Genomic DNA, 57,671 nt, shown 5'->3' on the forward strand with positions numbered 1-57,671 from the left:
ATCCTCCGTTTCAGATTGACGGGAATTTTGGGTTTGCAGCAGCTATATCTGAAATGCTTTTACAGAGTCAGAACAATGACATCGAATTATTACCTGCAATACCGGAACAATGGAAAAGAGGACAGATTAAAGGGATTAAGGCAAGAGGAGGATACACGGTTGATTTTAGCTGGAAAAATGGAAAAGTGTACTATATTAAAATCAGTGCATTAAAAGAAGGAAATGTAATCGTCAGATACAACGGCCAGATCAGCAGATTCTTTTTTAAAGAAGGACAGAACAAGGTATGTTTACAGAAAACGGGTAGAAAATAATGCAGGACATCAGTGGGAAGAGAAAGGAATGACAGATTTATGAAGAGACCAGTTTTAGTGATTATGGCAGCAGGAATGGGAAGTCGATATGGGGGGTTAAAACAGATTGATCCTATAGATAGGGAAGGGCACATCATTATAGATTTTTCTATCTATGACGCGAGAAGAGCAGGATTTGAAAAGGTTGTATTCATTATAAAAAAAGACAATGAAGAAGAATTTAAAGAAGTGATCGGAAACAGAATAAGCAAATTTATGGATGTTGCCTATGCATTTCAGGAACTTTCGAACATTCCTGAAAATTATCAGGTTCCAGATGGGAGAAAAAAACCGTGGGGAACTGCTCATGCAGTGCTTAGCGCGGCTGATAAAATAGATGGTCCGTTTGCAGTAATTAACGCAGATGATTATTATGGATATCATGCGTTTTCTGTTATTTATAATTTTCTTACAACACATGAAGATACAGAAAAATATTCATATACAATGGTGGGATATCGTCTGAAAAATACGGTGACAGATAATGGGGATGTTTCCAGAGGAATCTGTACGGTTACTCAGGAAGGAAAACTGGTACAAATTGTGGAAAGAACACAGATTGAAAAGCGGAAAACCGGAATTGTCTTTACAGAGGATAAGGGCCAGACATGGGAAGAATTGGATGGAGAGACACTGGTGTCTATGAACATGTGGGGCTTTACAGAAAGTATTTTACAGGAAATAAAAAAAGGATTTCCTGCTTTTCTGGAAAAAGGTCTTCAAGAAAATCCTATGAAATGTGAATATTTTCTTCCATCAGTTGTAAGTGAACTGATCGAATCTGAAAAGGCCATAGTTACAGTACTGGAATCAGAAGATAAATGGTATGGCGTGACTTACAGAGAAGATAAACCACTGGTAATGAATGCAATTGAGAAATTGAAAGATGAAGGTATATATCCTCAGCACTTATGGAAGGACTAAAAATGAATAAAATTTCCAAAGAAGAGTTAGAAGAAGTTATTAATGAATTTCAATATGAAGGAAAATTGGTCTTTATAAAACCATATGGGAGTGGCCATATTAATGACACATTTTTACTGAAATATGAAATCGGATACATGGGTTCATTAAATGTGATTTTACAGAGGGTGAACAGGGAAATTTTTGAAAAACCTGTTGAACTAATGGAAAATGTCATAGGAGTTACAGAACATTTAAAGAAAAAAATTGTGGAAATGGGCGGGGATCCTGAAAGGGAAACGTTAAATCTTATTCCTGCTAAAAACGGAAAAAAATACGTGATAGATTCCCAGGGCGAATACTGGCGATCATACATTTATATTACAGATGCTACCAGCTATGACAAGGTGGAAAAACCTGAAGACTTTTATGAAAGTGCTGTAGCGTTTGGAAAGTTTCAGGGGTTACTATCAGACTATCCGGCAGAATCTCTGCATGACACCATCAGAGGATTTCATGATACAAAAGCCAGATTTCTTGCATTTCAAAATGCAGTAGAAAAAGATATCTGTGGACGAAAAGCAAGTGTAAAAAAGGAAATTGAGTTTGTCTTGGAACATGAAAAGTTGACAACAGTTTTTGACACTTTGATTCGAAAAGGTGAAATTCCGCTTCGTGTAACACACAATGATACAAAGTTAAATAATGTTATGATTGACGATAAGACAGGAAAAGGAATCTGTGTAATTGATCTTGATACGATTATGCAAGGACTGGCTATGAACGATTTTGGAGATTCTATTCGTTTTGGAGCCAGTACAGCAGCAGAAGATGAGATTGATTTGACCAAAGTATCCTGTGATATGAATTTATATGAAATCTATTTAAGAGGATTTCTGAAAGGATGTAACGGAAAACTCACTTCAAAAGAAATGGAGTTGCTCCCGTTTGGAGCGAAAGTGATGACTTTTGAATGTGGTATGCGCTTTCTTACTGATTATCTTGAAGGAGATCATTATTTTAAGATTCACAGGGAAAACCATAATCTGGATCGATGTCGTACACAGTTTAAGCTTGTTGAGGATATGGAAAATAAATGGGAGATAATGCAGAAAATTACAGAAAAATATAGGCGGATGTATAAGCAGGAAAAATCAGATTACTTCGGATATTGACAAGAGAGCTGTAGAAAGAGCCAGAGAATATGAAGAAGAAACTCAATTTGCGCTGTATTAAGAGGAATGTGAACGGCAGATATTGCATATTAATGATAAAAAAAATCAATAACATTTGGCTTGACTAACCGATATACTATAGTGTATTTTCAGTGAAAGTCAAATAGAAACAGTCTTATAAAACTATTATAATATGACTTGTTGTTTGATTCACATCATGCTATTTGTGAATTGATATATGTAGCATTGTTACTGTTCACACACCACTATCCCGCGAGGTGTTTTGGCATGAATATGCCAAAATCCCGAGACATACGAGCCAAAATTCCATTGCCGCAGGCAATCTGGAATGAATTTTGGCTACGTTACTGTGAACGGAGTGAACAGTAACGTAACATTAATTCTCTTTGCACTGCATTACATTCAACAGAATGCGAGATCAACAGTACAAACTGAGCAGGCGATGCCCGAGATGCTCGAGGGCGTGGGGCCGGGCCGTGCGAAGTGGCAGCAGATATGAACATTTTCAGACATATCTGTGGGACAGTGTATGTTCCGCAGGTGTGTCTTTTTGTTTTCTGGAAAATATGTTTTGGAGAGATTTTCTTTTAGAGGGATTTTCTTTTAGGAGAATTTCCTGAAACGGGTGCAATTCCGGGATACCAAAAGACCCCTGTAAGACCGCACTTTGATAAGTCGCAGAAAGGAAATATGTTTTCTGACTGTGACGCAATGTATGTGACATAAGAAGAACCTGTAAACTCAAATATAGGAAAGTACAAAAACTTATATATTTGAAAAGAAAATTTAGGAGGTCCTGGTTATGGAACAGACAAAAAAATTAAACATGACATCAATGTCAGAAAAGACAAACAGTAACACGACAACTAAGAAAGAAGAGCCTGCATGGGAACATAAGGTAGCCATGAAGGTATCGGGTGTGAGTATTGCAGTAAACCTGTTACTTTCCTTATTTAAATTACTTGCCGGAATTCTGGCACATTCAGGTGCCATGATTTCAGATGCGATTCATTCAGCATCTGATGTGGGAAGTACTTTCGTAGTAATAGTCGGTGTGAATTTATCCAGCAAAAAATCCGATAAGGAGCATCAGTATGGACATGAGCGGATGGAATGTGTATCTTCCATTATTTTGTCCGGGTTACTTCTGGCAACCGGTATCGGAATTGGTATGAATGGAATTGAGAACATTATTAAGAGTACTTCAGGAGCAAGCATTGCAATTCCCGGAACATTGGCACTGATTGCGGCAGTTGTTTCTATTGTAGTGAAGGAATGGATGTTCTGGTATACGAGGAGTGCTGCGAAGAAAATAAACTCTGGCGCACTGATGGCAGATGCATGGCATCATCGTTCAGACGCAATGTCCTCTGTTGGTGCATTTATCGGTATCCTGGGTGCGAGACTTGGCTTCCCGATTCTGGATCCGATTGCCAGTGTGGCAATCTGTGTACTGATCGTGAAAGCATCTGTAGATATTTTCAGAGATGCAATTGATAAGATGGTTGATCATTCCTGCGATGAGGCAACAGAAGAGAGCATGAGAGAAGTGATCATGGGAGTGAAAGGAGTGAAGGGAATCGACCTTCTCCAGACACGATTATTTGGTTCTAAGATGTATGTGGATATTGAAATCTCAGCAGATGGTGAGATTCCACTGAATGAGGCACATGACGTTGCAGAGAATGTTCATCATACTATAGAGAAAAATTTTAAAGACGTAAAACACTGCATGGTTCATGTGAATCCGGTGAATGAGTAACTAAAAAATGGGACTGTCCGAAAATATAATTTGGGTAGTCCTATTTTTATTACTTTCATGATTACTTTTGATCATCCGAGATAAAATGAAAACGCCCGAAACTCAGTAAATACAAAGTTTTCGAGCGCTTTTAATAGCAGGGGATGAGAGAATCGAACTCCCACCAAAGGTTTTGGAGACCCCTATCATACCATTTGACCAATCCCCTATGTAAATTCTTTTGAAAAATTTCTTTTACTGTTGCAATTATACATATAAAAGCAACGATTGTCAAGGCTATTGTGCAATTATTATAAATAATTTTGCCTACATTACTGAAAATTAGTGTCAACAGTAACATGCAGAGCGGAGATGGAGGGATTTGAACCCTCGCACCGGTTGCCCGGTCTACCGCATTTCGAGTGCGGACCCTTCAGCCACTTGGGTACATCTCCGGATTAATATCAGAAAACAGTTCTGTATATATTCAAATCTGTATATATTCCGGAACTGTTACTTATTATATAAGGAATTAACGGAAAGGTCAATTCTTTTTTATTGACGAATTCTTCTCTCTGTAATAAGATAATAGCAAAATGCAGTTATTTATTCTTGGTATTTCTGTGACTGGGTAAATATGAAGCTTATATATTTCATATCAGTTAATAGATATGTGTGATGTTCAGAAAGGTAAATGACTGTCAGAAAGTAGAATAGGATGACAATCATGACAGATAAGAAGAAAACAATTCTGGAGGCAGTGGAGAAGCTGACAGATAATTATCGCAAAGAAGATCTTTTTCTTGGAAAGGACAGAGACCGTCTTCCAAATAAGAAAGAGATTATTAACTTTATTAAAGATATGAGATCTATTATTTTTCCGGGATACTTCAGCGTAGACTCCAGTGCGAAGATGTTTCCGGAGCATTATGTGGCATATCGCTTAAATGACCTGTATGACTGCTTACAGGAGCAGATCGAGGTGGCATTTTTGTATCAGGGAGAGCCAGAGCAGCAGGCAAAAGACCATGCAGAGCAGATTACAGAGAGATTTTTTGCCAGCCTACCGGAGATTCAGTCCATGCTCCTGACAGACTTACAGGCGGGCTTTGATGGTGACCCGGCTGCCAAGAGTAAGGAGGAGATTATTTTCTCTTATCCTGGATTTTATGCAATTTATGTATACAGACTTGCACATGTCCTCTATCGTGAGGAAGTGCCATTTATCCCGAGAATCATGTCAGAGTATGCGCATGGTTATACCGGAATTGATATCAACCCGGGTGCCACGATCGGAGAATATTTCTTTATTGACCATGGTACAGGTGTTGTAATCGGTGAGACCACAGAGATTGGAAAGAATGTAAAACTTTATCAGGGTGTGACACTTGGTGCACTTTCCACCCGTCAGGGACAGTTACTTGCCAATGTGAAGAGACATCCGACCATCAGAGATAATGTGACAATTTATTCTAATTCTTCTGTACTGGGCGGTGAGACAGTGATCGGAGAGAATACCATTATCGGTGGTAACACATTCATCACAGAATCTATCCCTGCAAATACTAAAGTCAGCGCAAAGAGTCCTGAGCTTGTAATCAAGAAACCGAAAAGCGCAGTAGAAGCTACGAATGTGTGGGATTGGGAGAATTGATAATCTATACCAAATAAACTTTAAATAGGTTATTTGTTGGAGAGTTGTATAGGTCAGATGGATTGTAAATATCTGTCTGATCTATAGCAATTTCAAAAAATAATGCGAATTATATGCTATTTTGATTGTGAGTTGCAAAGATAAGGAGTTAGTCATAGGATTATGAGCAAATTTCTGTAATTTTTGAAGTAGCTGGAATGAGGTACAGCCTTGTTTTTTACCTGAAATTGTGCATACTGTTAAAAAAATAGAAAAAATTCAAAAATAGTGTTGACAAATGAAGTTTCATCATATATACTAATCTTCGTTGATGCGACAGAGATGCACAGACAACAAGCTGTGCGGGTGTAGTTCAATGGTAGAACACCAGCCTTCCAAGCTGGATACGTGGGTTCGATTCCCATCACCCGCTTATGCGATAGTGGCGTAGTTGGTAACGCGCGACCTTGCCAAGGTCGAGACCGCGGGTTCGAGCCCCGTCTATCGCTCTTTTAATTGAATATCTGCGGGTGTAGTTCAATGGTAGAACACCAGCCTTCCAAGCTGGATACGTGGGTTCGATTCCCATCACCCGCTTGTGCGATAGTGGCGTAGTTGGTAACGCGCGACCTTGCCAAGGTCGAGACCGCGGGTTCGAGCCCCGTCTATCGCTCTTAGGACTTCGGATTTTCCGAAGTCCTTTTTTCTTTTAAGAACCACTATAAAAGAACTGCGGCATATCCATTTGATAAATATGCCGCAGTCCATTAGGAAGGATTATAGTATAGAATTATAATTTCAGATGTTGGCTTGTACTCAGGATTGTTCTGAGATAGTGTCGGAATCACCGTAAAAGGTCAGAAGATAGAGTCCGCAGATTCCAACCAGACCATATACGATTCTGGAAACCCAGCTCATGCTTCCGAAAAGGAGAGCGACCAGGTTCAGATTGAAAAAACCAATCAGTCCCCAGTTAACAGCTCCGATAATGGCGATAGTCAGCGCCGTATATCTTAAACATTTGCTTCCCATAAGTCACCATCCTTTCATAACCTGTCGCTGTATACAGCTTTTACAGGAATCATAAAGCCAGTACACCGTTTTCGAATAATGTACTATACATTTCATATTGTTTCACGGAAAATAAAAAATATACACAGCTTTCAAATTTGGTTTTGAAAAACTGTGTATATTGTTTTTTTACTGATAAGTTAATGTTTATAACTTAGAGATATGATTGGTGTTCACTATCATCTCTATTGCTCAGCTATTTTACTTTAAGAATCTGTTTTGCGGTTGCATCTTCGTCAAAGGAATATGCTTCCTGTGCCTGAACGGTGACATCACTTTCATCTGTCAGTGTAAATGCCTGACATACATTTACAGTCTGTCCCGGTTGGATTTCTGCTGTATAATGATCAATTGCATCATCATTATTCTCTGGAATAGCAGCCTCACAGACTTCGCCATGCTGGTAAGCTTTCAGACTTACATCAACCATTGCACTGGATGCGGAAGATGAATTGTTGGTGTAATCATAATAAACCATAATACATGGATTTCCTGCAAAGTCTTTGGTGATCACATGTTTCGTGTATTTGATCGTAAATTTCTCTGTGGTAAGATTCAGAATGTCATCAGCAGTTGCCTCTGGTGCATTGGCTGTTGAATTTTTGCTGTCTGCATTGTTAAGCGAATTGTTGATTTCTTCCTCTACACTCTTGAAATTAGCAGACATGATTTTTACTGTTTCATCATCCAGAGAAACGATTTTCCATCCGGAATCTGTTTTAATTACCGGGTAGGTGATATCTGCTTCTGAGAATACATCTTTCTCTACTTTCTTTGCCTGTTCATTCAGAATAGATGCAAGTTTTTCCTGAGTTTCTTCTGTTGTGAGCTGATTTCCGGCATAAGCGTTTGAAACGATCTGACGGAGAAACTCTGTGATGGTTGCCTTGTAAATATTGGTTCCGTCAATGTAAGTAATGTGAGCAGTGACAGAAGCAGTACCATTCTGAATGTCAAATCTGTTCTTTGTGATCTTGTAGGTCATTTTCTTATTGATTTCTGAGAAGAAATCAGTGTATGCAGCGTTTCGGATATCTGCATTGTCCAGCGCAGAGAGATCACTGCTCTGAATCATAGATTCCATTGTAGTAAAGTCCATATTCTTCATGCTGTCAAGAAATTGTTCCACTGCTTTGCGTGGCTGCTGGCGCTGATAGAAATAGAATCCTGTGCCTCCGCCAATGGCGAGAACCAGGATTAAAATAAAGATAATCAGCCCGGCGTGTCCTTTTTTATTCTTTTTTGTCATGTTTCCTCCTGTCTTAGGGTTAAGCTCTGAAACGTATTGTACTGTTACTGTAAGGATTGCTGTTTACGAAGCGTGTCATTGCTCACCTATGTTAATTAGTGAGAATGGATTGAACGCTAACAAAATGTAACAATTTGATTATAACAGAATGCGTTGACAATGGCAAATACCTTACCTATAATCAAAATAACAGGATAAGGTGAGAGAATAACAATAATAAAAACAGGAAAGAAGGCGTGAATTTATGAAGTACGAGAGCTCTTTTAAATCAGAAGCGGATAATCTTGAGATTTCGATTATGGCGGTGATACCGGATAAGAAGCCATATCGCGCAGTCGTGCAGCTGGTTCATGGGATGAGTGAGCATAAAGAGCGGTACCTTCCGTTTATGCAGTATCTGGCAAAGTCAGGATATGTGACAGTGATCCATGATCACAGAGGACATGGAAAAAGTGTAAAATATCAGGAGGATCTCGGCTTTACATACGGTGGGGGAGCACAGGCAATGCTTCAGGATATCCGCACAGTGAACAGAAAAATCCATGCATACTATCCGGAACTTCCGCTGATACTGATGGGGCACAGTATGGGTTCACTGGCAGTGAGGGCGTTTGTGGCAGAACATGACAGTTGTGCGGATATGCTGATTGTGTGTGGATCTCCAAGCTACAATACTGCCATGCCGTTGGGAGTTGCCATTGCAAAGACAGAGAAAGCTGTCTTTGGACCGAGACACAGAAGTAAACTGATAGAAACAATGTCCTTTGGTGCAGGGGCGATGAAATTCCGAAAGGATAAGAGATGCACGGCATGGATCTGTTCAAACCCTGATGTGGCGAAAGAGTATGAGGAATCCGAATTGTGTGGCTTTACTTTTACAGATGACGCATATCTGGCATTATTTGAACTGATGAAACGTGCATATGATGTGGAACATTTTTCCTGTACAAATCCGGATATGCCGGTACTGTTCGTAAGTGGAGCAGAGGATCCGTGTCTGATCAATGTACGCCATTTTGCAAAAACAGTGCGTGCGATGCGTCATGCAGGTTATAAAGATGTAAAAGGAAAGCTGTATCCGGGAATGCGTCATGAAATCCTCAATGAGATTGGAAAAGAGCAGGTTTACCATGACATTACTGTCTACATGAGAAAAAAGGGTTTCTGAGCTGATGTATAGGATGAATGGGTATCTGGTTAAACTATAATGATCTGTAACTATTTTTATTTGGTGTTACGAATTCAAAAATCCATTAAGAATCATTTTCAGAGAGGGGAGCCAGATATTGGGAAAAAACAAAATTGCACTGTTACTGATAATTGCTTTCAGTCTAAGCTGCGCAGGATGTACGGAGAAAAATCCGGCGGCAGAGCAGGGAGAACTTGTAAAAAATGAAAGTCTGTCGGAGGAATCCGGCAGTCTTTTCCTGTAATGTGAACCGTAACAAACGTATTTCCGGGGCGAAATGAAAAGTAACTAAGACTTTACGTCTGAAAGAAAAAATGGTAAGATAGTCCCATCTGTGAAGGTATTGAACAGTTACAAATTGTATAAATAAGAGGAGGCTTTTATGGAGAAAAACGAAAATGAAGAACTGCAGGAACAGAATCTGGCAGAGACTCAGCAGAAAGATATGCAGGAAATTGCAAAAAGTGAGGAAAAAGAACAGGATGCAGAAGAACAGAAATCTTCCAACGCAAGATTTCTGCTTTGGACTCTGGCAGGAATTTATCTTTTATATACAGGTTACAGTCTCTGTAAGGGCTTTATAACAGGTGCAGAAGGCACAAGTATAGGATTTATGCTTGCCGGGATTGCATTTGCTGTGATCGGTGTTGGTCTGCTGTTTCTCAGCATTAAGAATATGCTTTCAGAAGAGAAGCTTAAAAAGGCAAAAATGGCGAAAAGTGCGGCGTTGGAAGCTGCCGCAGGCGGAGAACTGAAGAAAGAAACTGCATCCGGACAGCATAAATCTATGAGTATTGCTGAGAGAGCTAATCTGGTTAAAGAATTGGAAGGCGAAGAGGAAGACGGGGAAAACGAAGAAGAATGAAAATTTTGATCACATTGCTGAAGCCTCTTTCTTTTTTGCCGGCACTGCTGATGATGTACATTATTTTTTCATTTTCAGCCCAGCCTGGCGAGGTATCAGGGAATCTGAGTTATCAGATAAGCTATGAAATTGTGGAGACGAAGAGTGAGCTTTTATCAGAAAATCTGAGCAGTGAAGAGATTGCTTATAAGGCAGACGGAATTCACTACTATGTGAGAAAGGCAGCACATATGACAGAGTATTTTCTGCTGGCTATTGCGATTTCTTTTCCACTATATGTGTATGGAGTAAGAGGAATCTGGCTCATGATCCTTGCAGGAATTGTCTGTGTGGGATTTGCAGGACTGGATGAGTACCATCAGTCTTTTGTGGATGCACGTACACCAGCGGTAAAAGATGTGGGAATAGACAGTATGGGGGCATTTATCGGAATACTTCTTGTTCAGGCATTTTGCTGGTCCGTATTGAATAATCCCAATAAAAAGAAGAAAAAACGAAATCGCTGAACAGGCAGGGAGAAAAAGTACATATTAAAAAAGATGGAAAAACAAAAAGGGGCCGTCGCATTAATAAAAGATTTAATGCAACAGCTCCTTTTAATCTGTTTGCAGTAATAGTGTAAATCAGAGAATATTTTTCATTGTGTTTAAGCCTATAGCAATCCTGACAGTCTGTCCAGTCCGGCTCTGGTATGGCGGATAAAAATATCTCTGATCGCCTGGATCTCGCCAAGACCTTTCAGAGTACATTTGACAGAATATCCTTCCTTTTCCAGAATGCTTTTCCAGGAGTCATCGTCTTCGCCGGACATATCATTGGTGGCATGATCGCCTGCAACAATCATGAAAGGTGCCAGATGAACATGATCCGGGTGGGAATTTTTCAATTCATCCAGAAAACTTTCGATAGAAAAATTCCCCTCAACAGTTCCCATATGCATATTTGAATAACCAAAATGTTTAAACAGGCCGTCCATTTCCGGATAGAGTTCATTGGCAACATGTTCTGTTCCATGTCCCATAAATAAAAGAACTTCATCAGAACCTGGATGATATTCGGAAGCCATGGCCTGACAGACTTCTTCTTTGTCCTGTCTGGTGACCATCAGGGAATCGCAGATGATAATAGAATCAAAATCATTCTTAAATGCCAGAACCTTTTCTTTCATCGCATCACTTTCAAATCCAGTGATCACATAAGTTGGCTGTACGATCACGTTTCGGATTCCGTCCGCTTTCAACTGTGTCATTGCCTCATCAATATCCATGATGTGGATTCCGTCCCGCTTCCGGAGTTTGGCGCGTATACGGGGACTTGTCCATGCACGGTATAACGGATATTTCCCAAATGCATGATGCAGGTCAGATTCAATCTGTTCAATTGTTTTCTTTCGTGTTTCTTCATAACTTGTACCGAAGCTGATAACAAGAATTGCTGTTTTTTCAGTTACCCCCATTTTAAATCTCCTTATAATAAGTATATTGGCATTTACCACAACTGCCACTGACAGGTTTTCCGCAAAACAGATGTAGTGGCGGTAAAAGGTAATTGACTGCGCACTCATATAAAAAAGATGTCATGATAATAGACATTGTTTTTTATTATACAGGGAGTTATAGGGAAACACAAGTAAAAGCTAAGATTTTGACGTCTGAGTATCTCTGTATGCAGATGGAGTGACATTCATTTTTTTCTTGAAGCTTGTGCTGAAATAATATTGATTGGCGTAACCGCATTTCATACTGATTTCCTTCAGAGTCATGTTTGTGGCTGTAAGATAACGGCAGGCGGCGTTGATTCGCTGAGTAGTGATATAGTCACTGATACTCACGCCCTGTTTCTTTTTAAAGAGGGCACTCAGATAAGCCGGGCTGACATTGGCTTCGCTGGCGATATCGTTCAGGCACAGAGTATTGCTGGCATAGTTTTCGTCAATATATGAAGTTACAGATTCGCATAATTTCTGGTGATAATCATTCAGAGAAGAATCCAGTTTCCAGCAGAGAAGGCGGCAGAGTTCGTTGAGCCAGCCGCATAGTTCTTCTGTGGTATGAAATTCTTCCAGATGATTGTATACATACAGGATCTTTGCTTCCAGATCATGGGTATCCAGGTTTAGTTCATAGAAAAACTTCAGAATCCTTCCAAGCAGAGAGTAGATCTGGATAAATGTGAAACTTTTGGTGCGGAAGTTCTCAGTAAGCCATCTGGAGAAATCCTGAAACCAGGAGTCAATTGCAGAAACATCCTTTTTACACAGAAGGCGGATTAATTCCTCCTCTCTGGAATCGGAGAAATCAGTGGCAGATAAGTCATGTCCAAGAGCCTCACGTCCGTCAAATACGTTCTGGTGTGGGAAAAAGAAACGATAATCCAGTGCATGAACAGCACTTTCATAAGAACGGTTCAGATCCCACAGATCTTGTACAATGGCACCGATTCCAGCATTCAGGACCAGTCCCTGTGAATTGAAGTTATCTACAATTGCAGAAATGATTTTATAGGTAAGCTGGCGAAAATTTCCGGACTGGCAGCCACTTTGTCCGATTACACACAGATAACCATCAATATCCTGCAGGGGATAAATATAATTTAATTCTGAGGTTTGTTCTGTGATCAGATCACGGAGATTCAGCAGTTCCATCTGAAATTTCTCAATGCCATAGGAATCCTTGAGAGACTGTGCATTTTCCAGTTCAAGAATCACTACGTTATAAAAATCATAATCCAATTTGAGGTTCAGGTAGTTCAGATAAGGTTTGAGACGATAGGAAGCCTCCTGCCTGGAACGGTGAGTGATATCACGGAAAAATTTTTCGATAAGTAAAGGTCTGCTCTGTTTAAGCAACTGCAGATTTTTCTGCTCACGTTCCATCAAGTCAAAAGCATTTTTTACTTTCTGGATCAGGTATGCGTAATCCAGAGGTTTTTCAATATAATCCAATGCACCAAGAAGCAGAGCGCGTCTTGCATATTCAAATTTATCATAGGCACTGATCAGTATGATTTTTACCATTGGATTAATATCCAGTGCCTGCCTGCTCATGGAAATTCCGTCCAGATCCGGCATTTCAATATCTGAGATGATCAAATCCACAGGTTCGTTTTTCATAGCTTCTATCGCAGAAGTTCCGTTGTAGCAGATATGTATGATTTCTGCGTTCAGAACTTCCCAGTCTATGTTCTTTTCAATTCCTTCTGCTGACAGATAATTGTCATCTACAATCATTATTTTCCTCATCTGTATCCTCCATTTGCTGAAATTCAATTGTGACATAGGTACCGTTTCCGGGATGGCTGTCAATACGCACAGAGCCGTTACCGTACAAAGGATTGGAAATGCGGGCGCTTACATTTGAAATTCCAAAATGTTTTTCATAATTTATGACTTTATTGTCTATGGCATATCGGAGCTGTTCCAGTGTCTCCGGAGACATTCCGGCTCCATTATCTTCAATGGATATCACTACGGTATCATCACCGTAGAGCACCTGAATGGAAATAAAAACTTCAGGAGTATCTGCTGAAAGACCGTGCAGGATAGAATTCTCCAGGAATGGCTGTAATGTAAATTTGCAGATCATGAAATTTTCTATTCCGTCTTCAGCATTGATTTCCCAGTTAAGATTGTCTTTATGGCAGAGTTTCTCCATTTCCAGATACAGGCGGGCAATTTCCAGCTCGTCTTTGATCGGTATCAGTTCTTTTGATTTTCTCAGTGTCAGCCGGTAAAAGGCAGTCAGATTTGTCAGCATCTGATCTGCAATATCCAATTTGCCAAGTGCCTGGCAGGTTCGGATGGTTCCAAGGATATTGTAGAGGAAATGTGGGTTGATCTGTGACTGTAACAGCTGATATTTCAGGCGCTCTTCATTAATGGAGAGACTGACAATAGATTTCAGATTCTGGGCAATTGTGTGCTGCATATCTTCAAAAGTAATTCCGAGTCTGTCAATTTCGTCATAGCTGGAAACATCATCCGGATGTGGAAGTGTGATGATGGAAAGGTGTTCCGGATCATGTCCGAGATGAAAGGATTCCATGGCATAGGACAGTGCGGCAATTCTGCTTGTCAGTTTCCTGGAAAAAAGGATTACAATAAAAATAGTCAGCGGCAGAGAAATAATTACAGTGATCAACAGTGTTTTGATCAGTACCTGTGTATTGCTTTTGATATAGTTTTCCGGGATTTCCGTAATATGCAGCCAACCGTTATCCAGAGTGCGGCAGTTATAGTAGATGTCATTGTCTTTAAAGAAGGAATTGGTATTTTCCAGAAACATCTGTTTTATTGAATCTGAAATCCAGGTCTGATTACGGGAAGAATCACTGTGAGTTGCAATTTGTCCCTGTGGTGTCAGAATGTAACTGGAAATTGCGGTATCAGAAGCAGAAGTCTGAAGATACCGGGAAAATTCATCGCAGTCAAGTGCAATACAATAAGCATATTCGAGAACATTGCTGGATTTGTCCTGAAGAGCACGAAAACACAGCAGTGTATTTGCGCTTCTTTTGGAAGCAGATATAACTCTGGGTAAGGTGGTATTTTTCTTTAACAGCCACAGGGAAGAAGAACCTATGGAATGTAATTCAGATTCGCTGATTCCATAATTGAAAAATTTATCTGTGGAAAAGAAATATATACCCTCATCAGCTCCGGTTTGTTCCGGTTTTAAAAAAACATATATATGAAAGAAATCAAACGTAGATTTATATAATGAAATATTGCTTCTCATGGATGTTAATGCCTGCATGGTGCCAACCTGATCTGGGGAAGAGTGTTCAAAAGCGTACATCTGATACTGGATGGTGTCAGCAACGTTTTCGGTCTGGTTCAGACGGCTGTTAAGCTGAAAAATAAGCTGTTCATCAGACATCAATGCAGAGTTTGTGATTCGGTCTCTGGCAAGATTATAGGAAACATGGTAACTGACCAGTGCAACAAGTGTCAGAGGAAGCAGGGTTGCAACCAGAAAGGCAATCAGGAGTTTTGCCTGAAATGAGGAAAATCTGGAAGGAATCCATTTATGATAATTTATTTTTTTCAAGTTGAGTTTCATTACACATAATACTCCTTATATGAATAGGTTTGATTTTATCAGGTATCTTTTTGAAGATTGCCATATTATACAGCAATTCTGTAAAGATGCAACACAGTGTTCATCTGCTATCTGTATTATAAAAAATCAGAATGAAAAAAACAATAGAACGAAAAATAATATAAATCAATCAAAAGAAATTGTATTTAGTAAAAAGAGTGTTTTTGTTATTCTTTAATTACCAAATAACACAGAACAGTTGATGCGAGAGAACTGTTCGGAAAAGGAGAGAATATGAGGAAAAAAGTGTTAAGTGCAGTTTTAGCTGCAACAATGGTGGCAGGAATGATGGGGAATGTTGTAAGTGTATCAGCAGAGGAGAAATATGATCTTACTTTATACAGCGTTAACACTACTGACCCGGATTTTGATGACTGGCTTGCAAATGTAGAGGAGGCAACGGGTTTAAATATCAATGTTATTGCAGCTCCGACAGATACAGACACACGTCAGCAGAAGATTACAACGATTCTTTCTACAGGAGATTCTTCCGTAGACATTGTCGAAATCAACGATGAAATGAGTGCTGCATTCAAGAATTCCGGATGGCTGGAAGGTCTGAATGACACGGTTATGACAGATGATATAATTGATCAGTTTGCGCAGGGTTATATTCAGGATATGATCACAGATAAGGATGGAAATATTGTAGGAGTTCCGGGATATACAGGATATCTTGCATTTTGGGTAAATCAGGAAATTATGGATGAGGTGGGAATCGAATCCATTGATACAAAAGAAGATTTCATGAAATACATGGAAGCAGTTTCAAAAGATGGACGTTTCGGATACGGCGGTTCCTGGGAAAAGACATATGCATTTAATGAAATTGCACAGTTTGTAAATATGTTTGGCGGTGACTACTTCGACTGGACAAAAGAAGAAAATAAAGAAGCAATTCAGTTCCTTCATGATCTGGTTGCCAACAAAGAAACACCTGTTGATCAGATCGCAGATAAATATGATCAGATGAATCCAAAAATCAATGATGGCAAATACGGATGCTGGTTTATGTGGGGCTTAGGTACGGATTATGCAAAGGCAGATATGCTGGGAGCTGACAAGATCCACATGGCAATGGTACCTGATTTCAGCGGCAATGGAGAGCGAGCAATCTTTACAGATTCCTGGAGCTATGTGCTGAACAGTGCATCCAAAAACAAAGATGCAGCCATTAAATTCCTGCAGTATATGGCAGATGAAGGTGGAATGGAAGCATCCTATAAAGCATTTGACAGATATCCTGCAAGAAAGGATGTTGCAGAAAAAGTTGTTCCGGATACTGATCCTGCAAAAGAAATATACAGCCAGTATGCAGAAGAGTGCAACGTACAGGGACGTCCGTTGGTAGCACAGACAATGGAGTTCATCAGTGATATGGGAACTATCTTCCAGTCCTGCATGAAAGATGAGATCACAGTAGATGAGTTCTGTAAAAAAGCACAGGAAGTCGTTGATACATATCAGTAAAAACGGTATTCGTTTAAAGTCTTTTGAAATACTGACACATAAAAACTGACATAATAAATGAAGGTATAAAGCAGAAAAATCTGCTTTATACCTGTGCTTAAAGATATGAAGGAGGGAGTACCTGTGACAATCAGTAAAAAATCAATGAAATGGATTCCGTGGCTGTTGGTGTTACCTGTGGTTATTATTCGTGGATTTACGACTTTGTATCCGATTTTAATGACAGTTAGAAATAGTTTTTTTGATATTAAAATTCTGTCCGGAATTAATGAATTCTGTGGAATTCAGAATTACCTGAAAATTTTTTCAGATCCCAAAGTGCTTACATCTATACGTTTTACAGTGATTTTTGTAGTAGTATCAATGATATTCCATGTAATATTAGGTGTAGGTCTTGCTCTGATATTAAATATGAAATTTAAGGGACGTCGTTTTCTTCGTACGATTGTACTGATTCCCTGGGCAATGCCGGCAGTTGTTGTAGGTATGGCTGCAAAATGGGCATTTAATAATGATTATGGTCTGATCAATGACTTTATCAGATTGTTTGTCCATGGATACCAGAATAGCTGGCTGATCAATACAGGATCTGCAAGAGCTGCTGTAATTGCCGTGGATCTGTGGAAAGATCTTCCGTTCTTTGCGATTCTTGTATTATCCGGTCTGCAGTTTATTTCGGGTGATATCTATGAAGCCGCAAAAGTAGACGGTGCAAATGGAATCCAGTGTTTCTTCAGAATTACATTACCGTTGATACTGAAAAATGTACTGACTTTATCTATTCCATTTACTTTATGGAGACTGACAACCTTTGATATTGTATATTCTATGACTTCAGGTGGTCCTGGAGAAGATACGGCACTGATCGCATACAGAATCACGACAGAGGCGTTTACAAATCTGAATGTCGGTTATGCATCTGCACTGGCAATGTTACTGTTTGTTGTAATGGCAGTATTCAGCTGGCTGAATATACGTGTTATGAACAAGATTGATAACTAAAGGAGGAAATACCATGAAAAAAGATTCAAGAAAATATAACATATATCATGGTGTAATGGCAGGTGGAAGATGGGTACTGTTTGCAATTGTCTCATTTATTATCCTGTTTCCGGTATATTGGATTTTTATTTCCTCTATTACACCTTCCGGAGAATTATTCAAAACACCGATTGATTATCTGCCGGATCATCCGACACTGGAAAGCTATAAGTTTCTGATCGAGAACGTAGGACTTTTATCAAAAGTGGGAAATACAGTATTGATCGTAGGTCTTACACTGGTTATCAGTACTGTACTCTGTGCAATGGCTGCATACGGATTCTCACGTTTCACTACAAAAGGAATCAATATTGCTTTTGCATTTATTATTGCAACTATGTTAATTCCTGAGGTTGTTACAGCAAGACCATTATATGAGTTCATGCAGAAAGTAAAATTATATGATACATATCCCGGACTGATTTTGCTTTATATCAGTACTGTTATCCCATTTACGGTTCTGATTCTGAGAAACTTTGTGGGGGAAATCCCTATTTCACTGGAAGAGGCAGCAGCGATTGACGGTGCAACTTTTTCACAGAGACTTTTTACAATCGTATTGCCTCTTATGAAACCTGCAATCGCAACTGTATGTATTATCAACTTTATTACCTGCCTGAATAACTTCTTCACACCGTTGTTTTATTCAAATGGTATTCAGGTTCTTTCCGTTGCCATTGTACAGCTTCCACTGCGTGACAACATGTATGGAGTTCCGTGGGATCTGGTAAGTGCAATGGGATGGATCATACTTCTGCCTATCATTATTTTTGTTGCAGTCTTTGAAAAGCAGATCATGGATGGTATAATGGCAGGAGGAGTAAAAGCCTGATTATCTGAATGCTAAGAATATTGGAGGAAAACATTATGTATCAGTCATTTAAAGGTGGACTTGGTGGAATTGCTCTGTCAAAACATGGAAGAAGCCGTGCAATCAATGCAGAGAATCCACACGGAGAAAAAGGTAAAGGCGGAATGGCAGCGAGCCATCTGGGACCGTCCAGAAAAGGAAGTCCCTGCCTGAGAGATATTGAGCCGGGTGCAACTGTAACTCTTGCAGAGATGGAAGGTCCGGGAGAAATCAATCATATTTGGATTACAGTGGATAACAAGACAACAGATGCAGATTGTTTTGTATTGAGAGATCTGGTCATCCGTATGTACTGGGATGATGAGGAAACACCATCTGTGGAAAGTCCTCTCGGAGATTTCTTTTGCTGTGGTTTTGGAAGAGAGTGTATTGTAAATTCTGTCCCAATGGCAGTGGTGCCAAGCAGAGGATTTAACTGTTACTTCCCGATGCCGTTTAAGAAAAAAGCAAAAATTACTCTGGAAAATCAGCATGCAAATAAAATTCCGGCATTTTTCTATCAGGTAGATTACTGTCTGTATGATGAGCTTCCGGATGATATTACTTATTTCCATGCACAGTGGAGGCGAGAGCGACTGACAGAGAAGCAGAAAGATTATACAATCCTTGACGGAGTAAAAGGAAAAGGTCATTATGTAGGAACTTATATTGCACTTACCACACTGGAACGTTACTGGTGGGGCGAAGGTGAAATGAAATTCTATATTGACGGTGATGATGAATATCCCACAATCTGCGGAACCGGAACAGAAGATTATTTTGGAGGCTCCTGGAGTTTTGCAAAGCAGGTGGACGGAAAGACTGTGGAACAAAATTATAATACACCATATCTGGGCTACCCATACTATTCTGCTCATGATGAGCTGATCCATAATTTCTATCATAATGATGACTGTCCGCCGATGAGAGGTTTCTATCGCTGGCATATTCAGGATCCGATTTGTTTTGATGAGGATCTGCGTGTGACCATTCAGCAGATTGGAGTAGGTTACAGAGGATTATTTGAACGTCAGGATGATGTGGCAAGCGTGGCTTACTGGTATCAGACACACCCACATGCACCGTTTGCACCATTGATGTCAAAAGAGGACAGATGGCCAAGATAAAAAACAGAGGTGAAATGCTTGAAAAAAAGTGTTGTAATTTTCATAACTGCAGTATGTTTGCTTATTACAGGATGTGGAGATACGGGGAGCTTATCTAAGCTCCCCTCATCGTCGTTTCACGAAGACAAACAAAAGCTGACAATCATGCATATTGATGCAGATAATAAAAGATTTCAGGATTTTATCGAGGAAACAGAAAAAAAACTTGATATGGAAATCACTGTGGAAAAATGTCCGTCCAATGCGGATAATCGGCAGGCAAAAATATCCACGATCCTGGCTTCGGGGGACAAAAATATTGATTTGATTTCCGTGAATGATGAGATGATTTCTGAGTTTAAGCATAAGGGATATCTGGAACCACTGGAAAAAAACGTTATGACAGAAGAAGTAAGAGACAGCTTTCCGCAGAAGTATCTGGAAAGCATTTGTGAAGAGAATGGACATATATATTCTGTCCCTTTTCAGATGGATATTATGATGTTCTGGGTAAATCAGGAGTTGCTGAAACAGGCAGGACTCGATGAGATAAAGAATACCGGTGATTTTGATATTCTGCAGAAGAGTTTGAAAAATCCGGATCAGTACGCTTATGGAGATGCATGGGAAAATACATATGTTTATAACAGTCTTTCGCAATTTGTGAATTTCTGGGGTGGCGATTATTTCGACTGGACTGATCCGAAAACCAAAGATGCAGCCAGATATATGAAAAGTATGCTGGATGAGAAAAATACATCGCCTGCACAGTTTGTAGATCAGTATGAGCAGATGGAAGAGAAATTTATCAGGGGAAAATATGGATGTGTTTTTATGTATACGAGTGCTCTGGGTACATTTCTTGATGCTGATGTATATGGGAAAAATAAAATACATATGGCACCGCTTCCCGTGCTTCATAAGAAAAAAGCCACTAATATTGCAACCTGGCAGTATGCTTTGAACAATGCTTCAGAAAATAAAGATGCAGCTGTCAGATTTCTTCAGTATGCAGCCGGTTATGAAGGCAGTACTGAATATGCAAAAATAATGAAAAGTTATCCTGCCAGAGTGGATGTGATCGAAAATGAGGATATTGATCTGGAAGGAATAGATATGATACGGAAATATCTCCGGGAATATACATTGAATGCACGTCCGTTATGTGAAAATTCCATGGGTGCTGTTTCAGATATGGGAAAACTGTTTCAGGGATATGTTCTTGGGCAATGTGAAGAGGACAGTTTCTTTGAGCAGGCACAAAATTGTATAAATACTTACTATTAAAAAGGCATCTTCGGATGTCCTTTTTAGTTGCGGATTTTTGATGCCGGATTTATAATAACAATAACAATGACAACAGGAGGCAGCTTCATGCAGAATCAACAACCATCAACTTTAAAGGAAATACGCGTCCATGGTACACAGGACTTTCCCTGTGCGTTCTATCAGACAGGAACAAGGATAAAAGGGAATATGGTGAAACACCACTGGCATGAAGAAGTAGAACTGCTTTATTTTTCGGGTGGAGAGTTCTGTCTGGAGGTAAATATGGAACGTTTCAACATTTCAGAGGAATGTTTTTATTTTATTAATCCCGGGGAACTTCACAGTATTTCTGTTGAAAAAAACGGCGGCTGTGTGGAAAATGCGGTGGTTTTTCATATGGATATGCTAAGCTCTGCATATGCTTTGGATCAGATTCAGACGAATCTGATCCAGCCGGTACAAAATGGCAGTATCCAGTTTCCGAGATGTCTGCGAAAGAATGAACCGGCATTTGAACCGGTAAGAAAATCTTATGAAGAAATCCGTAATGTATTTGGAGGAGATTCTTTCCGGGAGAATTATTATGACGGCGAGGCGGTTACGGATGATATCACCCGACAGTTGTTTATTAAATCAGCGCTGCTTCGGATTCTGGCAGTTCTGTCTGCGAATAATCTATTTGAGGTAACGGAGAAGAATCATGACCACAGAATTGAGACGATCAAGACAACACTGACTTACATACAGGAGAACTATAAAGAGAAAATTTATATACGTGACCTTGCAGGACTGATCGGGATGAATGAGCAATATTTCTGCAGATTTTTCAAGAAGGTGATCGGGCGTTCGCCTATGGAATATGTGAATGAGTACAGGATAAAAAAGGCTATTCATTATCTGAAGGAGTCTGACCTTACAGTTACGGAAATCTGTCTGGAATGCGGATATAATAATCTGGGAAATTTCCTGAGAGAGTTCAGGAAATATACGTCAACAACACCACTGCAGTACCGCAGACATTCATTAAAAGAAACACAGTAAATAAGAATATCGGTAATATAAAAAAGTCAAAATTTTGTATTTTTTTATCAAAAAAAGATAAGACAGAAGCCTTGGATTCTGATATAATTGCCGTAAATGAAAAAGAGACCTTAGGCGCTAAAGGTAAGAGGTATAATACTGGGAACAAAGCATACAATAGCGCCGGTTAATAAAAAACACAGGAGGATTTTTACAATGGTAAAGAAATGGTGGAATGAAAAGGTTGCTTATCAGATTTACCCGAAGAGTTTTTATGATACCAATGGAGATGGAATTGGAGATCTGAGAGGTGTTATTGAGAAGCTTGACTATCTGAAAGATCTGGGAGTTGATATTATCTGGCTTTCCCCCTGCTACCGCTCTCCGTTAGCTGATCAGGGATATGATATTTCAGATTATTATGATATTGATCCTCGCTTTGGAACCATGGCAGATATGGATGAACTGATTGCTGAGGCTAAGAAGAGAGATATGTACATTCTGATGGATCTTGTTGTAAACCATTGTTCTGATGAACATGAATGGTTTAAAAAAGCATGTGAGGATCCGGATGGTAAATATGGTAATTTCTTCTATCTGCGTGACAAGAAAGAAGGAGAACTTCCAACTAACTGGCGTTCTTATTTCGGCGGACCTGTATGGGAAGATCTTCCAGGAACAAATAAACAGTATCTGCATGTTTTCCATAAGAAACAGCCCGATCTGAACTGGGAGAACCCGGAAGTAAGGGAAGAAGTTTATAAGAATATCAACTGGTGGCTGGATAAAGGTCTTGGTGGATTCCGTATTGATGCGATTATCAATATCAAGAAAGCACTTCCGATGCATGACTATGAGCCGGATCGTGAAGACGGTCTTTGCAGTATCAGGAAGATGCTGAAAGAAGCAAAGGGAATCGGTGACTTCCTTGGCGAGATGAGAGACCGCACCTTTAAAAAATACGATGCATTCTCTGTCGGTGAAGTTTTCGATGAGAAGGATGAAGAGATTCCGGATTTCATCGGCGATAATGGATATTTCTCCAGTATGTTTGACTTCGAAGAGACTATCTGGGGGGCATCTGACAAGGGATGGTATGACTGCAAACAGATTACTCCGGATGCCTACAAGAAATGTTGCTTTACAACACAGAGAAAAATTGGCGATATCGGATTTGTTTCCAATATTATTGAAAATCATGACGAGCCTCGTGGTGTCAGCAGATATATCCCGGAAGGTGACTGCTGTGACGCAAGTAAGAAGATGCTTGGCGGTCTGAACTTTATGCTTCGCGGACTTCCGTTTATCTACCAGGGACAGGAACTTGGTATGGAGAATGTGAAGTTTGAATCTATTGATCAGGTAGATGATATTTCCAGTCTGGATGAATACAAGGTAGCTCTGGAAGCAGGATGTACACCTGAGGAAGCGCTGAAAGCTGTTTCCAGATTCAGCCGCGATAATGCCAGAACACCGATGCAGTGGACAGATGGTGAGAATGCAGGATTTACAACAGGTAAACCATGGCTGAAGGTCAATGCGAATTATACAAAGATCAATGCAGAGAGCCAGATGAATGATCCGGAATCTGTGAGAAGTTTCTATAAGAAACTTATCGCACTGCGTAAGGATCCGGAATACAAAGAGACTGTTGTTTACGGAGAACTGGAACCTGTATGGGAAGACGTACACAATCTGATGGCATACTATCGTAAAGGTGACAAGACTCTTCTTGTAGTTGGTAACTATCAGAAAGAGCCGCAGACAATCGAGCTCGCAGGAGAGTGCAAGAAAGTTCTGATCAATAACTATGATGATGTAGCTATGGATGGAAATAAGATTGAGTTGAAGGGTTATCAGTTCCTTGTTATTGAAATGTAATAAGGAAAATGAGATAGTCAAAAAGCAATATAAAATTGAAAGAATGATGGAGAGCATGGAGCAATCTATGCTCTCTGTTTTTGTTTTTGGAATCTAATGTAGCAGTTAATTGATTCTTGTTTGGTACATAGATATAGAGAAAAAAGAACGAAAATCCAGAAAAGCATTTTGAAAGAGTTTCGTTCTTTTTATGTATAGTTATGCGATGAATTAATCCTGTTTATCGGAATTCAGAATTTTAACACTGTCACGTACAACAAGTTTGACCGGAAGTGTAATACTAGTAGACTTTGGGACCCATCCGTCAATCATTCTGAGCAGATACTCGACAGCCATAGTTCCACGCTGAGAGATATTCTGGTGAATCGTAGTAAGGGGAGGAGAGACTACCTGTGCATACAGATTGTCATCGAATCCCGTGATAGAGAGGTCTTCCGGAAAACGGATGCCCCTTTCGCGGAGATATTTCATCAATGTGACTGCATAATAATCTGAGCAGCACATAAATGCAGTGAATTTGTGTGCGACAGCGTAAATCTCTTCCATACTTCCCTGACGTTCATATTTAGATGGACGGATTACGATAAGATTGTCGAGATCTACATCTATGTTATATTCCTGAAGAGCACGTTGATGACCGGTATAACGGACATAATCTACACCTTCCATATTATCAGCAAGGAAAGCAATCTTCCGGTGACCGCATTCCAGAAGATATTTAGTCATCAGATATCCACCCTGCTCATCATCAAGACCGATATTTACATATTTGGCAATATTTTTTGGCGTATAACTGTCGATGAGGACAACAGGATTCTTATATTTACTCTTGATTCGCAGGTAGTCATCATGGAGCATACCGATAAGAATCAGTCCCTCGGTGTTCCAGCTTACTACATTGCGGACGATTTCGTTGATGTCTTCGGATGTATAAAGCATCATATAATATCCATGTTCGCGGATCGCTGCCTCCAGGGCACCAAGCAATTCTCCGTGAAATGGATCTGCAAAAATATTTTCGTATTTGTCTTTGCGTCCTTTTAGGACAATTCCAATCAGTCTGGAATGATTCTGCGCAAGGTTCTTTGCACTCATATTAGGTACATAGTCATATTCATCCAGAAGCTTCTGGACTTTTTCGGCAGTTTTCTGAGAGACTTCGCTGGTTTTTCCGTTAATGACGTTAGATACCGTTGTGGTACTGATTCCCAGCATTTCTGCCATTTCTTTGATTGTAATCATTTGAAACACCCCGATGTGAAAAAAGTCTGTAGATATAAGAGTGAAAATGCAAAAGTATTTGAAATCTTATATCCTGTTATGTGGATATTTTAGCACAATGATATACAAAAACGCAAGTATTGCACAAAAAAACTTGAAATAAATGCAAAAAAATTGTCACTGTTGCTCATAAGCCTTGGGGATAAAATAGAAGAATGCCGCCAGAATAATCTGGCAGCATCCTTCTGAGGTTGTATATGAGAAAATATATTTCCGGTAACTGTTCAGTATTTTTCACAGTCACTGATTCTTCAGAAAATTACAGTAATCTGGGAATTACTGTGATTCATAAGAAGCAAAATCATTTATTATTTCTGGATTACGATTGCCTCATAAGGTCTGAGGGTAATCTTTTCGCTTACTTTAGCATCGTTGTAGTTGGAAATCAGAATCTTTCCGTCTGTGAATTCTTCCGGAAGTTCTACTTCGCGGGTATTTTCACTGAAGTTGCAATATACGATGAGTTTTTCATCTCCGAGTGTACGGATGTAAGCGTAAATATCTTTATCGTCATCAAGAATCAGATCATAGGTACCGTAAACGATCAGATCACTTTCGTGACGAAGTTTGATCAGTTTCTGATAATATTTAAATACGGAATCCTCGCGGCTTACCTGGTCTTTTGCATTAATCTTAGTGTAGTTCGGGTTCACCATGATCCATGGTGTAGCATCGGCACCGGAGAATCCTGCGTTGGCACTGTCATCCCACTGCATTGGAGTTCTGGCATTGTCACGACCTTTGTAGCCGATCGCTGCCATCATTTCTTCCTCGGTCATTTTGCCCTGTTCCGTTAATTCGTGGAAAGCATTGATGCTTTCGAGGTCGCGGAAGTTTTCGAGAGTGTTGAACGGGCAGTTTGTCATACCAAGCTCTTCACCCTGATATACGTAAGGAGTACCCTGCATCATATGAATACAGGTTGCAAGCATTTTTGCAGAGATTTCTCTGTATTCATCGCTGTCGTTACCGAAACGGGAAACGCTTCTTGGCTGGTCGTGGTTTTCCCAGTAAAGGCTGTTCCATGCAATGTCCTGGAGACCTTTCTGCCAGCGGGTAAGAATTTTTTTGAGGTCACGAAGATCCATTTTTCTGGTTGTCCATTTGCCGGCTTTTTCATCGCTGTCAACATCCATATGCTCAAACTGGAATACCATGTTCAGTTCTTTTTCGTCGCTTCTTGCGTATTTCTTTGCTTCTTCGAGAGTAACACCGGAGCATTCACCTACTGTGATGGTATCTGCATTGTTTAATGCTTTCTGACGCATTTCCTGAAGGTATTCATGTACATGAGGACCGTTTGCAGATACATTAAATGTTGCATATCCGTTGATTCCAGGTTCTTTGTCCGGGAGTTCCGGCTGCTCTTTGGAGATCAGGCTGATAACGTCCATACGGAATCCATCAACACCTTTTTCCAGCCACCAGTTCATCATGTCGAAAACTTCCTGACGTACGACCGGGTTGTCCCAGTTGAGGTCTGGCTGCTTTTTAGAGAACAGATGCAGGAAATACATATCTGTTGTTTTATCATATTCCCATGCAGGACCGGAGAAGCAGGAGCCCCAGTTGTTCGGAAGGCTGCCGTCTTCTTTTGCAGGACGCCAGATATAGTAATCTCTGTATGGATTGTCTGTGGATTTACGGCTCTCGATAAACCATTTGTGCTCGTCAGAAGTATGGTTTACAACAAGGTCCATCATAATTTTGATGCCTTTTTCGTGAGCTGTAGCGAGCATACGGTCGAAGTCTTCCATTGTTCCGAATTCGTCCATGATATCCTGATAATCACTGATATCGTATCCGTTATCATCATTCGGTGATTTGTAAACAGGAGAGAGCCAGATAACATCAACACCAAGCTCTTTTAAGTAGTCAAGTTTGCTTGTGATACCGTTCAGATCACCGATACCATCTCCGTTGCTGTCGCAGAAGCTGCGAGGATAAATCTGATATACGACGCTTTCTTTCCACCATCTTTTTTCCATTGTAAAAACCTCCTGAAATGATTTATTTTATAAGTTTTTATGTTTAAGTTTTATTGACTGCTGTGGTGCTGAAATTGCACCACAACATATTCTACCTACATTATAAATACTTTTTGAGGAAAATGCTTTCAATATTTTGACGGATTTGTATATTATTTTGACTTCTTGCCTGGAAATTGCTATAGAATAGAAAACAGTAATAAATATGTGACGATCACAAGGATTTTGGTTGGCTGTGCTCTTGTATGTGGAAGCCAAATATTGTATAGTATAGATACTATAGCGTTTCCAGAGAGTATCTGGATAAAGAGTATTTGGGGCAGTGAAAACAGATATAATTGTGAGGAAAAATGAGAAGAATACAGATTATTGTAAATAACGGAGCGGGAACAGGGCAGGCGCACCGGGTATGGAATGAGACACAGCGTCTGCTTCGCGGGTATAAAATAAAATATGTGGCGCATACAACCAGATATCAGGGACATGCGACGAAGCTGGCAGAGAAGATTTCTTCCATGAAGGGTGATGATCCTATTTATCTGATCGTAATTGGCGGCGATGGAACGCTCAACGAGGTTCTGAATGGAATTACAGATTTTGACAGAGTACGGCTTGGAGTAATTCCGACAGGTTCAGGAAATGATTTTGGCAGAAACTTAAAATTGCCAAAAACACCGAAAGAAAGCCTGAAACAAATCTGCGCCAGTATCAGAAAAGACCAGCGGGGAGAAGAACTTTACAGGATAGATCTTGGACAGGTAAGCTGGGATGGCTGTGATAAACCGCGGATTTTTGGCATCAGTGCCGGACTTGGGCTGGATGCACTGGTGTGCAAGAAAGCTCTCCATTCCAGACTGAAGCAGGTTTTAAACCGCTTCCATCTGGGAAAACTTACATATCTTGCATTAACGGTGCAGTCACTTTTTACAATGGAAACTGCAAATGCAAAAGTGATAACGGAACATGGTGGATTTATCCTGCCGAAAATGATCTTCGCAGCTGCCATGAATCTGCCGGCAGAAGGTGGTGGTGTCCCGATGGCACCAGAAGCTTCACCGGAGGATGGCAGACTGTCTTTGAGTAGCGCTTCAGGTATTGCCAAATGGCAGACATTTTTCCTTCTTCCATTTCTGGTGGCGGCGAAACAGGAGAGAATCAATGGATTTAATATCAGGGAAGAAAACGGGTTTCGAGTGCTGCTTGATAAACCAATGGTTCTTCATGCAGATGGAGAATATTGCGGAGATGTAACAAGGGTAGAATTCAGATGTCTGGAGAAGAGACTGTGGCTGTTGCATGAAAAAGAGGGGGATTAAATGGGAAATTATTTGAATCCGGATAACTCCAAATTTCAGGAAGCACTCAATTCTGATATTTATGTAGATAAGACGGGTTTGATACGGTATACAAATTCTGTTTTACACACTTTACAGAAGAACATATGTGTCAGCAGACCAAGACGTTTCGGAAAGTCTATGGCTGCAAATATGCTGACAGCATATTACAGTAAAGGGTGCGATTCAAAAGAGTTATTTTCTAATCTTAAAATTGCAAAAGACACAGATTTTGAAAAATATCTCAATAAATATGATACGATTTTTTTGAATATGCAGGATTTTTTGAGTCGCAGTAATAATATTCAGGAGCTAATGGAACGAGTCAGGAAAATTGTATTGCGAGAGCTGAGAAGTGCTTATCCGGACGTGGATTTTTTTGATGAAAATGACTTGATTGAATCTATGCAGGATGTCTATGCTTACAGCAGATGTCCTTTTGTGATTATTATTGATGAATGGGATTGTATTTTTCGTGAGTATAAGCAGGATAAAGAAGCACAGGAGAAATATCTTGACTTTTTACGGGATTTGCTAAAGGATAAAGGCTATATTCATTTGGCTTATATGACAGGTATTCTTCCTGTTAAGAAGTACGGAACACATTCTGCTTTGAATATGTTTGATGAATTTTCTATGTTGAATCCAGGACCTCTGGGTGAGTATGTGGGATTTACTGAGGGTGAAGTTCAGGCGTTGTGTGCAAAGTACCAGATGGATATGGAAGAGATAAAAAACTGGTATGATGGCTATTCATTTAAGGGAGTTGCCTCTGTATATAGTCCACGCTCTGTTGTGAGCAGTATGAGACTGGGTGAGATTGGAAATTACTGGAATCAGACAGAGACCTTTGAGGCTTTGAAAGTTTATATAGAAATGAATTTTGAGGGTTTGAAGGATGATGTATTAAGTATGATTGCAGGTGAGAGTATTCCGGTGAATACGGGAAGCTTTACAAATGATATGACAACGTTCAGAAATGAGGATGATGTTCTTACATTATTGGTGCATTTGGGATATCTGACATATGATTATGAAAATCGGTGTGTATCAATTCCAAATGCAGAAATACGTGAGGAATATGTTAATACGGTTTCGGTTGCTGACTGGGGCGAAGTATCAAAAGCACTGAAAAATTCAGCGGACACCTTAAAGGCAATCTGGCAAATGAGACCAAAGCAGGTTGCACAAGGGATAAAAGAGGCTCATTTTGAGACATCACATCTTCAATATAATGATGAAAATGCATTAAGCTACACGATTTCACTGGCACTCTATGCGGCCCGCAATTTTTATACAATGCACAGAGAACTGGCTGGTGGGAAAGGATTTGCAGATATTGTATTTATTCCAAGAAAAAAATTTCCGGATAAACCAGCAATGGTTGTGGAGTTAAAGTGGAATAAAAGCGCAGAGGGTGCAATTTCACAGATAAAAAATAAAGAATATTGCGCGAGTCTGGAAGAATATAAAGGTGATCTTTTGATGGTAGGTATCAATTATAATAAAAAAACAAGGGAACATACTTGTATAATAGAAGAATATAAAAAATAAGAAAGCGAGAGAGTAGAAAATAATGAGTTACGCAGATGATGTATTTATAAAAATGTGCCAGGATATCCTGGAGAATGGTACGAGCACAGAAGGAGAGAAGGTCCGCCCGGTGTGGGAGGACGGAACACCTGCCTACACAATTAAGAAATTTGGTGTGGTAAACCGATATGACCTTCGAAAAGAATTTCCGGCCATGACACTTAGACGTACTGCATTAAAGAGTGCTATGGATGAGATTCTCTGGATCTGGCAGAAGAAATCCAATAACATCCATGATCTTCATAGCCATATCTGGGATAGCTGGGCAGATGAAAATGGTTCTATCGGTAAAGCTTACGGATATCAGCTTGGAGTGAAACATCAATATAAAGAAGGCATGATGGATCAGGTAGACAGAGTCATCTATGATCTGAAAAACAATCCATTCAGCCGTAGAATTATGACAAATATTTATGTGCATCAGGATCTTCACGAGATGAACCTGTATCCATGTGCATACTCTATGACATTTAATGTAACTCAGACACCGGAAAATGAGAAACTGACATTGAATGCAATCCTCAATCAGCGTTCTCAGGATATTCTTACAGCAAATAACTGGAATGTCTGCCAGTATGCAATTCTGCTTATGATGATCGCACAGGTATGTGATATGGAGGCAGGAGAACTGCTTCATGTGGTTGCTGACTGTCATATTTATGACCGTCACATTCCTGTGGTAAAAGAAATGATCAAGAGAAAACCTTATCCGGCACCAATCGTTAAACTTAATCCGGAAGTGAAGGACTTCTATCAGTTTACAACGGATGATCTGATTGTAGAAAACTATGAGACATGGCCGCAGATCAAGAATATCCCGGTGGCTATTTAATTTTGTTGCTGATTTATGAAATACAAAGAGATAGTAGTTTTATTTATTAGATAGCTTACAGTACTGGAGCAAATACCTTTAAAAGAACGAAACTATAGAAGAATAAGTAAGAGAGGAAAATTTATAATGAATGTTATTGTAGCAGCAGATCAGAATTGGGGAATCGGTAAGGATAACAAGCTTCTTGTAAGCATTCCGGCAGATATGAAGATGTTTCGCGAAGAAACAAGTGGAAAAGTAGTAGTGATGGGAAGAAAAACTCTGGAAAGCTTCCCGAATGGACTGCCACTGAAAAACAGAACTAATATCGTAATCACAAAAAATAAAGATTATGATGCCAAAGGCGCAATTGTAGTACACAGCATTGAAGAAGCACTGGAAGAAATAAAGAAATATCCGACAGAAGATGTTTACTGCATTGGCGGTGACAGCATTTATGAACAGATGCTTCCATACTGTGATGTGGCACATGTTACAAAGATTGACTTTGCCTATGAAGCAGACAGCCACTTCCCGAATCTGGATGAAGACGATGAATGGGAGATCACAGCAGAGAGCGATGAGCAGACATATTTTGACCTGGAATACCAGTTTGTGAAGTATGAGAGAAAGAAATAAGACAGAAAATAAAAGATTGACGGCAATAACGAGCAAGCCAGGAAAAGAAAATCAGAATAGCCGGTTTTGAGAGACAAAAGAAACGTTTAAATAAAAAATCCTGCAGAAACAAGAAACGGTGTTCTGCAGGATTTGCTATTTACAGAAAAAATTATTCGATAACTTTTAACCATCCTTCAGGAGCCTGAATACGTCCCATCTGGATTCCAGTTAATGTATCATAGAGTTTCTGGATAACCGGACCCATTTTCTCCATTCCGCTTGGGAAGCAGATTTCTTTGCCATGGTCAACGATCTTTCCAACAGGAGAGATAACTGCAGCAGTACCGCAAAGACCACATTCAGCGAAATCTTTTACTTCGTCGAAGTATACTTCTCTTTCTTCTGCTTCTAATCCAAGATATTCCTTAGCGACATAGATTAAGGAACGACGTGTGATAGAAGGAAGGATACTATCGGACTTTGGTGTTACAACTTTACCATCTTTAGTAACGAAGATAAAGTTAGCACCACCTGTTTCTTCTACTTTTGTACGTGTAGCTGCATCAAGATACATGTTCTCATCGAATCCGTTCTTGTGAGCATCTACGATTGCATGTAAGCTCATTGCATAGTTAAGACCAGCTTTGATATGACCTGTTCCATGAGGCGCAGCACGGTCGAAATCGCTGACACGGATTGTGATTGGCTTAGCGCCGCCTTTGAAGTATGGTCCTACAGGTGTAGTGAATACACGGAACATATATTCATCAGCAGGTTTAACACCGATAACCGGGTTTGTACCCATCATATACGGACGGACATATAAAGTAGCACCTGAACCATATGGTGGAACATATGCTGCGTTAGCTTTTACTGTCTGTACGATGGCATCAACGAAACGATCTTCCGGGAATACTGGCATTTCCAGTCTCTTTGCGGAGTTTGCCATACGTTCTGCATTTAAGTCAGGACGGAAAGTAACGATACGTCCGTCTTCTGTTGTGTAAGCTTTCATTCCTTCGAAAGCAGTCTGTGCATACTGGAAAACACCTGCACATTCGTTGAGTGTTACATTAGGGTCAGTTGTAAGTTCACCGGCATCCCATGCGCCATCTTTAAATTTTGATACATAACGATAATCAGTCTGTACATAACCGAAGCCAAGGCTGCTCCAGTCGATATTCTTTTTTTCCATAATGAATCTTTCCTCCGTTCACACATATTTACAGTATTTCAGGTGTGATTACTGTTTATCTCTTTACCATTGTAAAACTTTTGCTTGCTAAGTTCAATGGGAAAATTCCAATTTTGCCCCAAAATTAAGAAAAAAATGTAAAAAATCGAAAGTCCGGCAGTATAAACACAGACAAAGGGATGTATGAACAGACAAAGGAATATTACCGGATCAGTGGTCGTGAACGTATAAGTAAATTTATATGTTCTATTTGTTACTGTTCACACTCCACTATTCCGCGAAGCGTGTTGCTGTGAACGGAGTGAACAGTAACTTCTATTTTTCTTTTTAGATGACTGACAGGCGAAAGTCTTGTTTTTTACAAGGTATTTCGCTATAATATGGAATAGAAAAATGGAGGAAAACATGAGCGAAAATTTTGACGAATTAGGCGAGCTTGGGGACAAGATAAAAAAAATCATAGATACAGCAGTTTCCACTAAAGATTATCGGCAGATGACAGAGGATATCAAACAGACAGTGGGACAGACTGTAAATAATGCAGTAAATTCCGCAGTAGATTCCGGAAGTGAAGCAATCAGGAATGGTCTGAACAGCGTATTTGGTTCACAGAATCAGGGAACATATCAGAATAAGACAAAAGAATTTGAAGAACGGCGCAGACGGGAACGTGAACAAGAGGAACAAAAAAGACTGGAAAATGAGAAAGCAAAAGAACGAATGCTGACTCTGTATGAGAAGAACACCGGCGGAAGAATGAAAGGTCTGATGCTTTCTGTCTCAGGTGGTATTCTTGCAAGTGGTATGGGATTAGGAACATTGGTTCTGGCTATTTTCGGTGCGGTTGGACATATGAGTTCACTTGTGTTTGGCGGTACATGCTTTATGGCGGCCGGAGCACTGACCGGTGCAGGTCTTCTTGCCGGAGGACTTAAGAAGCTTGGAAAGCTGGAACGTTTTCAGAAATATATCGGTACGCTGGGAGTGCATACCTATTGCAATTTTGAACAGCTTTCTGTTGCGGTAAATAAGCCGGTGAAATTTGTAAAGAAAGATATTAAGAAAATGATCGATGACGGGTGGTTCCGTCAGGGACATATTGATGCGCAGGAGACCTGCCTGATCACAAGTAATGAGACTTATCAGCAATACACTCAGACGCAGAAAGCACTTGAGCAGAAGCAGCAGGAAGAAAAGAGACGTCAGGAAGAGCAGGAGAGAAACAGAGAGAATACATCTCCTGAAGTGCAGGAAGTACTGGACAGAGGAAATGAATTTCTGGATAAGATTCATAAGAGTAATGATGCCATCCCGGGAGTGGAAATCTCAGCTAAGATATCCAGAATGGAACTAATCGTGGAGAAGATTTTTGAACGTGCCGAAAAGCATCCGGAGATTATTCCGGATCTGAAAAAACTGATGAATTATTATCTGCCTATGACAGTAAAATTACTGGATGCCTATGAGGAAATGGATCAGCAGCCTGTTCAGGGAGAGAACATCCAGTCATCTAAGAAGGAAATAGAGGATACATTGGATACGCTTAACCAGGCATTTGAGAAACTTCTGGATTCTGTTTTTCAGGACACTGCATGGGATGTGTCAAGTGATATTTCCGTACTGCATACATTGCTGGCGCAGGAAGGCCTGACAGATGATGATTTTGCAAAAATGCAGAAGAACTGATAACCATGAAACGCTATAAAACAAAAACAGCAGGTTTAGTCAGGAATAAGAATCAGAATTACCGAAAATATGAGAAAAACCTGAAAAAAGCCTGAAAAAAGCCTGATAAAAAGGAGATGCCATGGGGGAAGAATTTAAAGATTTTGAAATGGAAGGACCATCATTAACACTGGAACCAGATCTTGGGGAATTCGAGAAAAAAGAGGAGCCTGTAAAAGTGGAGCAGCCACAGCCAAAAGAAGAAGCTCCGGCACTGACACCGGCAGAGCAGCAGATGGTAAATGAATTTGCAGCAAAAATCGATATTGAGAACACAAACCAGATTCTTCAGTATGGTGCCGGAACACAGAAGAAGATGGCAGATTTCTCAGACACTGCATTAGAGAACGTGAAGATGCAGGATCTGGGAGAAATCGGAGATCTGATCACGAATGTGGTTGGAGAATTAAGAGATTTTGATGCGCAGGATGATGGCGGCAGATTTTTTGGATTCTTTAAGAAACAGTCTTCTAAGATTGAGAATCTGAAGAACAAATATGACAAGGCAGAGGTCAGCATTGAGAAAATCACAGATTCTCTTCAGCAGCATCAGGTGCGTCTGCTGAAGGATTCCGCTATGCTGGACAAGATGTATGAGCAGAACCTGAATTACTTTAAAGAACTTACCATGTATATCCTTGCTGGCAAAAAGAAACTGGAAGAAACCAGAAACGGAAAACTTGAAGAGTTGAAAAATAAGGCGATGATGAGCGGACTTCCTGAGGATGCGCAGGCAGCGAGGGATCTGGATGAGAAATGCAATCGTTTTGAGAAGAAGCTGCATGATCTGGAGCTTACCCGTACGATTGCCATGCAGACAGCACCGCAGATCCGTCTGATTCAGAATAATGATACCGTAATGGTAGAGAAAATCCAGACAACAATCGTAAATACGATTCCGTTATGGAAGAGCCAGATGGTGCTTGCGCTTGGAATCGCTCATTCTGCAGAAGCGACACAGGCGCAGAGACAGGTGACAGATATTACAAATGAACTTCTCAGGAAAAACGCAGAGATGCTTCATACGGCAACGGTTGAGATAGCGAAGGAATCTGAAAGAGGGATTGTTGACCTTGAGACACTTCAGAAAACAAATGCAGATCTGATTCAGACACTGGATGATGTAATGCGCATCCAGATGGAAGGACGCCAGAAGAGGCAGGCGGCAGAGTCAGAAATGCGCCGCATGGAAGATGAACTGAAGCGAAAACTTCTGGAAATCAGACAGTAGATAAATGATTGTATATATTTCAGCAGTCTATTATTTTGTGAGGGAGCTGAATAGTTACGGATAACGAAAATTGGGCGGGAGCTGCCGGGAACTCGGCCGCTCCTGCTTCTGGTAGAAGATGTTTATAGTAATTTCAGAGAATAATGCACTCCGGTTCCGCAGAATCTTACCGATGCCAGACTGGATAGAATGGAGCATTCTGTGAGATTATTATAGGAAAGAATAAAGAGGTAATTATGTACAGAGATCATACAAAAGTCATCCGGATCGGAGACAGAAAAATCGGTGGTGGCAACCCTGTTTTAATCCAGTCCATGACGAACACAAAGACAGAAAACGTAGAGCAGACTGTAGCACAGATCCTTGCGCTGGAGCAGGCAGGATGCGACATTATTCGTTGCGCAGTACCTACTATGGAAGCTGCAAAAGCGTTAAAAGAAATCAAGAAACAGATTCATATTCCACTGGTAGCAGATATTCATTTCGACTATCGTCTGGCTATCGCAGCGATGGAAAACGGAGCGGATAAAATACGCATCAATCCGGGAAATATCGGAAGTACAGAGCGTATTAAAGCAGTCGTTGATGTGGCGAAGGAACGCAACATCCCAATCCGTGTCGGTGTAAACAGTGGCTCGCTGGAGAAGGAGCTTGTGGAAAAATATCATGGTGTTACAGCAGAAGGACTGGTTGAGAGTGCGCTGGATAAAGTACACATTATCGAGGAATTAGGCTATGACAATCTTGTCATCAGTATTAAATCTTCAGACGTTCTCATGTGTGCAAAAGCACATGAACTGATCGCAGAAAAAACAAACTATCCACTTCATGTAGGAATCACAGAAGCAGGAACTCTGTATTCCGGAAATATCAAATCAGCGATCGGTCTGGGAATCATTCTGAATCAGGGAATCGGTGATACCATCCGGGTTTCCCTTACAGGCGCACCTCTGGAAGAAATCAAGTCAGCAAAACGTATCCTGAAGACACTTGGACTTCGCAAAGGCGGCGTGGAAGTCGTGTCATGTCCAACCTGCGGACGTACACAGATTGATCTGATCGGTCTTGCAAACAAGGTAGAAACTATGGTGCAGGATATCCCGCTTGATATTAAAGTAGCGGTTATGGGATGTGTGGTAAACGGACCTGGAGAAGCAAAAGAAGCAGATATCGGAATTGCAGGCGGTGTTGGTGTCGGACTTCTGATCAAACATGGCGAGATCATTAAAAAGGTTCCGGAAGAGGAGCTTTTGGATACCTTGCGGGAGGAACTTTTAAACTGGAAAAAATAATCTTTGCAATGAAGCAGAGATTATCTTTGCTTCATTTATATAAAGAGGAGATTCTATTTTGGAAAAAGATTTTTTTGACGTATTTCCCAATTTAAAAGTGAAAAAAGAACTGGAAGAGCTGTTGGACATGGTGTTTGTAACCAGAGTTTCCTGCAATCCTTCCAAGACTCATATCTGGGTATATATAAAAAGTGAACGCTGGATTCATAAGAAGCATATTTTTGCCCTGGAAGAGCAGATAGAGAGACAGATTTTTGCAGGACTGGGCGTTACGGTTACCGTAATAGAGAAGTTTCATTTATCAGGGCAGTACACGCCACAGAATTTCCTGGACACATACCGATCCAGTATGGAACTGGAACTGCGCAATTACAATATGCTGGAATATAACATGTTCAAGCAGGCACAGATTACTTTTCCGGGTGCAAATGATCTTCATATGATTCTTCCTGACTCGGTAATAGCCAGAGAAAAAAGCGAGATTCTGATCGAATATCTGCAGAAAGTTTTCTGCGAGAGATGCGGGATGGATTTGAAAGTGGAGCTGGAGTTTACAGAAACGCAGGAGAGCAAATACCGTAAGAATGCAGCAGTTCAGATTGCTCAGGAAGTAGAGAACGTAATTCGTCATGCAAAGATGAATGCCAAAACGGAGGAGACTTCACAGACTGAAGAAAGTGGAACAACGGAAAAAAAGGCAGAGAAGAAAGCAGATAAATCACAGCAGGAAAAGAAAGACAAAAAGTCCGCATTTGCTGATCGAAAAGACAATAAAAAAGGTGATTTCCGCGGTGGATTCAGACGAGACAGCAATCCGGATGTTATCTATGGAAGAGATTTTGAAGGCGAACCAGTTGCCCTTGAAACAATCACCGGTGAGATGGGTGAGGTCATTGTCCGCGGACAGGTTATGGATGTTGAAGCCAGAGAGATTCGAAATGAAAAGACGATTCTGATTTTCCCGATTACAGACTTTACTGACAGTATTGTAGTGAAGATGTTCCTTCGAAACGAGCAGGTTCCGGAAGTCACAGAGCATGTAAAGAAAGGTGCATTTCTGAAGTTTCGCGGTGTAACGACTGTGGACAGATTTGACAGTGAACTGACGATTGCGTCTATCGCGGGAATCAAAAAGATTGCCAACTTTACCACAGCCAGGGTGGATACCACTCCTCAGAAAAGAGTTGAACTTCACTGCCATACGAAGATGAGCGATATGGATGGTGTCACAGATGCCAAATCTCTAGTAAAACGTGCCTATGAGTGGGGACATCCTGCCATTGCCATTACAGACCATGGTGTCGTTCAGGCATTTCCCGAGGCAAATCACTGCTTCGATGCATGGGGCGGATGTGTGCCGAAGGACTCTGATTTCAAGGTCCTGTATGGTATGGAAGCTTACCTTGTAGATGACTTAAAGGGTATGGTGACAAATGGAAAAGGACAGAAACTGGATGGAAGATTTGTAGTCTTTGATATTGAGACAACAGGCTTCTCTTCTCTGACCTGTCAGATTATTGAGATTGGCGCGGTACTGGTAGAGAACGGAGAGATTACCGATCGTTTTTCCACGTTTGTAAACCCAAAAGTACCGATCCCGTTCCGCATTGAACAGCTTACAAGCATTAATGACAGCATGGTAATGGATGCGCCGACAATCGAAGAAATTCTGCCAAAATTCCTTGAATTCAGCAAGGGGGCGGTAATGGTTGCACATAATGCGGACTTTGACATGGGATTCATTATGAAAAACTGTGACAGACTGGGAATCAAGCATGATTTTACTTACGTGGATACGGTCGGAATGGCGCGTTTCCTGTTGCCTGCATTGAACAGATTTAAGCTGGATACGGTTGCAAAAGCAGTTGGAGTTTCACTGGAGAATCATCATCGTGCAGTAGACGATGCCGCATGTACAGCAGAGATTTTTGTAAAATTTGTCAAAATGCTGGCGGACAGAGATATTCTTGATGTGGATGAGATGAATAAACAGGGAGCGGTATCGGCCAATACTATTAAGAAGTTACCAACTTACCATGCGATTATTTTTGCCAGAAATGAGACGGGACGCATTAATCTGTATAAACTGGTAAGCCAGTCTCATCTGAAATATTATCACAGACGTCCTCGTGTACCGAAGAGTGTGCTGGAAGAGCATAGGGATGGTCTTCTGGTGGGAAGTGCCTGCGAGGCAGGAGAGCTGTATCAGGCAATACTGAGAAATGCACCGGATACGGAGATTGCCAGACTGGTTAATTTTTATGACTATCTGGAAATTCAGCCGCTTGGAAATAATAAATTTATGATCGCGGATGACAAGCATGATATGATCAATTCTGAGGAAGATTTAAAAGAGATAAACAGAAAGATCGTCAAGCTTGGAGAGCAGTTTAAGAAACCTGTTGTAGCTACTTGTGATGTGCACTTTATGGATCCTCAGGACGAGGTATACCGACGTATTATTATGGCTGGAAATGGTTTCTCGGATGCGGATGAACAGGCACCATTATATCTGCGTACTACGGAAGAAATGCTGGAGGAATTCTCCTATCTGGGAAGTGAGAAAGCTGAGGAAGTTGTCATTACGAACACCAATAAGATTGCGGATATGATCGAGAAAATTTCCCCGATCCATCCGGACAAATTCCCACCGGTCATTGAAAATTCCGACCAGGATCTGAAGAATATCTGCTTCACAAAGGCACATGAAATGTACGGAGATCCCCTGCCGGAGATCGTGGAAAGCCGTCTGGATAGAGAACTGAACTCTATTATTTCGAATGGTTACGCCGTAATGTATATTATCGCACAGAAACTGGTGTGGAAGTCTAATGAGGACGGATATCTGGTAGGTTCGCGAGGATCAGTAGGATCTTCCCTGGCGGCTACAATGTCCGGTATCACAGAGGTAAATCCTCTGCCGCCGCATTACTTATGTCCGAATCCGGATTGTAAATACAGTGATTTCGATTCGCCGGAAGTAAAGCAATACGCAGGTATGGCAGGGTGCGATATGCCTGATAAAATCTGTCCGAAATGTGGGACAAAAATGAAGAAAGAGGGATTTGATATTCCTTTTGAAACATTCCTTGGATTCAAGGGAGATAAGGAGCCTGATATTGACCTTAACTTCTCAGGAGAATATCAGGCAAATGCACATCGATATACAGAGGTTATTTTCGGTAAAGGACAGACGTTTAAAGCCGGAACTATCGGTACACTGGCAGAGAAAACGGCATTCGGTTATGTGAAGAATTATTTCGAGGAACGCGGCGTGCATAAACGTTACTGTGAGATTAACCGTATCGTGCAGGGGTGCACAGGAGTCCGCCGTACCACAGGACAGCATCCGGGAGGTATCATTGTACTTCCGGTGGGAGAGGAAATCGAGAAATTTACACCTGTCCAGCATCCTGCGAATGACGTAAACAGTGATATTATCACCACGCATTTTGATTATCATTCCATTGATGGAAACCTGCTGAAGCTTGATATACTGGGACACGATGATCCGACCATGATCCGAATGCTGGAGGATCTGACCGGCATCAGTGCGAGGGATGTTCCGCTGGATCAGAGGGATGTCATGTCATTATTTGCAAGCACGAAAGCATTGAAAATCGAGCCGGAGGATATTGGTGGATGTAAGCTTGGATGCCTGGGAATCCCGGAATTCGGTACAGACTTTGCCATGCAGATGCTTATCGATACCAAGCCGAAATACTTCTCAGACCTGATTCGTATTGCAGGACTTTCCCACGGTACAGATGTATGGCTTGGAAATGCGCAGGTACTGATCCAGAATGGCACGGCTACAATTTCTACTGCCATCTGTACCCGAGATGATATCATGATCTATCTGATCGGAAAAGGCGTGGAAAGTGGTCTGGCATTTACCATTATGGAGAGTGTCCGTAAGGGAAAAGGTCTGCGTGATGAGTGGATCACAACAATGAAGGAACATGATGTACCGGACTGGTATATCTGGTCCTGTAAGCTGATCAAGTACATGTTCCCGAAAGCCCATGCGGCGGCTTACGTTATGATGGCATACCGAATTGCGTGGTATAAGGTATTTCAGCCGCTGGCTTATTATGCGGCATACTTTAGTATCCGTGCGACAGCTTTTTCCTATGAACTGATGTGCATGGGTAAAGAACGTCTGGAATATTATATGGCAGAAATCCGTAAGAAAGGCGATGCTGCATCTAAGAAAGAGCAGGATACCCTGAAGGATATGCGTATCGTGCAGGAGATGTATGCAAGAGGTTTTGAGTTCGTTCCAATCGATCTTTACACTGCAAAAGCGCAGCGATTCCAGATTGTGGACGGAAAACTGATGCCATCACTTGCGACCATTGACGGACTCGGAGATAAGGCCGCAGATGCCGTTGTAGATGCCGCAAAACAAGGCAAATTCCTGTCAAAAGACGACTTCCGCGACAGAACTAAAGTCAGCAAGACAGTTATTGATCTGATGGATGATCTGAAATTATTTGGAGATATTCCGCAGTCGAACCAGATGTCACTGTTTGATTTTACGGGATGAGATAGAAAATATAAGGAGATGGATATGAAGAAAGAGGAGCTTAGATATTTACAGAGACTTGCAGAAATTTATCCTACAATTGGAAAAGCATCTACGGAGATTATTAATCTCCAGTCGATTCTGAACCTTCCAAAGGGAACGGAACACTTTATGTCCGATCTTCATGGAGAGTATCAGGCATTTTCCCATGTATTGCGAAACGGTTCCGGTGCAGTGCGAAAGAAAATAGATGATGTATTCGGACATACGCTTGGAAATAATGACAAACGCTCTCTGGCGACATTGATTTATTATCCAAGAGAGAAGATGGATCTGGTAAAGGAAACAGAGGATGATATGGAAAACTGGTACAAGATTACTCTGTATCGTCTGATTGAAATATGTAAGACAACAGCTTCCAAATATACCAGATCAAAAGTAAGAAAAGCGCTTCCGGCAGACTATGCATATGTGATCGAAGAGCTGATCACAGAGAAAGCGGAGGTCCTGGATAAAGAAGCTTATTATGATGCCATTGTAAATACCATTATTGAAATCGGCAGTGCAGAGAACTTTATCATTGCACTTGCAGAACTGATTCAGCGTCTTGTCGTAGATCACCTGCATATCCTGGGGGATATTTACGACAGAGGCCCGGCACCGCATTTTATCATGGACCGTCTGATGCAGTACCATTCCCTGGACATCCAGTGGGGTAACCATGATGTAGTCTGGATGGGTGCGGCAGCAGGTCAGAAAGCATGTATTGCAACGGTAGTGAGAAACAGCATCCGTTATGGAAATCTGGATATTCTGGAAGATGGATACGGTATCAATATGCTGCCGCTTGCAACCTTTGTCATGGAAGCATATAAGGATGATCCATGTGATATTTTTGCCATGAAAGGCGCTTCAAATTACAATGTTCTGGAAGAAGAACTTGGCAAAAAAATGCACAAAGCGATTGCAGTGATCCAGTTTAAATTAGAAGGAAAACTGGTGCGCAAGCATAAAGAATTCCAGATGGAAGACAGGGCATTTTTACATAGGATCAATCCTGAAAAAGGAACAATCATCCTGCCGGATGGAAAAGAATATCCTCTCCGGGACAGCAACTTCCCGACGATTGACTGGAAGCATCCGTATGAGCTTACAGACGGGGAAAAAGAGGTTATGGACAAGCTGTCTTCTGCATTCAGAAACTGCGAGAAGCTGCAGAATCATATCCGGCTGTTACTGGATAAAGGAGGCCTTTATACAGTATATAATGGGAATCTTCTGTTTCATGGAAGTATCCCGTTAAATGAGGATGGAACCTTCCGTGAAGTACAGATTTATGGGAAAAGCTATAAAGGAAAAGAATTGTATGATGTGCTGGAAGCATATGTACGCAGAGCTTTTTATTCTGTAGGAAAAGATGAGCAGAAGAAAGGCCGGGATATCATGTGGTATATCTGGGCAGCACCGAATTCTCCGTTGTTTGGCAAGAGTAAGATGAGTACTTTTGAGCGTTATTTTATAGAAGATCCGTCCACACATGAGGAGAAAAAGAATGCATATTACCGACTCTGGGAGAATGAAGAAGTAGTTGATAATATGCTGCGTGAATTTGGTCTGGATCCGGAGAAGGGCCATATTATCAATGGTCATGTACCTGTACATCAGAGTGAGGGAGAAAGCCCGGTCAAATGCAATGGCAAGGTTATCGTTATTGACGGAGGCTTCTCCAAGGCATACAGAAAAGTTACAGGTATTGCAGGATATACACTGATTTATAATTCTTATGGATTAAATCTTACAGCTCACGAGCCATTTACTTCCAAAGCAGATGCGGTAGCAAAAGAGACAGATATCGTATCAAATCGTGTAGCAGTCAGCTACATGTCAAGACGTCAGCTGGTAGGTGATACAGATACCGGTCATGCGTTAAAAGAGAGAATTCAGGAACTGATCCAGCTTCTGGATGCATACAGAAAAGGTACTATCAAAGAGAAAAAATAAGAACCAGGCGGATAGATTTTAGAATAAAAATATCCAAAATTTGTAAGCAAACGCCAAAAAGAGGTTGGTTTTACAGGCGATAAAACTCTTTACTTATAAAATTGTGTTCTATATAATGAGTAGTGTTGTGTGATAAACAGTAACGATAAACAAATATTATGAGGCGGGCAGATATGCCCTGAGATGATGGACAAAAGGAGAATACGATAATGGGTGGAATTTTTGGAGTAGCATCAAAGTCCAGCTGCGTTCTGGACCTTTTCTTCGGAATTGATTATCATTCCCATCTGGGAACACGCAGAGGCGGTATGGCGGTATATGATTCGAAACGTGGCTTTGACCGTGTGATCCACAATATCGAGAACGCACCATTCAGAACAAAGTTTGACGGTGATATCGGTGAGATGGAAGGAAATTTAGGAATCGGATGTATTTCAGATAATGAGCCACAGCCGTTGCTGGTACGTTCCCATCTGGGAAATTTTGCAATCACTACAGTTGGAAAGATCAACAACATGGATGAACTGATCGCAACCTGTTTCAAGAATGGATGTACACATTTCCTGGAAATGAGCGGTGGAAGTGTCAACCCTACAGAAATGGTAGCTGCCCTGATCAACCAGAAGGATAACATGATCGAAGGAATTCGTTATGCGCAGGAAGTAATCGAAGGTTCTATGACGATGCTGATCCTGACACCTAAGGGATTGCTGGCAGCACGTGACCGTCTGGGAAGAACTCCGTTGATCATAGGCAAGAAAGAAGATGCCTGCTGTGTATCCTTTGAAAGCTTTGCATATCTGAATTTAGGATATGAAGACCTGAAAGAACTGGGACCTGGCGAGATCGTTGCAGTGACTCCGGATGGAGTGGAAACTCTGCAGAAGCCTGGCGAAGAGATGCGTATCTGTTCTTTCCTGTGGGTATATTACGGATATCCGACTTCAACTTATGAAGGCGTTAATGTAGAAGAAATGCGTTATCACTGTGGTGATATGCTGGCAAAACGTGACAAAGGCGAAGTAAACCCGGATATCGTAGCCGGAGTTCCGGATTCTGGTATTGCACATGCCATCGGATATGCGAACCAGTCAGGCGTACCTTTTGCCCGCCCGTTTATTAAATATACACCAACCTGGCCGAGATCTTTCATGCCTACTCAGCAGAGCCAGAGAAATCTGATTGCCAGAATGAAACTGATTCCGGTACACCGTCTGATCAAAGATAAGAGCCTTCTTATGATCGATGATTCTATCGTACGTGGAACACAGTTAAGAGAAACAACAGAATTCCTTTACAGAAATGGTGCAAAGGAAGTACATATCCGTCCTGCATGCCCGCCGCTTCTGTATGGATGTAAATATCTGAACTTCTCACGTTCCAAATCAGAGATGGATCTGATCACAAGACGTGTGATCGCGAAACGTGAGGGAGAGAATGTCAGTGATAGGACACTGGCAGACTACGCAGATCCGAATTCAACTAATTACAAAGAAATGTTGGAAGAGATCCGTAAGGAACTGAACTTTACATCCCTGAAATTCCACAGACTTGACGATCTGAAGGCTTCTATCGGAATCTCTCCATGCAAACTCTGTACTTATTGCTGGGATGGAAAAGAATAATATTTCGTAACTGTGAAGGTACTGAATAGTTACAATATTTCTGCATAGAATGATAACTGGAAATGTAGATAGAAAGTAAATACGATATAGAAGTACAAAAAAGAGGAGACGTAGAATTTGTCGGTAGTAAACAATCAGAAAAGGAACAAAAAGAAAAGAAGGCTTAAGAAGCTTCTGATATTTGTGATCATCTTGTTTGTCCTGCTTATACTTGCAGGTATTCTGTTGATTCGTCAGCGGGAGAATGAGGACAGGCAGCAGCGCAAGGCAGAAGCAATCGCGGCACTGGAAAGTGTTCCAACTGTAACACCTACACCGGCAGCTACGCCAACCCCGATTCCGACACCAATTCCTACGGTAACGCCGACACCTGTGTTGGAAAGAGCCTATGTTTTTGACCCGGATGATTATCTGGGAAGCTGGCACAGTAAGAATGGCAGGGTTGTGATCGAGATTACGAAACTAAGCCAGAAGTCGGTTACATTTACTTATTCGCAGACCAATAAGAAAAAAACAGCCACCTGTGAAGCTACGGTAAAGAAATCCGTAGCGGGAAATGCGTCAAGATTTTCCTTTACAGATTCCCTGGGAAATGTAGCAAAAGGCTATTTCACTTTTGATAACGGGATTCTGTATGTGAAGATTAAAACAAAAACGAAAGCGGAAGGCGCTAAAGTTCACCCTTCCGTAGATGGTGTTATGATCAGAGGATAACGGGAAGCTACATAAGAAAAATATTGACTGTGAATATGATCTACAGTCATGAAAAAGCAAAAGAAAAACAAAAGGATTCAGGTAACATCAGAAGTTACAGGAATCCTTTTTGCTTTTTATTTATTCATCTCTTTTTTGTCAGTGCGCCCTACCAGATAGTCAACACTTATGTCATAATAATTTGCCAGTCTGATCAACATTTCGACAGGAATGTTACGTGATCCGGTTTCATAGTGTGAATAGGAACGCTGGCTGATGTGAAGAATTTCGCTAAGCTGTTTCTGGGACAGATCAGCATCTGTGCGTAAATCCTGAATACGCTGAAATTTCATGTGGGGTACCTCCTTCCCTATGGAGAGTGTTTAAAAAATCATCCCGCAAATTGTGACACACATCTTGCAGAAAACTTTTTTCAAACATGCTCTGATATAAAAAAGTATAAAACAGAACAAATTGCACTCTTGCAAAATGGAGCAAAATGGACTATAATAAAAATATCTTTATTCAATTCTGATTTCTGAAATAATACATGACCGTTCAGGTTATGGTAATCCCATAAAGTAAAAAAAGCAATATTTAGCCGAATAAGATAAAACTTTGCTTCTGTTACATGTTTTTGTTTATTCAGTGTCTTACAATCGTTATGAACTACAATAGACAGTAATAAGCAGAGCGATTATTCAGTATGGATATGTATAGATATATGATATGTACAAATCACATCGGGGAGATTTATACATCCGGAAAGGAGAAAATTTGTTTGCAAGTGTATTATCAGCTGCAATTTTAGGGGTAGAAGTATGTCCTGTTCAGGTTGAAGCAGATGTAAGTAACGGACTTCCTTCCTTTATAATGGTAGGATTTCCATCCGCTCAGGTAAAAGAAGCCCAGGACAGAGTACGTACAGCACTTAAGAATAACGGCTATCAGTTTCCACCAAAGAGAATCACTGTTAATTTCGCACCTGCGGATATGAAGAAAGAAGGTGCCGGCTTTGATGTTCCGGTCGCGGCCGCAGTATTGGCTGCTTTTGAAATCATAAGTTCGCGGGATGTCAATGGAGTCATGATGGCAGGCGAGATCGGACTGGACGGAGAGATTCATGGCATTTCGGGAATCCTCCCCATGGTATTGTGTGCGAGAAGTCTTGGATGCCGATTCTGCGTAGTTCCTTATGAGAATCTGAAAGAAGGAAGACTGATCAAGGATGTGCCGGTAGCAGGGGTAAAGAATCTGAAGGAACTGATCGAATGCATCCAGAATCCGGAACCATATCTGAAAATGGAAATCCAGGAGGATATTTCTGCAAGAAATACGGATAAAGGAATGGATTTCTCAGATATTGAAGGGCAGGAAGGCGCAAAAAGGGCAGCAGAGATTGCAGTAAGTGGCTTCCATAACATGCTTCTGATTGGACCGCCAGGGACAGGCAAGACGATGCTTGCCAGAAGACTTCCTACGATCATGCCAGGTCTGGGATTTGAAGAAAAACTGGAACTTACCAGAATTTACAGTATTGCGGGGCTTTTATCCAGAGAAAATCCTTTGATGAATGAAAGACCATTTAGAAGTCCCCACCATACGAGTACGCCACAGGCAATAGCAGGAGGGGGACGCAATCCGCGTCCCGGTGAGATTACACTGGCGCATAAAGGTGTGCTTTTCCTGGATGAAATGCCTGAATTTTCCAGGGCAAGTCTGGAACTTCTGCGTCAGCCACTGGAAGACAAGGTGATTCAGATTGCCAGGGCAAGCGGTACATATAGTTTTCCAGCGGATTTTATGCTATGTGCCGCGATGAATCCCTGTCCCTGCGGATATTATCCGGATTTGAACCGATGCACCTGTACGTCGGGAGAAATTTCACATTATATGGGCAAAATTAGCCGTCCGCTCCTGGACAGGATCGACATCAGCACAGAAGTACCGCCGGTTTCTTTTGCACAGCTTCACTGTGGAAAGAAAGGGGAAACATCTGCAATTATCAGGAAAAGAGTAGAAAAAGTACAGAAAATCCAGGGAGAACGTTATAAAGACGAGAAGATAAGTTTCAACGGACAGCTGAGAAGCAGTCTGATCGATAAATACTGCCCTCTTACGGACAGTGCATCAAAGCTGCTTGCGAGAGCGTTTGAGAGAATTGCATTCAGTGCCAGATCCTATCACAGAATTTTGAAAGTAGCCAGAACGATTGCCGATATGGAGGAAGAAGAAATCATTGCCAGCCATCATATCGGAGAGGCACTTTCTTACAGAGCATTTGATAAAGATTTTGTCATAAAATAAAAGTCTGCGAGGTATTTTATATGGAAAGAACTGAGGTAGAAAAATTCGATTCAGAAAGTTCGGAAAGCATAGATTGGGAAAAAAATAACAGAAAGAGAAATCAGGTGTTGGGAAATTCCATGGATCAGATCCGATGTATCACAAAAACAAGTCCGGAGTATCCGAAAAAAATGAAGCAGTATCCCTCCATGCCCGCAAAGCTATATGTAAAGGGGAGAATGCCTGATCCCGACAAGATAACCGTAGCAGTAATCGGAGCGAGAATGTGCAGCCCATACGGCAGAATCCAGGCTTTCCGTTATGCGAAGGAACTAAGTCAGGCAGGAGTACAGATCATCAGCGGCATGGCTCTTGGGATTGATTCAGAAGGGCATAAAGGAGCCCTGGAAGGGAAAATGCCTACATTTGCGGTGCTGGGAAGTGGAGTTGACGTGTGTTATCCGAAAACAAACAAAAAACTTTACGAGAGAATTCTCTGGGAAAATGGCGGGATTATCAGTGAATGTCCGTTGGGTTCGGAACCTGTATCCTGGCATTTTCCGGCGCGTAACCGCATCATCAGTGCCCTGTCAGATGCAGTTCTGGTGGTAGAGGCAAAAGAAAACAGTGGCTCTCTGATTACAGCAGGTTTTGCACTGGAACAGGGAAAAATGGTCTATGCCATCCCAGGTGCTGTTACAGATACACTTAGCAGAGGATGCCATAAGCTGATCTACGATGGCGCAGGAATTGCCTACTGCCCGGAAATCATACTGGAAGAACTTGGAATCGGTGCAGAGAAAGCGTTGCAAACAGACGAAAAAAACAACTTAGGACTTGCAAGTGATTTGAATTTGGTGTATAGTTGTCTCGATTTACGACCAAAAAACCCCGATTACATAGTAAGAAAAACAGGCTTTTCGCCGGCACAGGTAAGCAACTGTCTGGTGGAGCTGACACTGCAGGGACTCATAAGAGAAAGCGGGAGACATTACTATGTAAGATGCAGTTAAGTTATTGTTCATGCGCCATTTCTGTTGCTGAGAACGGAGTGAACAGTAACGTGAATTAGCCGGATTGGGAAAAATCCGTTATCTGGTTAATAATAAGCTGTGAAAAGAATGAATTTGGCGTTATTGGACGCTTATAGAATTGCTATAGTGAACAGTAACAGATTACGACTAGGAGAGATAGCATGGCGAAATATCTGGTGATAGTGGAATCACCTGCAAAAGTGAAAACAATTAAGAAGTTTCTTGGCGCGAATTACGATGTGGAAGCTTCAAACGGACATGTTCGCGATTTTCCCAAGAGCCAGTTTGGAATTGACGTAGAGCATGATTTTGAACCGAAATATATAACAATACGTGGAAAGGGAGAACTGCTTGCCAAGCTTCGCAAGTCTGCCAAGAAGGCAGATAAGATTTATCTGGCAACCGACCCTGACCGCGAGGGAGAGGCTATTTCCTGGCATCTGATGCAGGCCTTAAAAGAAGACCCGAAGAAGATGCACAGAATTACTTTCAATGAGATCACAAAAACAGCTGTAAAGTCATCCATTAAACAGGCAAGAGAACTGGATATGGATCTGGTAGACGCACAGCAGGCAAGACGTATGCTTGACCGTATGGTTGGTTACAGTATCAGCCCTCTGCTCTGGGCGAAAGTCAAGAGAGGTTTAAGTGCGGGACGTGTACAGTCTGTTGCATTGCGTATCATCTGTGACAGAGAGGATGAGATCAACGCATTTATTCCGGAAGAATACTGGGGTCTTGACGGAGAATTTCAGGTAAAGGGTGAAAAGAAACCGCTTCAGGCTAAATTCTACGGTACAGATAAGAAAATGAGCATCCATAACAAGCAGGAAATGGATGAGCTTCTGGCTTCCTTAAAGGATAAAGAGTATGAGATTACTGAGGTAAAGAAAGGCGAGCGAATCAAAAATGCACCTCTGCCATTTACCACAAGTACCTTACAGCAGGAAGCTGCCAAGACATTAAACTTTTCTACACAGAAGACGATGCGTCTGGCACAGCAGTTATATGAAGGAATCGATATTAAAGGAAATGGTACCGTTGGTGTGATTTCCTACCTGCGTACAGATTCTACCCGAATTTCTGAGGAAGCAGATGCTGCGGCAAGAGAATATATCACTGAACAGTATGGCGAGAATTATGTTTCCCAGTCAGAGAAAACAGTGAAAAAAGGACAGAAGATCCAGGATGCCCATGAGGCGATCCGTCCTACAGATATCAGCCGTACACCGGCTGTATTAAAGGAATCTCTGTCCAGAGATCAGTTCAGACTGTATCAGCTTATCTGGAGAAGATTTGCAGCGAGCAGAATGGCACCGGCGAAGTATGAGACGACTTCCGTAAAAATCGGGGCAGATGAATATATCTTTACAGTGTCTGCATCCAAAATCGTGTTTGACGGATTTATGTCTGTATACACAGATGAAGAAGATCAGAAAAAAGGAAATGTACTGAATCAGAGCCTTGAAAAAGGCATGAAGCTCACACTCAAAGAACTGAAACCAGAGCAGCATTTCACACAGCCGCCGGCACATTACACAGAGGCGTCCCTGGTTAAAACGATGGAAGAATTGGGAATCGGACGTCCAAGTACCTATGCGCCGACCATTACAACAATTATCAGCCGCCGCTATGTGGCTAAAGAACAGAAGAATCTATATGTTACAGAGCTTGGTGAGGTTGTCAACAACATCATGAAGCAGGCATTCCCGAGTATCGTGGATGTGAATTTCACAGCAACTATGGAAGGGCTTCTGGACTGTGTGGCAGCAGGTACTGTTAAATGGAAAACAGTAGTCAGCAATTTCTACCCGGATCTGAAGAGAGATGTCGATGCAGCAGAGGAAGAACTGGAGAAAGTTGACATTCAGGATGAAGTCACAGATGTAGTCTGTGATAATTGTGGCAGAAACATGGTTATCAAATATGGTCCACATGGACGATTTCTTGCATGCCCGGGCTTCCCGGAGTGTAGAAATACAAAGCCATATTTCGAGAAGATTGGTGTTCCATGCCCGAAATGTGGCAAGGAGCTTGTTCTTAAGAAAACCAAGAAAGGACGTAAATATTACGGATGTGAAGATAATCCGGAATGCGATTTTATGTCCTGGCAGAAGCCATCCGCAAAGAAATGCCCAAAATGTGGAAGCTATATGGTGGAAAAGGGGAATAAGCTTGTCTGCAGCCAGGAAACATGTGGATATGTAGAGACGAAGGAAGAAAAATAGAAGTAGAATGCATTTTTAAACATGCTTAGAAAATCTTCGTAGATGAAAATATAAAAGATAGTATAAATACAGGAAGAGAATGATACTTTTCCTGTATTTTTTTGTCATAAAATATGTTTGTAATATACATACAGTGTAATAAATAATAATCCGGTTTTGAGAAAAACTGTATTCCGAAATAACACCATATTTATTGAATAATATTTGCAAAAGGAATCTATTTTCAGAAAAGCAAAAATAAATAAAAAAATTATAAAATTTGTCTTGTAATTTATCTGTGAAACGTGTAGTATTAAAGTACGAGTAAAGTTATTGACCGGGTATGTCTGAATCTTCTTTCAGAACAGAGTGAAGATACTGTTCATTGCTTAAATAGTGTCAGAAAAGGTTTCTGTTCATATATTATTAAGATGAGTGAAAGATAAACAGAAAAGAATTCAGATATATGCAAGGCGAAAGGAGGACTATATGAGCGTTCAGTTGCTGGACAAAACAAGAAAAATCAACAAACTTCTGCATAACAGCAGTTCCAGTAAAGTCGTATTTAATGATATCTGCCAGGTTCTGATGGAAACTCTGAGTTCCAATATCCTGGTTCTCAGCAAAAAGGGAAAGGTTCTGGGCGTCAGTTTATGTCCGGGCGTAGAAGAGATTACCGAGCTGATTGAGGATAAAGTTGGCGGATATGTGGATTCATTATTGAACGAGCGATTTTTAGGTGTATTGTCAACAAAAGAGAATGTGAATCTTCAGACACTGGGCTTTGAGCATGTGTCAAGCAGCTATCAGGGAATCATCAATCCGATAGATATCGCAGGAGAAAGATTAGGTACAGTATTTATGTACCGCTATGACAGACCGTATGATATTGAAGACATTATTGTCAGTGAATATGGTACAACTGTAGTTGGTCTGGAGATGATGCGTGCAGTTCACGAAGAGAATGCAGAAGAAGACAGAAAACAGCAGGTTGTGAAATCTGCATTTAATACATTATCCTTCTCAGAGTTGGAAGCAATCATTCATATCTTCGATGAACTCGACGGAGATGAAGGAATCCTGGTTGCAAGTAAGATTGCTGACCGCGTGGGAATCACCAGATCTGTAATTGTAAATGCATTGAGAAAATTTGAAAGTGCCGGTGTGATTGAATCCAGGTCTTCCGGTATGAAGGGAACTTATATCAAGGTTCTCAACGAAGTAATCTTTGATGAACTGGAAGAGATCAAGGCACAGAGAAATAAGAAAGCCTGACTTGCTTTAAATAAATCATAAATCTAAATAATGAAGAACATAAGAAGACTGTCTGCTAATTAGCAGGCAGTCTTTTTGATATTGTAGAATTTTCTAAGGACTTATATCTGATTTCACATAGGACAGTGTTTCTTTCAAACGATAATGATGCCGCACCGCTTCGTTCTGGTACTTTGTCGATCAAAATTATTCTATGTTTTTGGGGTTTGGCATCAAATCGGTACACGAGGAATTTATGCATTAAGATTAAAATTATTTGTAAATTAAGAAAACATGAGAAAAAAATAGAAAAAATAAGTAAATAAGAGAATACATCATATTTTATAATGCTAAAAGCACTTGCGAAATCAAGCCATTTTAAATAATATAAGGACAGTGATTAGCACTCGAGACAAATGAGTGCTAGCAAAAAGCGGCAGGATTTGACAAAGGCCGAAGCAGTTACTGAAATCTGTATCTCCAATTAATAAGAAAGGGCATTGCAGAGCAGCAGTAACAGGACAAATCTCAATTTGGAGAATAAAGGAGGATCATAGATCATGACATTAGTACCTTTAGGTGACAGAGTTGTATTAAAACAGGTTGAAGCAGAAGAAACAACAAAATCCGGAATCGTTCTTCCGGGACAGGCACAGGAAAAACCACAGCAGGCAGAAGTAGTAGCTGTAGGACCTGGCGGAGTTGTAGAAGGTAAAGAAGTAAAAATGGAAGTAGCTGTAGGTGATAAAGTTATCTATTCCAAATATTCAGGAACAGAAGTAAAAATGGATGGCACAGAATATATCATTGTAAAACAGAATGATATTCTTGCAATTGTTAAATAAGCAATATCAAAATAGAAAACATAAATGAAGATACTTATAAGATAATATCTACAGAACGTAATATAAAATATCGGATAAGTATCAGAAAGAATTCATAGAGATCAGAATTTGAATCAGGAGGTCATATTATCATGGCAAAAGAAATTAAATTCGGCGCAGAAGCCAGAGCAGCTCTTGAAGCTGGTGTAAATAAATTAGCTGATACAGTAAGAGTAACATTAGGACCGAAAGGAAGAAACGTAGTTCTTGACAAACCATACGGTGCTCCGCTTATCACAAACGACGGTGTTACAATCGCAAAAGAAATCGAATTGGAAGATGGATTTGAAAACATGGGAGCTCAGCTGATCAAAGAAGTTGCTTCCAAGACAAACGATGTAGCAGGTGATGGTACAACAACAGCTACTGTTCTTGCACAGGCTATGGTTCACGAAGGAATGAGAAACCTGGCAGCAGGCGCTAACCCGATCATCCTCAGAAAAGGTATGAAGAAAGCTACAGATGTAGCTGTAGAAGCAATCAAGAACATGAGCCAGACAATCAGCGGCAAGAAACAGATCGCAAACGTTGCATCTATTTCTGCAAGCGATGAGACAGTTGGACAGTTAGTAGCAGACGCTATGGAAAAAGTTTCCAAAGACGGCGTTATCACAGTAGAAGAATCCAAGACAATGCACACAGAACTTGATCTGGTAGAAGGTATGCAGTTCGACCGTGGATATGTTTCCGCATATATGTCAACAGATATGGAAAAAATGGAAGCAAATCTGGAAGATCCATACATCCTGATCACAGACAAGAAGATCAGCAACATCCAGGAAATCCTTCCATTACTGGAACAGATTGTAAAAGTTGGTGCTAAACTCCTCATCATTGCTGAAGATGTAGAGGGTGAAGCTCTTACAACTCTTATTGTAAACAAATTAAGAGGAACTTTCCAGGTAGTAGCTGTCAAAGCTCCTGGATATGGCGACAGAAGAAAAGAAATGCTTCAGGATATCGCAATCCTTACAGGTGGCCAGGTAATCTCCGAAGAACTCGGTCTTGAACTGAAAGATGCAACTATGGAGCAGTTAGGACGTGCAAAATCTGTTAAAGTTGCAAAAGAGAACACAGTTATCGTTGATGGTATGGGCGACAAAGATGCAATCGCAAACCGTGTTGCACAGATCCGTGGACAGATCGAAGAAACAAAATCTGAATTTGATAAAGAAAAATTACAGGAAAGACTTGCAAAACTGGCTGGCGGCGTAGCTGTTATCCGTGTTGGTGCTTCTACTGAAACAGAAATGAAAGAAGCTAAACTTCGTCTGGAAGATGCTCTTGCAGCTACAAGAGCAGCAGTTGAAGAAGGTATCATCGCAGGTGGCGGATCTGCTTACATCCACGCATCCAAAGAAGTTGCAAAACTTGCAGCTACTCTGGAAGGTGACGAGAAGACAGGTGCAAACATTATCCTGAAAGCTCTGGAAGCTCCTCTGTTCCGCATTTCTGCAAATGCAGGACTGGAAGGTTCCGTAATCATCAATAAAGTAAGAGAATCCGAACCGGGAATCGGTTTCGATGCTCTCAATGAGAAATATGTAGATATGGTAGGCGAAGGAATCCTTGACCCTGCAAAGGTTACAAGAAGTGCCCTTCAGAACGCTACAAGCGTTGCTTCTACATTACTTACAACAGAATCTGCTGTTGCAATCATCAAAGAAGACAATCCGGCACCGGCTGCTAACCCGGGAATGGGAATGATGTAATCAATAGACAAAAATTGATTATTTAACCAAACTGCGAAGCAGTTATTTGGTTATGAGCAAGTAGCAAAAGCGGATTGCGAATATCCGATTGACTAAAAAGGCGTTTCGTGAATTGAAAGATTCATGAAACGCCTTTTTGTGTGAGTGGTAACAAAGAGAAGATAGTTTTTGACAAATAGTAGTCGTACTTTATTGATTTACACTATTTTATTGTGATAAAATTACACCATATAATATAACTGAAAAAGGGAGGAGGTAAAGTTGAAAAAAGAGCAGGAAAAATCTAGCGGAACTTATTGCAGCAACCGACAGCAAGGAAGAAAGGATGTGTGAAAGAATGAAGAAGGATTGCATAAAAAAATCCCATGTAACTGTTTTTATAACAGTGTTAATGTTGCTCACATTTTGTTTTTTGTTTGCAAAACCGGCCAGTACATTTGCGGCTACAGATGTTCCTGGCAGGGCCACAATGCAGGATATTTCAACCCCGGCTTTTGGACAGGTAAAGCTTACCTGGAAAAAGGCAGATAATGCGACGGATTATCATATCTATTACAAAGAGAAAAAGGCCGGAAAGTGGACGAAACTGGCATCTGTGAAAGCTGGAACTACCAGCTACACGCATAAAGCTTCTGCCAAATATCCGCTTACGACAGGCAGATCATATGCTTATACAGTAAAAGCTTATAATTCTGCCTCCAAAAAGTATGGTGCGTATAATAAAAGAGGAATTATGATACAGATTTTACCGGAAACGGTGAAGCTTAATAAAGCGGAGGTTAATTCTGATAAGATTTCAGTAAATCTGTCATGGAGTAAAGCAGGTGGCTGTGACGCTTATGAGATTTATCGAAGAACCTACAGAAGCTCATGGAAAAGGATCGCCAGGGTAAAATCAAATACACTGAAATATAAAGATACAACACCAGTTCGTGGATGGGCCAATTATTATGCTGTATGTGGATACGACAGCAAGACCAAAACAACGGGAAATCGTTCAAATATCCTGCTGGCAGTTCTTGATTCTCCCCAATTTACTTTTCCAACGGTCAGAGATGCATATGTCGATGTTCTGCGTGCAGTTAAAGCAGGGGATAAGATAGGTATGATCGAGCCAATGCCGTACGGCACAGTGAATCTTGAGTATTTTGTTTTTGACATGAACAATGACTCAATTCCGGAATTGATCGTAGGCTCTGACTGCCCTTGGGAGGAAGGAGATAAGACCTATACCCGGAAAATCTGTCAGCTTTATACTTGTGAGAAGACCGGTTCAGGTTATAAATCAAAGCGAATGAGCGGTTATTTCTGGGACCCGCAGATGTCGGAAAAACATGATTATTTATATGAGAATTATTACTGGTATGCTAAATCTGTGAATTTTAAATATCGATGGTTTATAGATAAAGAGGATAACATACTTAAGCATTACAGTGAACCTCTGAACTATAAAGTGGGAAGTAAAGAATTGATTGATTTTGATTCCAGAAATAAGAAACCTTCATGGACAAAGATTACAGATACCAGTGCACTTTCAGGACTGTAAACAGCGAAAGGAGGCAGTCATAATGAGAAAAAAGAATAGAAACCTGTTTTTGTTAGTAATGATGATGGCGGTTATCTGGCTTGGCGCAGGGAATATATCCGCTTCTACGACGATACCGACAGATGTTGAAACCGCTTCTTCGAATTGTACGCTTCTTGGAGTAAAAGGTGAATATATCACGCAGATTCCACAGGCGTTAAAAAGAATTAATGAGATTCGTAAAGAAGCCTGCCAGGAGGGGGTGCTTAACCCCCGGACAGGCAGTCCACTGAAACCCTCGGATTATGTACCAATCAAATGGTCTTCTGATCTTGAATATATTGCAAGAATCCGTGCGGCGGAGTCAGGAATCACAATGGCACACGAAAGAACAAATGGCAGGGACTGCTTTGAAATAAAAAGTCTTAATCGTGTAGAGAGCTCTGGTGAAGTTCTTGCATGGAACTGGGGAAAAACCATGACAGATGGAATTGAACAGTGGTATGGCGAGAAATCAGACTGGGTAAATCAGACTCCGAATAGAGTTACAGGTCATTATACAGCGATGATCAATCCTTCCAACAGATATATAGGACTTGGAACTTTTTATTCAGAAGATACGGTGTATCCAAATACAACGGCAGGAGAGTTTTCCTCTCAGACAGGACTGGATGAGACTCAGGGAACAGCGGTAAAAGACTGCGTGCAGATTCTTGAATTCACAGATTCTTATTGCAGTAATGAGTACAGAATCACTGGTGATCTTTCTGCGCAGGCAGATAAAACTTCACAGCTGAGAATGACAACAGATATTTCATTCAACGGTACAACTATCAAAAATCTGCAGGTGATGGATCAGATCACATGGAGCTCTTCTGATGATAGTATCGCATCGGTAGACAGTAACGGTGCAGT

General features: G+C 40.9%; 45 protein-coding genes, 6 tRNA genes and 1 riboswitch (2 of these 52 cut by a window edge). Of the genes, 40 read left to right on the forward strand and 11 right to left on the reverse strand.

Annotated elements, in window-relative coordinates; genetic code table 11:
- The 4 genes from WKT11_RS08075 to WKT11_RS08090 all read left to right on the forward strand — a co-directional run.
- Window positions 1–314, forward strand: the 3' end of a protein-coding gene (locus WKT11_RS08075) for a glycoside hydrolase family 95 protein (RefSeq protein WP_118629093.1). 2,011 nt of this gene lie to the left of the window's left edge; 314 of the gene's 2,325 nt are visible here — the last part of the coding sequence; its start codon lies beyond the left edge, outside the window; its stop codon occupies window positions 312–314.
- Window positions 315–353: 39 nt separating this feature from the next.
- A complete protein-coding gene (locus WKT11_RS08080) occupies window positions 354–1,277 on the forward strand; it encodes a sugar phosphate nucleotidyltransferase (RefSeq protein WP_118516625.1) in 924 nt (307 codons plus the stop codon).
- A 2-nt stretch (window positions 1,278–1,279) separates the two neighbouring features.
- Window positions 1,280–2,431 carry a phosphotransferase enzyme family protein gene (locus WKT11_RS08085; RefSeq protein WP_340283803.1) on the forward strand — a complete coding sequence of 384 codons (1,152 nt, stop codon included), beginning with the start codon at window positions 1,280–1,282 and terminating at the stop codon, window positions 2,429–2,431.
- 442 nt (window positions 2,432–2,873) lie between these two features.
- Window positions 2,874–2,980: riboswitch (NiCo riboswitch) on the forward strand.
- Between the two features lie 307 nt (window positions 2,981–3,287).
- Window positions 3,288–4,214 carry a cation diffusion facilitator family transporter gene (locus tag WKT11_RS08090; RefSeq protein WP_181993258.1) on the forward strand — a complete coding sequence of 309 codons (927 nt, stop codon included), beginning with the start codon at window positions 3,288–3,290 and terminating at the stop codon, window positions 4,212–4,214.
- A gap of 137 nt (window positions 4,215–4,351) precedes the next feature.
- Here WKT11_RS08090 and WKT11_RS08095 read toward each other — a convergent pair.
- Window positions 4,352–4,422, reverse strand: a tRNA-Trp gene (locus WKT11_RS08095).
- A 138-nt stretch (window positions 4,423–4,560) separates the two neighbouring features.
- A tRNA-Ser gene (locus WKT11_RS08100) sits at window positions 4,561–4,648 on the reverse strand.
- A gap of 272 nt (window positions 4,649–4,920) precedes the next feature.
- Here WKT11_RS08100 and epsC point away from each other — a divergent pair.
- The 5 genes from epsC (at window position 4,921) to WKT11_RS08125 (ending at window position 6,499) form a co-directional block, all read left to right on the forward strand.
- Window positions 4,921–5,847, forward strand: coding sequence for a serine O-acetyltransferase EpsC (epsC, locus tag WKT11_RS08105; RefSeq protein WP_118247245.1), 927 nt, complete (start codon window positions 4,921–4,923; stop codon window positions 5,845–5,847).
- 341 nt (window positions 5,848–6,188) lie between these two features.
- Window positions 6,189–6,259, forward strand: a tRNA-Gly gene (locus WKT11_RS08110).
- A gap of 3 nt (window positions 6,260–6,262) precedes the next feature.
- Window positions 6,263–6,335: transfer RNA gene (locus WKT11_RS08115), tRNA-Gly, on the forward strand.
- A gap of 17 nt (window positions 6,336–6,352) precedes the next feature.
- Window positions 6,353–6,423: transfer RNA gene (locus WKT11_RS08120), tRNA-Gly, on the forward strand.
- A 3-nt stretch (window positions 6,424–6,426) separates the two neighbouring features.
- Window positions 6,427–6,499 (forward strand) — tRNA-Gly (locus WKT11_RS08125).
- A 143-nt stretch (window positions 6,500–6,642) separates the two neighbouring features.
- Here WKT11_RS08125 and WKT11_RS08130 read toward each other — a convergent pair.
- Together WKT11_RS08130 and WKT11_RS08135 are read right to left on the reverse strand one after the other, a co-directional pair.
- Window positions 6,643–6,858, reverse strand: a complete 216-nt coding sequence (locus tag WKT11_RS08130) for a DUF378 domain-containing protein (protein ID WP_025581288.1) — start codon at window positions 6,856–6,858, stop codon at window positions 6,643–6,645.
- A gap of 235 nt (window positions 6,859–7,093) precedes the next feature.
- Window positions 7,094–8,146 carry a DUF5067 domain-containing protein gene (locus tag WKT11_RS08135; protein WP_340283703.1) on the reverse strand — a complete coding sequence of 351 codons (1,053 nt, stop codon included), beginning with the start codon at window positions 8,144–8,146 and terminating at the stop codon, window positions 7,094–7,096.
- 244 nt (window positions 8,147–8,390) lie between these two features.
- Between WKT11_RS08135 and WKT11_RS08140 the strand changes: the two genes are divergently transcribed.
- The 4 genes from WKT11_RS08140 to WKT11_RS08155 all read left to right on the forward strand — a co-directional run bounded on the left by WKT11_RS08140 (window position 8,391) and on the right by WKT11_RS08155 (window position 10,706).
- The gene (locus WKT11_RS08140) at window positions 8,391–9,314 is read left to right on the forward strand and encodes an alpha/beta fold hydrolase (RefSeq protein ID WP_117675770.1); all 924 of its coding nucleotides are present in this window, start codon (window positions 8,391–8,393) and stop codon (window positions 9,312–9,314) included.
- Between the two features lie 118 nt (window positions 9,315–9,432).
- Window positions 9,433–9,579 (forward strand): hypothetical protein, encoded by a 147-nt coding sequence (locus WKT11_RS08145; protein ID WP_181977682.1) that lies wholly within the window; start codon window positions 9,433–9,435, stop codon window positions 9,577–9,579.
- Between the two features lie 138 nt (window positions 9,580–9,717).
- Window positions 9,718–10,200, forward strand: coding sequence for a hypothetical protein (locus WKT11_RS08150; RefSeq protein WP_117675772.1), 483 nt, complete (start codon window positions 9,718–9,720; stop codon window positions 10,198–10,200).
- Window positions 10,197–10,706, forward strand: a complete 510-nt coding sequence (locus WKT11_RS08155; protein ID WP_117675774.1) for a VanZ family protein — start codon at window positions 10,197–10,199, stop codon at window positions 10,704–10,706. The genes WKT11_RS08150 and WKT11_RS08155 overlap by 4 nt, the downstream gene beginning before the upstream one ends.
- Before the next feature lie 146 nt (window positions 10,707–10,852).
- Here the strand turns inward: WKT11_RS08155 and WKT11_RS08160 are convergent, their stop codons facing one another.
- The 3 genes from WKT11_RS08160 to WKT11_RS08170 all read right to left on the reverse strand — a co-directional run bounded on the left by WKT11_RS08160 (window position 10,853) and on the right by WKT11_RS08170 (window position 15,260).
- Window positions 10,853–11,656, reverse strand: coding sequence for a sirohydrochlorin cobaltochelatase (locus WKT11_RS08160; protein ID WP_118410908.1), 804 nt, complete (start codon window positions 11,654–11,656; stop codon window positions 10,853–10,855).
- Window positions 11,657–11,836: 180 nt separating this feature from the next.
- On the reverse strand, window positions 11,837–13,441 hold the full coding sequence (locus tag WKT11_RS08165) for an AraC family transcriptional regulator (protein WP_243103787.1): 1,605 nt from the start codon (window positions 13,439–13,441) through the stop codon (window positions 11,837–11,839).
- On the reverse strand, window positions 13,416–15,260 hold the full coding sequence (locus WKT11_RS08170) for a sensor histidine kinase (RefSeq protein ID WP_340283709.1): 1,845 nt from the start codon (window positions 15,258–15,260) through the stop codon (window positions 13,416–13,418). The genes WKT11_RS08165 and WKT11_RS08170 overlap by 26 nt, the downstream gene beginning before the upstream one ends.
- A gap of 273 nt (window positions 15,261–15,533) precedes the next feature.
- Here WKT11_RS08170 and WKT11_RS08175 point away from each other — a divergent pair, with 273 nt between their 5' ends.
- The 7 genes from WKT11_RS08175 to WKT11_RS08205 all read left to right on the forward strand — a co-directional run bounded on the left by WKT11_RS08175 (window position 15,534) and on the right by WKT11_RS08205 (window position 23,936).
- Complete coding sequence (locus WKT11_RS08175) at window positions 15,534–16,769, forward strand: ABC transporter substrate-binding protein (RefSeq protein ID WP_055200020.1); 1,236 nt, start codon at window positions 15,534–15,536, stop codon at window positions 16,767–16,769.
- A 105-nt stretch (window positions 16,770–16,874) separates the two neighbouring features.
- Window positions 16,875–17,771 (forward strand): carbohydrate ABC transporter permease, encoded by an 897-nt coding sequence (locus tag WKT11_RS08180; RefSeq protein ID WP_008705747.1) that lies wholly within the window; start codon window positions 16,875–16,877, stop codon window positions 17,769–17,771.
- Between the two features lie 13 nt (window positions 17,772–17,784).
- Complete coding sequence (locus WKT11_RS08185) at window positions 17,785–18,642, forward strand: carbohydrate ABC transporter permease (RefSeq protein WP_022381105.1); 858 nt, start codon at window positions 17,785–17,787, stop codon at window positions 18,640–18,642.
- A 35-nt stretch (window positions 18,643–18,677) separates the two neighbouring features.
- Window positions 18,678–19,787, forward strand: a complete 1,110-nt coding sequence (locus WKT11_RS08190; protein WP_055200019.1) for a glycoside hydrolase family 172 protein — start codon at window positions 18,678–18,680, stop codon at window positions 19,785–19,787.
- A 9-nt stretch (window positions 19,788–19,796) separates the two neighbouring features.
- A complete protein-coding gene (locus WKT11_RS08195; RefSeq protein WP_117675778.1) occupies window positions 19,797–21,053 on the forward strand; it encodes an ABC transporter substrate-binding protein in 1,257 nt (418 codons plus the stop codon).
- An 87-nt stretch (window positions 21,054–21,140) separates the two neighbouring features.
- On the forward strand, window positions 21,141–22,076 hold the full coding sequence (locus tag WKT11_RS08200) for an AraC family transcriptional regulator (RefSeq protein ID WP_055059951.1): 936 nt from the start codon (window positions 21,141–21,143) through the stop codon (window positions 22,074–22,076).
- A 195-nt stretch (window positions 22,077–22,271) separates the two neighbouring features.
- A complete protein-coding gene (locus WKT11_RS08205) occupies window positions 22,272–23,936 on the forward strand; it encodes an alpha-glucosidase (RefSeq protein ID WP_117675780.1) in 1,665 nt (554 codons plus the stop codon).
- Between the two features lie 210 nt (window positions 23,937–24,146).
- On the opposite strand, the gene WKT11_RS08210 is transcribed toward WKT11_RS08205, so the two are convergent.
- Together WKT11_RS08210 and WKT11_RS08215 are read right to left on the reverse strand one after the other, a co-directional pair.
- The gene (locus tag WKT11_RS08210; RefSeq protein WP_025580574.1) at window positions 24,147–25,178 is read right to left on the reverse strand and encodes a LacI family DNA-binding transcriptional regulator; all 1,032 of its coding nucleotides are present in this window, start codon (window positions 25,176–25,178) and stop codon (window positions 24,147–24,149) included.
- Between the two features lie 347 nt (window positions 25,179–25,525).
- Entirely contained in the window at window positions 25,526–27,205 is a 1,680-nt protein-coding gene (locus WKT11_RS08215; RefSeq protein ID WP_117844514.1) for a glycoside hydrolase family 13 protein, read from the reverse strand.
- Window positions 27,206–27,555: 350 nt separating this feature from the next.
- Here WKT11_RS08215 and WKT11_RS08220 point away from each other — a divergent pair, with 350 nt between their 5' ends.
- From WKT11_RS08220 to WKT11_RS08235, 4 genes are all read left to right on the forward strand, one after another.
- Window positions 27,556–28,521 (forward strand): diacylglycerol/lipid kinase family protein, encoded by a 966-nt coding sequence (locus WKT11_RS08220; protein ID WP_055200015.1) that lies wholly within the window; start codon window positions 27,556–27,558, stop codon window positions 28,519–28,521.
- A complete protein-coding gene (locus WKT11_RS08225) occupies window positions 28,522–30,093 on the forward strand; it encodes an AAA family ATPase (RefSeq protein ID WP_117675788.1) in 1,572 nt (523 codons plus the stop codon).
- Window positions 30,094–30,115: 22 nt separating this feature from the next.
- Entirely contained in the window at window positions 30,116–30,964 is an 849-nt protein-coding gene (gene thyA, locus WKT11_RS08230; protein ID WP_055200013.1) for a thymidylate synthase, read from the forward strand.
- Window positions 30,965–31,090: 126 nt separating this feature from the next.
- Complete coding sequence (locus tag WKT11_RS08235) at window positions 31,091–31,582, forward strand: dihydrofolate reductase (RefSeq protein ID WP_025580581.1); 492 nt, start codon at window positions 31,091–31,093, stop codon at window positions 31,580–31,582.
- Window positions 31,583–31,733: 151 nt separating this feature from the next.
- Here the strand turns inward: WKT11_RS08235 and WKT11_RS08240 are convergent, their stop codons facing one another.
- Complete coding sequence (locus tag WKT11_RS08240) at window positions 31,734–32,759, reverse strand: branched-chain amino acid aminotransferase (RefSeq protein ID WP_117675790.1); 1,026 nt, start codon at window positions 32,757–32,759, stop codon at window positions 31,734–31,736.
- Between the two features lie 405 nt (window positions 32,760–33,164).
- Between WKT11_RS08240 and WKT11_RS08245 the strand changes: the two genes are divergently transcribed.
- The 7 genes from WKT11_RS08245 (at window position 33,165) to WKT11_RS08275 (ending at window position 45,875) form a co-directional block, all read left to right on the forward strand.
- The gene (locus WKT11_RS08245) at window positions 33,165–34,445 is read left to right on the forward strand and encodes a 5-bromo-4-chloroindolyl phosphate hydrolysis family protein (RefSeq protein ID WP_340283722.1); all 1,281 of its coding nucleotides are present in this window, start codon (window positions 33,165–33,167) and stop codon (window positions 34,443–34,445) included.
- A gap of 121 nt (window positions 34,446–34,566) precedes the next feature.
- Window positions 34,567–35,715: a toxic anion resistance protein gene (locus WKT11_RS08250; RefSeq protein WP_118136861.1), complete on the forward strand. Its 1,149-nt coding sequence runs from the start codon at window positions 34,567–34,569 to the stop codon at window positions 35,713–35,715.
- A 236-nt stretch (window positions 35,716–35,951) separates the two neighbouring features.
- Window positions 35,952–37,007 (forward strand): flavodoxin-dependent (E)-4-hydroxy-3-methylbut-2-enyl-diphosphate synthase, encoded by a 1,056-nt coding sequence (gene ispG / locus WKT11_RS08255; protein WP_118410903.1) that lies wholly within the window; start codon window positions 35,952–35,954, stop codon window positions 37,005–37,007.
- A gap of 58 nt (window positions 37,008–37,065) precedes the next feature.
- Window positions 37,066–41,556, forward strand: coding sequence for a PolC-type DNA polymerase III (locus WKT11_RS08260; RefSeq protein ID WP_118247234.1), 4,491 nt, complete (start codon window positions 37,066–37,068; stop codon window positions 41,554–41,556).
- 24 nt (window positions 41,557–41,580) lie between these two features.
- On the forward strand, window positions 41,581–43,536 hold the full coding sequence (locus tag WKT11_RS08265) for a fructose-1,6-bisphosphatase (RefSeq protein ID WP_118136856.1): 1,956 nt from the start codon (window positions 41,581–41,583) through the stop codon (window positions 43,534–43,536).
- A gap of 209 nt (window positions 43,537–43,745) precedes the next feature.
- The gene (locus WKT11_RS08270) at window positions 43,746–45,161 is read left to right on the forward strand and encodes an amidophosphoribosyltransferase (RefSeq protein ID WP_117844503.1); all 1,416 of its coding nucleotides are present in this window, start codon (window positions 43,746–43,748) and stop codon (window positions 45,159–45,161) included.
- A gap of 117 nt (window positions 45,162–45,278) precedes the next feature.
- Window positions 45,279–45,875 carry a hypothetical protein gene (locus WKT11_RS08275; protein WP_294438583.1) on the forward strand — a complete coding sequence of 199 codons (597 nt, stop codon included), beginning with the start codon at window positions 45,279–45,281 and terminating at the stop codon, window positions 45,873–45,875.
- A 116-nt stretch (window positions 45,876–45,991) separates the two neighbouring features.
- On the opposite strand, the gene WKT11_RS08280 is transcribed toward WKT11_RS08275, so the two are convergent.
- Entirely contained in the window at window positions 45,992–46,207 is a 216-nt protein-coding gene (locus tag WKT11_RS08280) for a helix-turn-helix domain-containing protein (RefSeq protein ID WP_117675806.1), read from the reverse strand.
- On the opposite strand from WKT11_RS08280, the gene WKT11_RS19990 reads away from it, so the two are divergent.
- The 9 genes from WKT11_RS19990 to WKT11_RS08320 all read left to right on the forward strand — a co-directional run.
- Entirely contained in the window at window positions 46,208–46,396 is a 189-nt protein-coding gene (locus WKT11_RS19990; RefSeq protein WP_445291932.1) for a DUF6783 domain-containing protein, read from the forward strand.
- 235 nt (window positions 46,397–46,631) lie between these two features.
- Window positions 46,632–48,161: a YifB family Mg chelatase-like AAA ATPase gene (locus WKT11_RS08285; RefSeq protein WP_118136854.1), complete on the forward strand. Its 1,530-nt coding sequence runs from the start codon at window positions 46,632–46,634 to the stop codon at window positions 48,159–48,161.
- Window positions 48,162–48,181: 20 nt separating this feature from the next.
- Complete coding sequence (gene dprA, locus WKT11_RS08290) at window positions 48,182–49,153, forward strand: DNA-processing protein DprA (RefSeq protein WP_340283732.1); 972 nt, start codon at window positions 48,182–48,184, stop codon at window positions 49,151–49,153.
- A gap of 182 nt (window positions 49,154–49,335) precedes the next feature.
- Window positions 49,336–51,402 carry a type I DNA topoisomerase gene (gene topA / locus WKT11_RS08295; RefSeq protein ID WP_340283734.1) on the forward strand — a complete coding sequence of 689 codons (2,067 nt, stop codon included), beginning with the start codon at window positions 49,336–49,338 and terminating at the stop codon, window positions 51,400–51,402.
- 468 nt (window positions 51,403–51,870) lie between these two features.
- A complete protein-coding gene (gene codY, locus WKT11_RS08300; RefSeq protein WP_117675813.1) occupies window positions 51,871–52,656 on the forward strand; it encodes a GTP-sensing pleiotropic transcriptional regulator CodY in 786 nt (261 codons plus the stop codon).
- Window positions 52,657–53,195: 539 nt separating this feature from the next.
- Window positions 53,196–53,480, forward strand: coding sequence for a co-chaperone GroES (groES, locus tag WKT11_RS08305; RefSeq protein ID WP_117675815.1), 285 nt, complete (start codon window positions 53,196–53,198; stop codon window positions 53,478–53,480).
- Window positions 53,481–53,611: 131 nt separating this feature from the next.
- The gene (gene groL, locus WKT11_RS08310) at window positions 53,612–55,231 is read left to right on the forward strand and encodes a chaperonin GroEL (RefSeq protein ID WP_117675816.1); all 1,620 of its coding nucleotides are present in this window, start codon (window positions 53,612–53,614) and stop codon (window positions 55,229–55,231) included.
- A 469-nt stretch (window positions 55,232–55,700) separates the two neighbouring features.
- Window positions 55,701–56,777 carry a fibronectin type III domain-containing protein gene (locus WKT11_RS08315; RefSeq protein ID WP_147324766.1) on the forward strand — a complete coding sequence of 359 codons (1,077 nt, stop codon included), beginning with the start codon at window positions 55,701–55,703 and terminating at the stop codon, window positions 56,775–56,777.
- Between the two features lie 22 nt (window positions 56,778–56,799).
- Window positions 56,800–57,671: the start of an Ig-like domain-containing protein gene (locus WKT11_RS08320; RefSeq protein WP_340283738.1), read on the forward strand. 1,483 nt of this gene lie beyond the right edge of the window; the window shows 872 of its 2,355 coding nt (coding positions 1–872); it begins with the start codon at window positions 56,800–56,802; the stop codon falls past the right edge of the window.

The organism is Blautia sp. HCN-1074 (genome assembly GCF_037890165.1).
Lineage (GTDB): Bacteria > Bacillota > Clostridia > Lachnospirales > Lachnospiraceae > Blautia_A.

What these genes read in the sequence shown, in the direction of transcription:
- WKT11_RS08080 (WP_118516625.1), top strand. Translation starts at nt 354, where the DNA reads ATGAAGAGACCAGTTTTAGTGATTATGGCAGCAGGAATGGGAAGTCGA.
- WKT11_RS08085 (WP_340283803.1), top strand. Translation starts at nt 1,280, where the DNA reads ATGAATAAAATTTCCAAAGAAGAGTTAGAAGAAGTTATTAATGAATTT.
- WKT11_RS08090 (WP_181993258.1), top strand. Translation starts at nt 3,288, where the DNA reads ATGTCAGAAAAGACAAACAGTAACACGACAACTAAGAAAGAAGAGCCT.
- epsC (WP_118247245.1), top strand. Translation starts at nt 4,921, where the DNA reads ATGACAGATAAGAAGAAAACAATTCTGGAGGCAGTGGAGAAGCTGACA.
- WKT11_RS08130 (WP_025581288.1), bottom strand. Translation starts at nt 6,858, where the DNA reads ATGGGAAGCAAATGTTTAAGATATACGGCGCTGACTATCGCCATTATC.
- WKT11_RS08135 (WP_340283703.1), bottom strand. Translation starts at nt 8,146, where the DNA reads ATGACAAAAAAGAATAAAAAAGGACACGCCGGGCTGATTATCTTTATT.
- WKT11_RS08140 (WP_117675770.1), top strand. Translation starts at nt 8,391, where the DNA reads ATGAAGTACGAGAGCTCTTTTAAATCAGAAGCGGATAATCTTGAGATT.
- WKT11_RS08150 (WP_117675772.1), top strand. Translation starts at nt 9,718, where the DNA reads ATGGAGAAAAACGAAAATGAAGAACTGCAGGAACAGAATCTGGCAGAG.
- WKT11_RS08155 (WP_117675774.1), top strand. Translation starts at nt 10,197, where the DNA reads ATGAAAATTTTGATCACATTGCTGAAGCCTCTTTCTTTTTTGCCGGCA.
- WKT11_RS08160 (WP_118410908.1), bottom strand. Translation starts at nt 11,656, where the DNA reads ATGGGGGTAACTGAAAAAACAGCAATTCTTGTTATCAGCTTCGGTACA.
- WKT11_RS08165 (WP_243103787.1), bottom strand. Translation starts at nt 13,441, where the DNA reads ATGAGGAAAATAATGATTGTAGATGACAATTATCTGTCAGCAGAAGGA.
- WKT11_RS08170 (WP_340283709.1), bottom strand. Translation starts at nt 15,260, where the DNA reads ATGAAACTCAACTTGAAAAAAATAAATTATCATAAATGGATTCCTTCC.
- WKT11_RS08175 (WP_055200020.1), top strand. Translation starts at nt 15,534, where the DNA reads ATGAGGAAAAAAGTGTTAAGTGCAGTTTTAGCTGCAACAATGGTGGCA.
- WKT11_RS08180 (WP_008705747.1), top strand. Translation starts at nt 16,875, where the DNA reads ATGAAGGAGGGAGTACCTGTGACAATCAGTAAAAAATCAATGAAATGG.
- WKT11_RS08185 (WP_022381105.1), top strand. Translation starts at nt 17,785, where the DNA reads ATGAAAAAAGATTCAAGAAAATATAACATATATCATGGTGTAATGGCA.
- WKT11_RS08190 (WP_055200019.1), top strand. Translation starts at nt 18,678, where the DNA reads ATGTATCAGTCATTTAAAGGTGGACTTGGTGGAATTGCTCTGTCAAAA.
- WKT11_RS08200 (WP_055059951.1), top strand. Translation starts at nt 21,141, where the DNA reads ATGCAGAATCAACAACCATCAACTTTAAAGGAAATACGCGTCCATGGT.
- WKT11_RS08205 (WP_117675780.1), top strand. Translation starts at nt 22,272, where the DNA reads ATGGTAAAGAAATGGTGGAATGAAAAGGTTGCTTATCAGATTTACCCG.
- WKT11_RS08210 (WP_025580574.1), bottom strand. Translation starts at nt 25,178, where the DNA reads ATGATTACAATCAAAGAAATGGCAGAAATGCTGGGAATCAGTACCACA.
- WKT11_RS08215 (WP_117844514.1), bottom strand. Translation starts at nt 27,205, where the DNA reads ATGGAAAAAAGATGGTGGAAAGAAAGCGTCGTATATCAGATTTATCCT.
- WKT11_RS08220 (WP_055200015.1), top strand. Translation starts at nt 27,556, where the DNA reads ATGAGAAGAATACAGATTATTGTAAATAACGGAGCGGGAACAGGGCAG.
- WKT11_RS08225 (WP_117675788.1), top strand. Translation starts at nt 28,522, where the DNA reads ATGGGAAATTATTTGAATCCGGATAACTCCAAATTTCAGGAAGCACTC.
- thyA (WP_055200013.1), top strand. Translation starts at nt 30,116, where the DNA reads ATGAGTTACGCAGATGATGTATTTATAAAAATGTGCCAGGATATCCTG.
- WKT11_RS08235 (WP_025580581.1), top strand. Translation starts at nt 31,091, where the DNA reads ATGAATGTTATTGTAGCAGCAGATCAGAATTGGGGAATCGGTAAGGAT.
- WKT11_RS08240 (WP_117675790.1), bottom strand. Translation starts at nt 32,759, where the DNA reads ATGGAAAAAAAGAATATCGACTGGAGCAGCCTTGGCTTCGGTTATGTA.
- WKT11_RS08245 (WP_340283722.1), top strand. Translation starts at nt 33,165, where the DNA reads ATGAGCGAAAATTTTGACGAATTAGGCGAGCTTGGGGACAAGATAAAA.
- WKT11_RS08250 (WP_118136861.1), top strand. Translation starts at nt 34,567, where the DNA reads ATGGGGGAAGAATTTAAAGATTTTGAAATGGAAGGACCATCATTAACA.
- ispG (WP_118410903.1), top strand. Translation starts at nt 35,952, where the DNA reads ATGTACAGAGATCATACAAAAGTCATCCGGATCGGAGACAGAAAAATC.
- WKT11_RS08265 (WP_118136856.1), top strand. Translation starts at nt 41,581, where the DNA reads ATGAAGAAAGAGGAGCTTAGATATTTACAGAGACTTGCAGAAATTTAT.
- WKT11_RS08270 (WP_117844503.1), top strand. Translation starts at nt 43,746, where the DNA reads ATGGGTGGAATTTTTGGAGTAGCATCAAAGTCCAGCTGCGTTCTGGAC.
- WKT11_RS08280 (WP_117675806.1), bottom strand. Translation starts at nt 46,207, where the DNA reads ATGAAATTTCAGCGTATTCAGGATTTACGCACAGATGCTGATCTGTCC.
- dprA (WP_340283732.1), top strand. Translation starts at nt 48,182, where the DNA reads ATGGAAAGAACTGAGGTAGAAAAATTCGATTCAGAAAGTTCGGAAAGC.
- topA (WP_340283734.1), top strand. Translation starts at nt 49,336, where the DNA reads ATGGCGAAATATCTGGTGATAGTGGAATCACCTGCAAAAGTGAAAACA.
- codY (WP_117675813.1), top strand. Translation starts at nt 51,871, where the DNA reads ATGAGCGTTCAGTTGCTGGACAAAACAAGAAAAATCAACAAACTTCTG.
- groES (WP_117675815.1), top strand. Translation starts at nt 53,196, where the DNA reads ATGACATTAGTACCTTTAGGTGACAGAGTTGTATTAAAACAGGTTGAA.
- groL (WP_117675816.1), top strand. Translation starts at nt 53,612, where the DNA reads ATGGCAAAAGAAATTAAATTCGGCGCAGAAGCCAGAGCAGCTCTTGAA.
- WKT11_RS08315 (WP_147324766.1), top strand. Translation starts at nt 55,701, where the DNA reads ATGCAGGATATTTCAACCCCGGCTTTTGGACAGGTAAAGCTTACCTGG.